This window comes from Streptomyces sp. NPDC059142 (assembly GCF_042755665.1).
GTDB lineage: Bacteria > Actinomycetota > Actinomycetes > Streptomycetales > Streptomycetaceae > Streptomyces.
Map to the genome: position 1 here is coordinate 44,172 of NZ_JBHZDA010000018.1, position 42,612 is coordinate 86,783.

At 69.7% G+C, this 42,612-nt stretch carries 31 protein-coding genes and 8 pseudogenes; 14 read left to right on the top strand and 25 right to left on the bottom strand.

Annotated elements, in window-relative coordinates; all coding sequences use genetic code 11:
• Positions 1 to 120 precede the first annotated feature (120 nt).
• Positions 121 to 735, bottom strand: coding sequence for a hypothetical protein (locus ACFXPK_RS09830; protein ID WP_385073562.1), 615 nt, complete (start codon positions 733 to 735; stop codon positions 121 to 123).
• A 437-nt stretch (positions 736 to 1,172) separates the two neighbouring features.
• Here ACFXPK_RS09830 and ACFXPK_RS09835 point away from each other — a divergent pair.
• Positions 1,173 to 1,610, top strand: a pseudogene (locus ACFXPK_RS09835) (IS630 family transposase); the annotation flags it as partial.
• 83 nt (positions 1,611 to 1,693) lie between these two features.
• Here the strand turns inward: ACFXPK_RS09835 and ACFXPK_RS09840 are convergent.
• Positions 1,694 to 2,728 (bottom strand): MerR family transcriptional regulator, encoded by a 1,035-nt coding sequence (locus ACFXPK_RS09840; protein WP_385073565.1) that lies wholly within the window; start codon positions 2,726 to 2,728, stop codon positions 1,694 to 1,696.
• 456 nt (positions 2,729 to 3,184) lie between these two features.
• Here ACFXPK_RS09840 and ACFXPK_RS09845 point away from each other — a divergent pair, with 456 nt between their 5' ends.
• On the top strand, positions 3,185 to 3,847 hold the full coding sequence (locus tag ACFXPK_RS09845) for an O-methyltransferase (protein WP_385073568.1): 663 nt from the start codon (positions 3,185 to 3,187) through the stop codon (positions 3,845 to 3,847).
• A gap of 72 nt (positions 3,848 to 3,919) precedes the next feature.
• Here the strand turns inward: ACFXPK_RS09845 and ACFXPK_RS09850 are convergent, their stop codons facing one another.
• From ACFXPK_RS09850 to ACFXPK_RS09900, 11 genes are all read right to left on the bottom strand, one after another.
• Positions 3,920 to 5,038 carry an HAD-IIIC family phosphatase gene (locus ACFXPK_RS09850; RefSeq protein WP_385073571.1) on the bottom strand — a complete coding sequence of 373 codons (1,119 nt, stop codon included), beginning with the start codon at positions 5,036 to 5,038 and terminating at the stop codon, positions 3,920 to 3,922.
• Between the two features lie 69 nt (positions 5,039 to 5,107).
• Positions 5,108 to 6,214, bottom strand: a complete 1,107-nt coding sequence (locus tag ACFXPK_RS09855) for an acyl-CoA dehydrogenase family protein (RefSeq protein ID WP_385073574.1) — start codon at positions 6,212 to 6,214, stop codon at positions 5,108 to 5,110.
• A complete protein-coding gene (locus tag ACFXPK_RS09860) occupies positions 6,207 to 6,509 on the bottom strand; it encodes an acyl carrier protein (protein ID WP_384997242.1) in 303 nt (100 codons plus the stop codon). The genes ACFXPK_RS09855 and ACFXPK_RS09860 overlap by 8 nt, the downstream gene beginning before the upstream one ends.
• Positions 6,506 to 7,399, bottom strand: a complete 894-nt coding sequence (locus ACFXPK_RS09865; RefSeq protein ID WP_385073578.1) for a 3-hydroxyacyl-CoA dehydrogenase family protein — start codon at positions 7,397 to 7,399, stop codon at positions 6,506 to 6,508. Before ACFXPK_RS09865 ends, ACFXPK_RS09860 begins: the two co-directional genes overlap by 4 nt.
• 136 nt (positions 7,400 to 7,535) lie before the next feature.
• Positions 7,536 to 8,645, bottom strand: coding sequence for a Rieske 2Fe-2S domain-containing protein (locus tag ACFXPK_RS09870; RefSeq protein ID WP_385073580.1), 1,110 nt, complete (start codon positions 8,643 to 8,645; stop codon positions 7,536 to 7,538).
• Positions 8,646 to 8,649: 4 nt separating this feature from the next.
• Positions 8,650 to 10,110 (bottom strand): cytochrome P450, encoded by a 1,461-nt coding sequence (locus ACFXPK_RS09875; RefSeq protein ID WP_385073584.1) that lies wholly within the window; start codon positions 10,108 to 10,110, stop codon positions 8,650 to 8,652.
• 8 nt (positions 10,111 to 10,118) lie between these two features.
• Positions 10,119 to 11,135, bottom strand: a complete 1,017-nt coding sequence (locus ACFXPK_RS09880; protein WP_385073587.1) for a 3-oxoacyl-[acyl-carrier-protein] synthase III C-terminal domain-containing protein — start codon at positions 11,133 to 11,135, stop codon at positions 10,119 to 10,121.
• A gap of 17 nt (positions 11,136 to 11,152) precedes the next feature.
• Positions 11,153 to 17,353: an SDR family oxidoreductase gene (locus ACFXPK_RS09885; RefSeq protein ID WP_385073590.1), complete on the bottom strand. Its 6,201-nt coding sequence runs from the start codon at positions 17,351 to 17,353 to the stop codon at positions 11,153 to 11,155.
• Complete coding sequence (locus ACFXPK_RS09890) at positions 17,350 to 18,900, bottom strand: acyltransferase domain-containing protein (protein ID WP_385073593.1); 1,551 nt, start codon at positions 18,898 to 18,900, stop codon at positions 17,350 to 17,352. The genes ACFXPK_RS09885 and ACFXPK_RS09890 overlap by 4 nt, the downstream gene beginning before the upstream one ends.
• A 1,113-nt stretch (positions 18,901 to 20,013) precedes the next feature.
• A complete protein-coding gene (locus ACFXPK_RS09895) occupies positions 20,014 to 20,181 on the bottom strand; it encodes a hypothetical protein (RefSeq protein WP_385073596.1) in 168 nt (55 codons plus the stop codon).
• 449 nt (positions 20,182 to 20,630) lie between these two features.
• Positions 20,631 to 21,644, bottom strand: a complete 1,014-nt coding sequence (locus ACFXPK_RS09900) for an NAD(P)H-dependent glycerol-3-phosphate dehydrogenase (protein ID WP_385073599.1) — start codon at positions 21,642 to 21,644, stop codon at positions 20,631 to 20,633.
• A 314-nt stretch (positions 21,645 to 21,958) separates the two neighbouring features.
• Here ACFXPK_RS09900 and ACFXPK_RS09905 point away from each other — a divergent pair, with 314 nt between their 5' ends.
• Positions 21,959 to 22,330 (top strand): hypothetical protein, encoded by a 372-nt coding sequence (locus tag ACFXPK_RS09905; protein ID WP_385073602.1) that lies wholly within the window; start codon positions 21,959 to 21,961, stop codon positions 22,328 to 22,330.
• A 2-nt stretch (positions 22,331 to 22,332) separates the two neighbouring features.
• Here ACFXPK_RS09905 and ACFXPK_RS09910 read toward each other — a convergent pair.
• A pseudogene (locus tag ACFXPK_RS09910) lies at positions 22,333 to 22,515 on the bottom strand (IS5/IS1182 family transposase); the annotation flags it as partial.
• Between ACFXPK_RS09910 and ACFXPK_RS09915 the strand changes: the two are divergent.
• A pseudogene (locus ACFXPK_RS09915) lies at positions 22,500 to 22,607 on the top strand (AAA family ATPase); the annotation flags it as partial. The pseudogenes ACFXPK_RS09910 and ACFXPK_RS09915 sit on opposite strands and share 16 nt — an antisense overlap.
• 94 nt (positions 22,608 to 22,701) lie before the next feature.
• On the opposite strand, the gene ACFXPK_RS09920 reads toward ACFXPK_RS09915, so the two are convergent.
• Entirely contained in the window at positions 22,702 to 23,223 is a 522-nt protein-coding gene (locus ACFXPK_RS09920; protein WP_385073670.1) for an HAD domain-containing protein, read from the bottom strand.
• Positions 23,224 to 23,462: 239 nt separating this feature from the next.
• Between ACFXPK_RS09920 and ACFXPK_RS09925 the strand changes: the two genes are divergently transcribed.
• From ACFXPK_RS09925 to ACFXPK_RS09940, 4 genes and pseudogenes are all read left to right on the top strand, one after another.
• Complete coding sequence (locus ACFXPK_RS09925) at positions 23,463 to 23,750, top strand: hypothetical protein (RefSeq protein WP_385073605.1); 288 nt, start codon at positions 23,463 to 23,465, stop codon at positions 23,748 to 23,750.
• Between the two features lie 148 nt (positions 23,751 to 23,898).
• Positions 23,899 to 25,344: pseudogene (locus tag ACFXPK_RS09930) on the top strand (replication initiator).
• Positions 25,344 to 25,560, top strand: a pseudogene (locus ACFXPK_RS09935) (helix-turn-helix domain-containing protein). Before ACFXPK_RS09930 ends, ACFXPK_RS09935 begins: the two co-directional pseudogenes overlap by 1 nt.
• Positions 25,560 to 26,828 (top strand): tyrosine-type recombinase/integrase, encoded by a 1,269-nt coding sequence (locus ACFXPK_RS09940; protein ID WP_385073608.1) that lies wholly within the window; start codon positions 25,560 to 25,562, stop codon positions 26,826 to 26,828. The pseudogene ACFXPK_RS09935 and the gene ACFXPK_RS09940 overlap by 1 nt, the downstream one beginning before the upstream one ends.
• A gap of 99 nt (positions 26,829 to 26,927) precedes the next feature.
• Here the strand turns inward: ACFXPK_RS09940 and ACFXPK_RS09945 are convergent, their stop codons facing one another.
• The 4 genes from ACFXPK_RS09945 to ACFXPK_RS09960 form a co-directional block, all read right to left on the bottom strand.
• The gene (locus ACFXPK_RS09945; protein ID WP_385073611.1) at positions 26,928 to 27,275 is read right to left on the bottom strand and encodes a hypothetical protein; all 348 of its coding nucleotides are present in this window, start codon (positions 27,273 to 27,275) and stop codon (positions 26,928 to 26,930) included.
• Between the two features lie 131 nt (positions 27,276 to 27,406).
• Positions 27,407 to 27,640, bottom strand: a complete 234-nt coding sequence (locus ACFXPK_RS09950) for a hypothetical protein (RefSeq protein WP_385073614.1) — start codon at positions 27,638 to 27,640, stop codon at positions 27,407 to 27,409.
• Between the two features lie 251 nt (positions 27,641 to 27,891).
• Positions 27,892 to 28,362 (bottom strand): NUDIX hydrolase, encoded by a 471-nt coding sequence (locus ACFXPK_RS09955; RefSeq protein ID WP_385073617.1) that lies wholly within the window; start codon positions 28,360 to 28,362, stop codon positions 27,892 to 27,894.
• A gap of 2 nt (positions 28,363 to 28,364) precedes the next feature.
• Positions 28,365 to 29,111 carry a helix-turn-helix domain-containing protein gene (locus ACFXPK_RS09960; RefSeq protein WP_385073620.1) on the bottom strand — a complete coding sequence of 249 codons (747 nt, stop codon included), beginning with the start codon at positions 29,109 to 29,111 and terminating at the stop codon, positions 28,365 to 28,367.
• A 255-nt stretch (positions 29,112 to 29,366) separates the two neighbouring features.
• Between ACFXPK_RS09960 and ACFXPK_RS09965 the strand changes: the two genes are divergently transcribed.
• Positions 29,367 to 29,609, top strand: a complete 243-nt coding sequence (locus ACFXPK_RS09965; protein WP_385073623.1) for a hypothetical protein — start codon at positions 29,367 to 29,369, stop codon at positions 29,607 to 29,609.
• On the top strand, positions 29,597 to 29,842 hold the full coding sequence (locus ACFXPK_RS09970) for a hypothetical protein (RefSeq protein WP_385073626.1): 246 nt from the start codon (positions 29,597 to 29,599) through the stop codon (positions 29,840 to 29,842). The genes ACFXPK_RS09965 and ACFXPK_RS09970 overlap by 13 nt, the downstream gene beginning before the upstream one ends.
• An 869-nt stretch (positions 29,843 to 30,711) precedes the next feature.
• Here the strand turns inward: ACFXPK_RS09970 and ACFXPK_RS09975 are convergent.
• Positions 30,712 to 33,111: a Hint domain-containing protein gene (locus ACFXPK_RS09975; RefSeq protein WP_385073630.1), complete on the bottom strand. Its 2,400-nt coding sequence runs from the start codon at positions 33,109 to 33,111 to the stop codon at positions 30,712 to 30,714.
• 273 nt (positions 33,112 to 33,384) lie between these two features.
• On the opposite strand from ACFXPK_RS09975, the gene ACFXPK_RS09980 reads away from it, so the two are divergent.
• Positions 33,385 to 36,381, top strand: a complete 2,997-nt coding sequence (locus ACFXPK_RS09980; protein ID WP_385073633.1) for a BTAD domain-containing putative transcriptional regulator — start codon at positions 33,385 to 33,387, stop codon at positions 36,379 to 36,381.
• Between the two features lie 56 nt (positions 36,382 to 36,437).
• Here ACFXPK_RS09980 and ACFXPK_RS09985 read toward each other — a convergent pair whose 3' ends face one another.
• The gene (locus ACFXPK_RS09985) at positions 36,438 to 37,298 is read right to left on the bottom strand and encodes an alpha/beta fold hydrolase (protein WP_385073672.1); all 861 of its coding nucleotides are present in this window, start codon (positions 37,296 to 37,298) and stop codon (positions 36,438 to 36,440) included.
• Between the two features lie 242 nt (positions 37,299 to 37,540).
• Here ACFXPK_RS09985 and ACFXPK_RS09990 point away from each other — a divergent pair, with 242 nt between their 5' ends.
• From ACFXPK_RS09990 to ACFXPK_RS10000, 3 genes are all read left to right on the top strand, one after another.
• Positions 37,541 to 37,849 (top strand): hypothetical protein, encoded by a 309-nt coding sequence (locus tag ACFXPK_RS09990; RefSeq protein ID WP_385073636.1) that lies wholly within the window; start codon positions 37,541 to 37,543, stop codon positions 37,847 to 37,849.
• A 205-nt stretch (positions 37,850 to 38,054) separates the two neighbouring features.
• Positions 38,055 to 38,486, top strand: a complete 432-nt coding sequence (locus ACFXPK_RS09995; RefSeq protein WP_385073639.1) for a hypothetical protein — start codon at positions 38,055 to 38,057, stop codon at positions 38,484 to 38,486.
• A protein-coding gene (locus ACFXPK_RS10000; protein ID WP_385073641.1) for an IS3 family transposase occupies positions 38,470 to 39,661 on the top strand; the annotation gives its coding sequence in 2 pieces (ribosomal slippage) (positions 38,470 to 38,732 and positions 38,731 to 39,661; 1,194 coding nt in all). Before ACFXPK_RS09995 ends, ACFXPK_RS10000 begins: the two co-directional genes overlap by 17 nt.
• A 60-nt stretch (positions 39,662 to 39,721) precedes the next feature.
• Here the strand turns inward: ACFXPK_RS10000 and ACFXPK_RS10005 are convergent.
• The 4 genes and pseudogenes from ACFXPK_RS10005 to ACFXPK_RS10020 all read right to left on the bottom strand — a co-directional run.
• Positions 39,722 to 40,558 (bottom strand): ISAs1 family transposase, encoded by an 837-nt coding sequence (locus ACFXPK_RS10005; RefSeq protein ID WP_385073644.1) that lies wholly within the window; start codon positions 40,556 to 40,558, stop codon positions 39,722 to 39,724.
• Between the two features lie 142 nt (positions 40,559 to 40,700).
• Positions 40,701 to 40,901: pseudogene (locus ACFXPK_RS10010) on the bottom strand (hypothetical protein); the annotation flags it as partial.
• Positions 40,902 to 41,050: 149 nt separating this feature from the next.
• Positions 41,051 to 41,664: pseudogene (locus tag ACFXPK_RS10015) on the bottom strand (transposase family protein); the annotation flags it as partial.
• A 149-nt stretch (positions 41,665 to 41,813) separates the two neighbouring features.
• A pseudogene (locus ACFXPK_RS10020) lies at positions 41,814 to 42,612 on the bottom strand (hypothetical protein); the annotation flags it as partial.

Consider the following 42,612-nt stretch of genomic DNA (forward strand, 5'->3'; position numbering starts at 1 on the left):
GTCCGGGCCCGGACCGCCGCCGCCGCGAAACGGTCGCATGTGAGGAGGGAAGCAGAGGACCAGGGATGACTCAGCGAGGTTGCCGCCATCGAGACGTTCGACCGGGCGGGCTATCCGGCGTCAGCGGGCGGCGCCGGCGTCTGCGGCCTCGGCGCGCAGGGCCTGCTCGACACGTTCCTCGACGACGCGGGCGACGGCCCAGCAGGTTGCCGCCTCCAGCCGCTTGTACGTGGCCGCCGGACGTGCCTCCACGACAGCCGCCGTCTCCTTCGGCCCGGTCGTGACGCGGACCTGTACGGAGACCGCCGTGTCCGACTGCCCGCGCAGGGTCAGATCCAGAGTCCCGTGCCCGAACGCGGTGATCTCGTCCAGCCGCAGGACGGGGTCCCTCTCAACCGCGTGCCGCACACTGTCCGTCAGCTGGAACGCGGTCCTGCCGTCGATGGCGGGCATCCGCACCTCACGGACGGAGGGCAGGACCACGGCTTCGGGGCCGAGCGTGAGCCCGTACCGGCGAGCCGTGCGAGCCGCGCTCACCACTGTGGAGGTGGACAGCACGACGGCGACAGCGACGGCGCCCGCCGCGCCTGCGGCCAAGGCCTGGAGGGCGGCCCCACTCCAGGGCGTGCCGTCGCCCAGCACCAACGCGGCGGTCATCGCTGCCGCGCACACCGCGCCGGTCGCCAGCGCGGGCAGGGCCAGCCGGCCGACCACCGCCAGCCAATAACCCAGCATCGCATCGTTCCTCTCACATGGCGGGGGAAGTCGAACCATACGGCGCCCGGTGCCCGGGGGCTCTGCCACCCCCGGACGTCGGCCCGCCGTGGCAGGCGTAGCGATCGGGCGATCCGGAACCAGGCCGTGCTGCCGTACAGCCTGGAGGCAGTCCGACCTGGGCGCACCGGACGACGTCGAGCAACTCAAGTACCGCATCACCGTACTTGAGCAACAAGCCGTGGACCTCACACGCCATCTCGACGAACGCCGGCAAGAGCTCGACGCCGTTCGAGTCGCCGACCGTGAACCGATGACCCGCCTGAACACAGCACCCTGTTCGCGGGAGGCCTCCTGGAGCGTGTCCGACAAGAAGTCATTGAGCGGGATGTGGTGCTCGGTCCCAACAAAGCGGAGGTGCGGGCGCATCTGCGCCGTCTTCGGGAGGAGGGGGTCGACAGCTGCGGCCCGGTGTTCCCCGGAAGATCACCGATGCGGACGTCGAGCGGGTGATCGTCAAGACGCCGGAGGAGAGGCCGAAAACGCCACCCACTGGTCGACCAGGTCGATGGCGGCGGCCACGGGCGTGTCGCAGTCGACGGTCTTGAGGATCTGGCAGGCGTTCACGCCGGCCCCGTACCGGTCACAGACGTTCAAGCTGTCCACCGACCCGCTGTTCATCGACAAGGTCCGCGACATCGTCGGCCTCTGTCTCGATCCGCCGGTCGATCCGCCGGAGAAGACCCAAAGGCGTTGTGGACGAGAAGTCGCAGATCCAGGCCCTGGACCGGTCCCAGCCCGTCCTGCCCATGATGCCCGGCGTTCCCGAACGCCGCAGCCACGACTACGTCCGTGCCGGCATCACCACACTCTTCGCGGCCCTAGAGGTGGCCTCCGTTCCGGAGCCGGGTCGTGGAGAAGCCGAGCGTCATCTGCCCGGCGGATCTGCAGATGCCGCCGTCCGCCCGGCCCCCTGCCCTCAAGGGCTCGCCGCGACCGCAGCGGTGAACCACTCCCAGGCTGCGTCCTCAGCCTCCGGATCCACCTGCGGTGTCCCGTTGATCGTGGACACCAGCGACACGTACCGGCCGAACAGCCCCTGGAACATGTCCTGGAAGCCGGACACGGCGTCCTCGACGGCTTCGCCGCCCGGGTCGGTGCGAACCGTGGCGAGGACCCGCTCCCGTATTCCGGCATCGTCCCGCTCCCTGGCCCGCTCCCCGATCGGCACCACGCTCATCTCGGCGTCGAACTCGGCGATCGAGGCCAGCAGGCGGGCGGCGATGTCCTGGGCCTGCGGAGACTCGGGGGCCAGCCCGAACCTCTGTGCCTCGTCGGCCTCCTGGAGGACCTTCGCGTGTGTCTCGATCCTCCGCTGCACGGCCGGCGTCGTCACGTGGCGTGCCCTGGCGCTGAGGGAGAAGGTCTCGTGGAAGAAGCGGCGCACCGAGTGGCGGAACTCCCTGTCCCGTACCAGATCGGCCAGTTCGATCCAGGCTTCGAGCTGTTCGGCTGAGGGCTCCTCCGGCAGCTTCGGCCGCCACGCACGCAACTGCTCGACATACGAGGGGTGCACGTCGAGGCCGTCGCTGATCTCGTTCCAGAACCCGTCGATGAGCTGGTCGCGGTCGTCGTCGGACATGGAGACCAACTTGTGCATGAGACCCACCTGTTCTGTCGCGGTGTGCTGCTCGGCAATGGTGCGCAGGACGGCCCTGCGGGCCCGCAGACGGCGCATCTGCCCATCGACCAGCGCGAGATGCTCCGTGGCCAGATCGCCCAACGTCATCTCCCCGGCCAGCAGTCGCCGGATGTCGTCCAGACCCGCGCCGAGTTCCCGCAGGGTGCGGACGAGCTCCAGCCGGGCGATGGCACCGACGTCGTAGAGCCGGTAACCAGCGATCGTGCGACCGCTGGGGGCGATGACCCCAGCATCGGCGTAGTACCTGATGGTGCTCACGCTCAACCCGGTACGGCGCGCCACGTCCCCGATCGCATACAACTCGTCGTCCATGCCGGCCACTATGGAGTCTCAAGCGGCTGGAGAGTCAACCACCTCCTCGCCCCCTCCAGGGCACCGACGGCTGAACTGCCGCGTCGGTCCGCTGTGCCGCGGGGCTCGTCGCGGTCCCGGAGCATCCCGGCGGTCGAGCGGACTCGCCCGCTCAGCCGCAGCGGACCACGGAGGAAGGGGACCGACCGTGGTCGTGCCGACCGGTACGAGCGTGCGGAAGGACCGCCGCTTCGAGCCAAGCGGCGGTCACCCTCGTGCCATCCCGCCCCGGGTGGGATCAGTCCGAAGGCGGCGTCCGGCCGCGCGCCCTGAGGACGTCACCGGCGAGCGGGACGGCCGAGGCCGGGTTCTGGCCGGTACGGAGGTCGCGGTCGGCCTCTCCGGGTCGGCGTCCGCTCTCGGCGGTGCCGCAATGCGCTATTCAATTTCGGTGGCGAATCATCTACAGTTCTCGATATGGCGAATCAGCTTGCAGCTGGACCGAAGCTTCTGGAATACGTCAGGGAGTTCTCCCTCAGGGAGGACGATATTCTGCGGGATCTGCGAGAGCTGACCGCAGAGTTGCCCCGTGGGGAAGCGATGCAGGTCATGCCCGAGGAAGGGCAGTTCCTCGCGTTCCTGATCGCGTCGTCGGGCGTCACCGACGTGCTGGAGCTCGGCACCTTCACCGGCTACAGCACGTTGTGCATGGCCCGCGCGCTCCCGCCGCACGGGCGATTGATCACCTGTGACATCACGGAGCGATGGCCGGAGATCGGTGTCGACCACTGGCGGCGGGCGGGCGTTTCCGAACGGATCGAGCTTCGTATCGGCGCGGCGACCGATATTCTTGAGAAGATGATCGAGGACGGTTTTTCCGACAGCTTCGGTCTCGTTTTCATCGATGCCGACAAAGCGAATTATCCCCGGTACTACGAACTGGCATTGCGGCTTGTGCGGCCGGGCGGGCTGGTCGTGGTGGACAATACGCTTTTCTTCGGCCGAGTTATCGATCCTCTCGCCGACGACGCGGACACCGTCGGTGTCCGCGAGGTCAATGCCACGATCCGGGACGACCGGCGGGTCGATGTGTGCATGCTCCCGATGGCCGACGGCATCACGCTGGTCCGCCGCCGGTGACCACTGGCTGACGGGCCGACGGACCGGATTCGGGTACCGGGCCGCCGGGCCCGATCCGGCCACCTCCCGTGCTCAGTCCGGGCGGACCTCGCCGGCCGGTGCCCGGTCGGTGAGGTCCGGAGCGATCAGCCGGACCGTCGTCGGGGCGTCCCGCCGCTCGGCGGTGAGGTGCAGCAACAGGACGTCCTCGCCGAAACTCTCCGCGACTTCGTTCCGGCAGTCGCAGGGCTGCTCGTCGAAGCCCGCGAACCGGTAGGCGATCTCCATCACCCGATTACGGTCGGTGGCGCGGAAGTCCGCCAGCAGATGGACACCGGCCAGAGCGGCCTGGTCGACCAGCCAGTTGAGAATGACCGTGCCGGCGCCGAACGCCACCACACGGCATGAGGTGGCGAGCAGCTTGAGGTGCCACGCCCTGGGGTGCTTCTCCAGCAGCACCACACCCACGGCGCCGTGCGGCCCGAAGCGGTCGGTGAGTGTCGTGACCAGGACCTCGTGGCCGGGGCGGGCGAGGAGTGCGCGCAGCGCCTCGTCCGGGTAGTGCACCCCGGTCGCGTTCATCTGGCTGGTGCGCAGGGTCAGCTCCTCGACCCGCGACAGCTCGTCCTCCGTGGCCCGCCCGATGCGCATCACCATGTCCAGCGAGCGGAGGAAGTCCTCGGACGAACCGGCGAACCGCTCACGCTCGTCCGTGCGCCGGAAGCCCGCCTGGTACATCGTCCGGCGCTGCCGCGCGTCCACGGTCACCGACCTCGGGCTGAACTCGGGCAGGCCGAGCAGTGCCACCGCGTCCTGCGCCGTGTAGCAGCGCACTTCGGGGAGGTGGAAGGCCACCTCGGCCCGCTCGGCCGGCTGATCATCGATGAACGCGATGGTGCCCGGAGCGAAGTTCAGCTGCTCGGTGATCCGCCGTACCGCGTCCGACTTGGGCCCCCAGCCGATCTCCGGGACGACGAAGTAGCCGGCGACTCCGAGGGCCTCCAGCCGTGCCCACGCGACCTCGTGGTCGTTGCGGCTGCACACCGACTGCAGAATGCCCCGCGCGTCCAGGCCGGCGATCACCTCACGGATCTCCTCGGACAGGACGACGTCCTCGTCCTCCAGCAGCGTGCCCTGCCAGAGCGTGTTGTCGAGGTCCCAGACCAGGCACTTCACGGTCACGGGCAGGACCGCCTGGGCGATGTCGCTCATGTTCGGCTCCTTGTGATGACGTCCTTGTGATGACGTCCTGGTGATGACGTTCGGCGGCCACGAGCGAGGTCACCGCCTGCTGAGGGCGTGGTCGGCCAGCATCAGCTGGCACATCTCGTTGCTGCCCTCGATGATCTCCATGAGCTTGGCGTCGCGGTACGCCCGCGCGACGAGGTGACCGTCCTGCGCCCCGGCCGACGCGAGCACCTGGACCGCGGCGGCGGCGCCCTTGGCCGCGTGCCCGGCACTGACGTACTTCGCCAGTACGACGGCGGTGGCCAGGTCGGGGGCGTTCTCGTCCCAGCAGCGGCTGGCGTACTCGCAGGCCCGGGTGGCCACCTGTTCCGCGGTCCACAGGTCGGCCAGGTGCCGGGCGACGAGCTGGTGCCGTCCCAGCGGCTGGCCGAACTGCTCGCGGGAACGGGCGTGGCCGACGGTCGCCGTCACGCAGGCCCGGAGGATTCCGACACACCCCCACGCGACGGAGATCCGGCCGTAGGCCAGGGCCGTCGTCACGAGCAGGGACAGCGGTTGCCGCCCGCCGCCCAGCAGGCTGGTGAGCGGCAACCGCACGTGGTCGAGCAGCACCTCCGCGTGGCCCGCCGCCCGGCAGCCCAACGGATCGGCCACCGGCCGCACCTGGACCCCGGGGGCGTTCCGGGGCACCACCACGACGGCCCCGTCCTCGCCCATCCGGGCGACGACGAGGAAGAGATCGGCGTACTCGGCGGCGGTCACCCACTTCTTGCGGCCGGTGAGCGACAGGGTGTCGCCCTCGACGGTGACGGTGGTCCCGACGGCCGACAGGTCGCTGCCCGCCTGCGGTTCGCTGAAGGCCACGGCCGCCGTGTCGCCCGAGGTCAGCCGTGGCAGCAGCTCCGCCGCCTGCTCCGGGTCACCGAGCCGTTCGACGGTCCACGCGGCCATGCCCTGCGAGGTCATCACGCTCCGCAGCGAGCTGCACAGACTGCCGACGTGGGCGGTGAACTCGCCGCTGTCCGCGCTGCTCCACCCGGGTCCGCCGTATTCCGCCGGAATCTGGGCGGTGAGCTGCCCGGCCGCGCCGAGCTTCCGCACCACGTCCTCGGGCAGCCGGCCCGCCCGGTCCCAGCCCGACGCCTGGTCACCGACGAGCTCGGTGACCGCGGCGGCCGCCGCGGCGACGGCGTCACGCACCGGAGCCTCCGGGGGCCGGCTGCCGGAGCCGTTCGACCAGCGTGCCCATCCGCCGCACCGTACGGAAGTTGTCCATCCGCAGGTCGGCGCCGCGAATGGCGATGCCGTACGTCCTCTCCAGGTGCACCACCAGCTCCATGGCGAAGATCGAGGACAGCCCACCGTTGCCGAAGACGTCCGCGTCGGTCTCCCAGGCCCTCCCCGTGTGCTTGGTCAGGAACTGCAACAGGTCCGTCTGGACCGTGTCGGCGTCGCCGACGAGTTCCGGCACCGGACGGTCGGATGGCGTGGTCATGTCTGTTCTCCCTCGTACTCGTAGAAGCCGCGACCGCTCTTGCGGCCGAGGTGGCCGGCCCGCACCATCTCCAGCAGCACGTCGCAGGGGCGGCACCCTTCGTCACCGGTCCGGCTGTGCAGCACCCACAGCGAGTCGACCAGGTTGTCCAGCCCGATGAGGTCGGCGGTGCGCAGCGGGCCCGTCGGATGTCCCAGGCATCCCTGCATGAGCCGGTCGACCGACTCGGCGTCGGCGGTACCGGCCGCCACCACCCGGACCGCGTCGTTGATCATGGGGTGCAGGATGCGGCTGGTGACGAAACCCGGCGCGTCGGCGACCACGATCGGCTCCCGGCGTAGCGCGGCGAGCAGCGCCCGCAGCGCGTCCAGGGTCGCCTCGCCGGTACGCGTACCCCGGATGACCTCGACCGTCCGGATCAGGTAGGGCGGATTCATGAAGTGGGTGCCGATGAGGTCCTCCGGCCGTGCCGCCGCCCGGGCCAGCTCGTCGATGGGGATCGCCGACGTGTTCGAGATGATCGGGATGCCGGGCGTGACCAGGGCGGACACGTCCGCGAGGACCTTCGCCTTGGCGTCGGGGTCCTCGGTGACCGCCTCGATCACCGCGGTGGGTGCCGCGTCGTCGGCCGTCACCAGTTCGGCGAGCGACGGGCCGGTGACGAGAGCGCCGGGGGCCACCCCGTCCGGCAGCGCGCCCATCAGCTGCGCCGTCCGCACCTGGTGGGCGATCCTCGCCGGTGCCTCGTCCAGCCGGCGCCGGTCCAGGTCGATCAGCGACACGGTGATCCCGTGCCCGACGGCCAGTGCGGCGATGCCCGACCCCATCACCCCCGCTCCGAGCACAGCCAGTCGCTGCCCGGCGCCGGGCGTACCGCTCTGCGTTGCCATGTCGTCCCTCTTTCGGTCCCGGCCCGGCCGGGAGGTTCCGGGTTCTGTCGAAACACGGTGATCACGGACGGCGGCGACCACGGGAGGAGCTGAGCGCCACCCCTCGCGGCCACGCCCGTGGTGCCGCCGGCGGTGGTCACTCCTCCGAACGGCCCGCTTCGGTCCGGGAGGACAGCGGAGGTACGGGAGCGCCCGTGGGTTCCGTGTAGAACTGCTGCGCCCACTGCCGGTATCGGCCGATCGGACCGTCGCCCTTGGCGAGCTTCGGGTGCTCGACGTGCTCCTGGTGGTGCCACATCAGCAGGTCCGCGCCGGTGTCGACACTCGCCACCCGCTGGAGAACGGCGCTGAGGAGCCGGGCGGCGGGCAGCGCCGCCACGCGCCCGATCCTCTCGGGCACGCCGGGGATGCCGGTCAGCTCCAGCTTCGTACCGAACCGGAGCTGGATGCGTCCCGGGCTGGTCGCCGTCGCGTGGAGCATCACGTACAGGTTGCCCGCGCCCCCGGGCAGGACCGTCCTCGCCGCGATGGTGCCCAGCCCGATCACGGTGAGCGTGTAGGACTGGCGGGTGCCGCGCATCATGGTGCCGCGGGCGGTCGCGGTGACGGTGCTGACCGGTTCCCCGGTCACCGGGGACCCCCCGATCTCCAGGTCCTTGAGACCGTGCAGCGCGGGCAGATGCCCCCAGTCGAAGGCGTTCTCGATGACGTCCTGCGGGTGACCGGCGATGTCGAAGGCGTCGTGGCTGTACGGCTGCCGCTCGTCCATGGGCAGGGCGGGGACGTCCCACTCCGGGGGCACCCCGAGGGCGTGCCACCACACGTAGATCGAGCCGTTGACCTCGCACACCGGGTACTGCGACAGTGACGCCTTCGGCGGCGGCCTGTCGTAGCCGGTACGTACACAGACACCGGCCGGGTCGAACGCGAAGCGGTGGAAGGGGCAGACGATGTCCTCGCCCTCGACCGATCCGCCGACCCCGAGATGCGCCCCGAGATGCGGGCACCGCGGCCGGACGGCCCGCAGCAGACCACGGGTCGTCCGGTAGAGGACGACCTCCGTGCCCGCGAGTGGACGGGTGGTGACGGACCCGCGTCGCAGCTCGTCGCTGAAGGCCAGGCAGAACCATCCGTTCGGGTACGGACGGGAGGGGGCGTGCAGGGTGTCGGCCGGGGCCGCACCGGGCAGGCCGACGGCCCGGGAGCTGAGCAGTTGCTTCACTAGGGGCTTCAGGTGAGGCTTCATGGCATCACTCCTGGTGCTGCATCGGGCAGGCGGAGGCGCCCGCCCCCGTGGACGGCTGGGCAGGTGCGGACTGCGGCGAGGCCGTGTGGAGCCCGCCGGCGCCGGCGCCGTCCGTCGGCCGCTCGCTGAGCCGCAGGGTGAGTCCGCGCGAACTCAGACTAGTCTCCACCTTGGGCTCGAACGGCTGCTCGCCGGCCGGGGTCAGCTCCCAGCGGGAGACGATGGCGGTCAGGGCCAGGACGGCCTCGGCGAGGGCGAACTGGTCCCCGATGCACTTGCGGGGGCCGGCGCCGAACGGGATGTAGGAGGCCCGGTCGGGCTGGACGTCGAGCCAGCGGTCGGGGTCGAACCGGTCGGGCTCGGGGAAGAGGTCGGACCGGCGGTGCAGGAGGTACGCGCTGAGCACGAGGGTGCTGCCGCTCTTGAGCTGTACGCCGCCGAGTTCGGCGTCCTGCCTGAGGGTGCGGGTCATCATCCAGGCGGGCGGGTACAGCCGCAGCGTCTCGGTCACCACCCGGGAGGCCAGGCCGAGCGACGGCAGGTGCGCGGCATCGAGCTGCCCGCCGGCCAGGACGCTGTCGGTCTCGGCCTGGAGCCGCCGCTGGATGTCCGGGTTCGTGGCGAGCAGGTGCAGCGCCCAGGCCAGGGTGATGGCCGTGGTCTCCATCCCGCCGAGGAAGAACGTGAGCGCCTCGTCCGCCAGTTCGGCGTCGCTCAGTTGCTTCTGGCCGTCCTCGCTCTCCTCGTCGACCGCCCCGACCAGCGTGGAGAGCAGATCGGCGCGGTCGGTCGGATCGGCGCGCCGCTCGGCGATGATCTCCGCGATGGTGTCCGCGAGCCGGCGCCGTGCCTGGTCGTACCGTCGTTTCTGCCGGGTCGGCAGCTGGCGCAGCAGGGCCGGCGTCATCATCCGGCGGAAGAAGGCGCTCACGATGGTGGCGGTGTCGGCCAGGGCGCGCCGCATGGTCTCCTCCGGCAGCGCGCCGCTGAACATCGTCTCCATGGTGGCGCGCGTCGTCAGCGTCATCATCTCCTGGGTGACGTCGAGGACATCGCCGTCCCGCCAGGACTTCGCCTTCAGCTCGGAGGCGCGGGCGAACACCGCCCCGTACCCCGCGATCCGGGTGGGGTGGAACGACGGCTGGCACAGCCGCCGCTGCCGCCGGTGCAGGGTGTACGAGCAGGTGGACAGGCCGTCGCCGATGACTTCGCGGATCCGGTCGTAGATCGGGCCGCCCTTGTCGTAGACCCGGTCGTTCAGGAACACCTGCCGGGTCAGGGCCGGGTCACAGATCATCACGGCGGTACTCGGGCCCAGCCGGACGCGGACCATCTCGCGGTACCCGGACAGGGAGGTGATGAACGCCAGCGGATCGCGGAGCAGGGGCAGCGCGTGGCCCAGCAGCGGCAGGGCCTTCGGAGCGAGCGGAACGGAAGCCGCGGTCGCCGTACTCGTGTCTGTCATGGGCAGCCTCAATTCGTTGGTGTTCGGCCGGCGGGTACCGCGGCGACGGAGTCGCGGGTGACCTCGATCAGCGCGGTGGTCCAGCGGAAGCCGACCCCGAAACTCACGACGAGGACGCGGTCCCCGGCCCGCAGGGTGCCGGAGCGGAACGTCCTGTCGAGGGCGAGCAGGACGTCGGAGGGGCCGGCGTGGCCGAGATGCCGGCCGTAGGTCCAGCTGGTGTCGTCGGAACGCAGGCCGAGCGGCGAGCCGGTGAGCAGGAGGTCGAGGACGACCGACCCGATCGCGATGGGTACCACGTGCGAGACGTCCGCCGGTTTCACGGCGGCCTCTTCGAGGACGGTTTCGATGCAGCGGTGGGTCGCCCGTTGCAGCACCCCGATGTGGGGCATGAACCCGGTCTCCTCGACGGGGAACCGCCGGGCGGCACCGGTGTACCCCTGCCTGGCCCGGGTCTGCGCCTCCAGTTGCGGCTCGGTGACATGGGCGGTCGCCACCAGGCGGGCGTGGCCCGTCCCTCGGGTGAGGACGGCGGCGGCACCCGCGTCACCGGCCACATAGCCCAACTCCCGCGCATAGCCCCATCGTTCGTTCGGGAACCGGACGCCGGTCGTGACCAGCGTGGCTTTCGCGGCCGGCCGGGCGGTGAGGTGTTCGGCCGCGGTGACGAGCGCGGCGGCCCCGCCGTCACTGGCGGCGCCGACCTCGATCGCGGTGGTGTCCTTTCCGCCCAGTACGCGCGTCAGATAGGCCGCGGGCGTGTAGTGGTCCCCGTCCTGGAAGCCGGCGTGTACGAGCAGACTCAGGTCGGCGGGGGCGACGTCCGCGTGGCGCAGCGCCTTGAGTCCGGCCCGGGCCGCCATCTGTGTCGCCGTGCTGTCCTTCGAGACGGCGGCCGAGGTGAATCCGTTGAGCGCCAGGGCGGAGGGCTGCCGGGCGCCCGGCCCGCCCCGCGGCTCGTGCTCGGGTTTGATGGGGGGTACCCATGCTCCGGTCCCGGCGATCGTGATGTCCTGCCACAACACTGCTGTCTCCTCGGCTGTCACGAAAGGGGCGACTGGGGAACGCGGGGGCGGGGCCTGATCACCTCTCCGCTGTGGTCCAGAGGGTGTGCGGTGACCCCGGCGATCCGGGCCAGCACCCGGCCGTCACCGGTCGCGGCGGTGAGATCGCCGGTGGCGTAGTCGCAGTGCAGCCGGATGGCCGGGTTCTCCGCGCTGAGCCGGCAGTCGTTGCCCGGTCCGCCGAGATCGACCTCGTCGAGGCCGGCCATCGGGCCGACCAGGGGCGGGCTGTCACCGCGCGGCGGCAGCAGCAACAGGTGCACCATCGCGTCCAGCAGGATCGTCGGCACGCTCATCCCGGCCAGGGCCGGAGCCCAGGCGGCGTGGTCCAGGGCGAATCGGGCGCTGTTCCCGTCCGGCCCGCGGGCGTAGTCGCTGGTGCCGGCGAACGGGCCGGTGAGCGAGATCGGCGGGTCGGGAGAGTAGACCGGCATCGCGAAATCGGGTTCGGGTTCGTAGGAGGAGCAGTCGGGGGGGCCGGCGAGCGCGGGGTAGCCGTCCGCCAGCAGGACCTTCGTTTCGCACAGCAGGTCGTTGAAGCGCAGCACCTTGCCGTTCTTGCCGAGCCGGTGCGCCGTCATCCTGACGGACACCTCGGCGCGGTCGCGCTCGCGACGGGTGACCCGGGCCTCCACCGCGACGGTGCGCAGCGGCCCGCCGAGCCTGACCGTGATCGATGTCCGGCAGGAGAGGCCACGGAACCCGGTGACCACGAGGCCGGGGCAGAGGGCCGCGGCGGCGCCTGCCGCCGCTTCGAGGGTGAAGGTGCCGGGCAGGGTGTACTCGCCGTTGACCCGGTGGTGGCGCATCCACCGGCCGTCCTGCTCGGCCAGGGTGAGGGGGTCCCAGGTCTTGGTGAGAACGGCCCAGTCCTTGCCCCGGTACTGGAAGCCGTCGAGCAGTGGCGTCGTCAGTGCCGGATCCGGTGTGGCGGGCGGTGGCGCGTCCGGGGCCGGGACACGCGGATCGGCGGCACGACCGTAGGTGCTGATACCGCGCAGGGCGAGCAGGTGTCGTTCTTCCTCCCGGATGAAGAACGACACCCCGCCGGCGGGTGGCCTGGTCACGGCGGAGAGGAACTGCGCCTGTCCCTGGGCGGTGCTGATGTAGGCGTCCATCTGGTTGCGTTTGAGGGTCTCGCGCATGCTGACGCTGCTGGCGACGCCGACCTCCCGCCAGCCGCTCCACAGGACCGCGACCTCCCGGTGGCCGTCCGGTGCGTGCCGCTGGGCCTGGGCGCTGGCGTACGCGAGGTACTCGTTGACGGCGCAGTAGTCGATGTCGCCGGGCGCGGGGGCGAGTGTGGCCAGGGTGCTGAAGTTGCACCAGATCCGGGGCGGATGTCCGGCCAGGGCCCGTTTGAGGTTGCGGTAGCCGGTCGCCTTGGTGGTCCGGACCGCCCGGAAATCGGTCAGTGTCTTGGCGTGCAGCGCACGCGAACGCAGGTCGAGGACGGTGTTGATGAGCAGGTCGATCTGTCCGTGCCGGGCGAGGACCTCGGAGACGACGGCGGTGGTGCGCTCGGCGTCGAGGATGTCGCACACCCGGTGGTGGACGCGGTCCTCGCCGCACAGCTCCGCCAGCCGTTCCACCGTGCGGCGCACTTCCAGGCGCGCCTCGGCCTTCTCGTACGCGGCGCGCAGCTCACGCACCGACGCTTCGGGGCGCCTGCGACGTTCGGCGGCGATGAACTCGGCCTGCGGGGGCAGCGCTTCGCCGGTGTCCGGCAGCGGGGTGCGGCCGACGACGTACACATACGGCCGTTCGCTGGTGCGGGCGAGGGCGTGGAGGAGCTCGGGGGTGATCCCCCGGGCGCCGCCGAAGGCGATCACCACCGCACCGGGCCGCAGCGAGGGCTCTTCCGCCGGGGGCGGTGGCGCGTGGTCGTCCGTGACGGCCAGGGTGGACCAGCCGTCCGCGCGGTGGACGAGCGTGTGCGTCGGCACCTGGGCCGTGCCCGCCCGCGCCAGTTGGTCCAGGGCGGTGGCGGCGTCCGGCGCGTCACTGAGCAGGACCACCCCGCCGCACTGCGGGACCTCGGCCCGGACGGAGCGGATGAGGCCGGTGAACAGGCCGCTCAGCGGGGGCGGCAGGTCGTCCGGCACCGCACCGAGCAGGACCGCGCTGAGCGAGCCGCCGGTGCGCAGCGCGGGCAGCGCGGCCTGGAGTGTGGTGAACGTGAGGTCCTGGAGGTCTTCCAGCCGGTTGGCCTCGGCCTCGTCGCCCACGTCGTCGTGGACGGGCAGCCGGGACAGGACTCGGATGTGACGGGGGATGAACGGCAGGCCGGCCAGGGCGCCGGGTGCCTCCTCGGCCGGTACGTGGTCGGCTGCCGCGACGCCCGGTCGGGGTGACCAGACGGCGATGTCCGGGCCGGTGACCGCCGCCGCGAGATCCGGGGCATCGGTGAGGACGACGGTGCCCGGCGGGATCGGCGGCGTGGCCGGGTCTCCCGCCGGCGGGGGTGTCGGGACGAGCCGGAAGGTCTGGCGCCGGCCGGTGAACTCCTCGGTCCGTCCGGGCGCGGCGGGTACCGGTTCGGTTATCGGTCCGGTCACCGGTCCGGTTACTGGTCCGGTCCGTGCGGGGGGACTCGTTTCCGTACGTACGGCCTTCTCCGGCCCGGTCCGTACGGCGGCCTCCGGGGAGCGGTGGGGGGGCTCGTCGGCGGGCGGCGTGAACCGGATCAGTGGTGACCCGGTGGCGGCGGGCGTCACCACGGCGTCCGTGCCGGTGACGACGCCCTTGAGGACCGCCAGCAGCGCGTCCAGCGACAGATAGGTGTGCCCGGCGCCGGCCAGCGCGGAAAGGGTGTGCGCGGGTGTGGCGCCCGGCTCGGGATCGGCGCCCTCGACCGCGGTGGAGAGCGTGCCCAGGACGGGCAGGCCGTGCTCCAGCGCGGTGGAGCGCCGGGTGACCGCCAGCACGGCGGCGCCCTCGGCGATGGACCGGCCCTCCGGCACCAGCCCGTCGAGGTAACGGTCCCAGCCGCTGATCGGCCGCAGGCATACGGCTCCGACGAGGGCAAGGTCGCAGGCCCGGTGCCGGAGCTGGCGCAGGGCCAGGTCGACAGCGGTGTGCGTGGAGTCCCGCTGGGAGTAGAGGCTGGCTCCCATGGCCTGGAAGTCGTAGTAGTTGGCGGCCCGGCCCGACAGGATGCAGGAGACCGCGCCGGTGAAGTCGTCCTCGTTCAGGTCGCCGGGGATCACACCCTTGGCCTCGGCCATCCCCTTCTCTAGGTACTCCCTCAGAGTCCGCGCCTGCACCGGGTCGGGCAGGATGTCGAACGTGGTGGCGGCCTCGCGGGCGTGCACCCGCAGCGCGGCCTGGGTGTTGTGCGTGGTCGGCAGCGAAGACCCCACCATCACCGCGGTGCTGGGCCGCAGGCCGGTGCCCGGTTCGCCGAGCTGGTCCAGCAGCGGGCCGAGGGCCTCCAGCATCATGAGGTGGGCGGCGTCCATGTGGCGCATCGTCAGTGGCGGGATGCGCACGTCACGCGGGGACGGCAGGGGATACGGCGTACCGAAACCGGGCTCCGGGAGCGGTCCGTCGCCGCCCAGCCAGGCGGGTACCCGGGCGGCGTCCAGACCGGGCAGGTGGGTGTTCCAGCCCACGACGACCAGGTCCTCCGTGTCGGTGGCGGCGTCACCGCCGCGCCTCCGCGCGGGGGCGGCCGGGGGCACACGGTCGGAGAGGACGACGTGCGCGTCCGCTCCTCCGAGGCCGAACGACGACACCCCGACCACACGCGGTCGCGCGTCGTCCACCGGCCAGGGCGCGTCCTCGACCGGAACGGTCAGATGCGTGCCGTCGCCCAGCAGCGGATGCGGATCGGTGACCACGGGCTGACCGGGAACCGCTCCGCGTTCCAGGGCGACCAGCGCGTGCGCGACCGAGACCAGGCCAGCGAGCACACCGGTGTGCCCGAAGACCTGCTTGTTCGACGTCAGCAGGCATGCCCGCTCGCGCGGCCCCAGCCGGGAGAGCAGCGAGCGCAGTTCGATCTCGTCGCCCACCGGGGTGCCGGTGCCGTGTGCCACGACCCAGTCCACGTCGTCGGCCTCGACGCCCGCGTCGGCCCAGGCCCGGGCGATCGCCAGCTCCTGCCCACGTGTGGCCGGAGCGTGAATGCCCTTGCCCCGGCCGTCGGCGGCGAGGCCGGTGCCCCGGATGACACCGAGTACCCGGTCGCCGTCGGCCACGGCCCGCTCGTACGTCTTGAGGGTGAGCATGATGGCGCCCTCGCCGATCAGGGTCCCGTCGGCCGCCTGGTCGAAGGGGCGTACCCTGCCGCTCATCGAGATGCCCTGGGCGCGGCAGAAGAGCGTGAACCCGATCGGCTCGATCACCGAGGTCCCACCGGCCAGCGCCACGTCGCAGGAGCCCTCGCGCAGCGCCTTGACCGCCGCGTCGAGCGCGAACAGTCCACTGGCGCAGGCCGCGTCGAGGGTCAGGTGCTGGGATCCGGCGGGGATCAGCCCGCGCAGCGCGTCACGGGAGACGGACGCGGGCAGATACGCCTTCGGATCCCCGCCGTCGCCGCCGTAGTGCGCGCTGATCGCGTGGTCGGCCAGCTCGGCCAGCCAGTCACCGTCCTCACCTGCGGGGACGGCCTCGCGCACCATGCGCCGGTACTCGTCGCCCAGGACGACGCCCTGGGGGCCGAGCCCGGTCTGGTCGTGGATGCCGGTGGTCGCCGCGAGCCACCGGTCCGTCTGACGCCGGCCCACCCCCGCCAGGGCCTGGACGGCGCAGTGCCGCAGCCAGCGGGTGGTCCGTGGCCAGCCGGGGTGGTCGGCGTTCCCGTGCGGTTCGGCGATCGAGGCGGGGTCGGGGACGAAGTCGTGGAGATACCCGGCCTCGCGGACGTAGAAGGCGTCGGTCTCCTCACGGGTGGGCGCCCAGAAGTGTTTCAGGTCGAAGGCGGACGGTTCGCTGGAGAGCAGAACGCCCTCCCGCAGCCGGTCCCAGAACTCGGACGTGTTGTTCGCGCCGGGCAGGGCCAGGCCGATACCGACCACCGCGACGGCGCCGGGGTCCGTCTGCGGCGCCTCGTCCGACGTGGGGAGCGCCGCTGACGCCGGTGACGGCGTCGGCGCGGGTGCCGCCGGTGCGGATGGTGCCGGGTGTGGGGGCGGTGGGGATACCGCCGGGGGTGGTGGGGTCGGTGAGGTCGGTGCGGATGCCGCCGGCGGTGAGGTCGGTGGGGGCGTTGGGGTCGGTGGGGCGGCCTCCGGCACGGGGGACGGTTCCGGTGTACGTACGGGAACGGCGGACGCCGGCCGTTCGGGAGCGGGCCGGTGCGCCTCGGGCGACGGCGTGGTCGCCACCGCGTCCGACGGGACCGGTCGGCCCCGAGCGGGCACACTCACCTGGTCCGCGAGCCTGCTGTGCAGTCGCATGCCCTGCATCCCGCCGATGCTGATGCCGCCGTCGGCGACGATGGTCTGCCCGGTGATGAAGCCGGTGTCCTCGTGCAGGAGATGGCAGATCAACTTGGCCGCGTCCGGCGTCGAGAGGGTACGGCGCATCAGCTCGCTGGTCCCGGACGGGTCGACGTGCACCGCCGCCGGGTCGTCGAGGTTGACGACGATCTCGCTGTCGACGGAGCCCAGCAGCACCGTGTTGACCCGGACGCCCTGGCCGACCAGTTCGAGCGCCAGATAGCGGACCAGCGACTCCAGCGCCGCCTTGGTGACCCCGCCGGGGCCGTACCCCGGAACCGGCTGGTGCGCCCCGACGCTGGAGAGACAGAGGATGCTCGCGCCCTCTCTGCCCTTCATCAGCTCGGCCGCCCGGCGCGAACAGTGGTACGCGCCCATCACATTGGTGGACCAGGCCCGCTGCCAGTACGTGTCGTCGATGTCGAACAAGGGCAGGAACGCCCCACCCGCGGCGTTGTTGATCAGGATGTCCAGGCCACCGTGGCGCTCCTGGACCAGGTCGAACATCCGGTCGATCTCGCTGGTCTTGGCCACCGAGGCGCGGATGAACTCGCAGCTATGACCAGCCTGCTCCAGCTCGGCCCGCAGCAGCTCCGCCTGCTCGACCGAGTGGAAGTAGTTGACGATCACATGGGCGCCGCCCTGTGCCAGGCGGCGGACGATGTCCGCGCCGAGGCTCTTCGCGGCTCCGGTCACCAGCGCGACCCGGCCCCGCAGGCTGTCTGTGGAGGTCATCGCCCGGCAGCCTCCGCCCGCGCCTCTACGACGGTCTCCGCGATCCGGCGCAGTGTGCCGACGGCCAGCAGGGAGGAGTTCGACCGCAGACCGGGCAGGTCGAACCGGTCGGACACCCGCCCGAGCAGGACGACCTGCTTGAGCGACTCCACACCCAGCTCGGACTCCAGACCGTCGTCCTCACCGAGGAGGTCCGGCGGATAGCCGAGGAAGTCGCCGTACAGCGTCTGCAATTCGGCCAGCACCGTTTCGTAGTCCAGCCCGGCGGACGTGGGCGTGGCGACGGGGGCGGCGGCCACCGGAGCATCTGCGACGGCTACGGGGGCGGCGGCCACCGGAACGTCCGCGACGGCAACGGGGGCGGCGACCGGGGCAACGGCGACGGGGGCGACCGCGACCGGTGCCGCGGCGGCCACGGGGACCGGAGCGGCGACGGGAGCCACATAGGACACGGGGGCGGCCGTGACGAGCACATCCGCCTGAGGCAGCGGAACCGCGCCGGAGAGCACCGGCGTCGGCTCGGCCGGCACGGACTCACTCACCTGCGCGGCGGGACCGTGTCCGTTGCCCGACGGCACCGGTACGCGCGAACGGAACGGTCCACCTTCGGCGGACTCGGTGATCAGCGCACGGACGGCTTCGACCGGATCGCTCTCGCTCAGCGGGACGACACACCGCACGCCCGGGACCGACGCCTCGACGAACTTGGTGACGACGGGCCACTCCCCGCACTCCACGAAGGTGTCGGCGCCCGCCGCGTGCAGGTCGCGGATCGTGTGCAGCATCCGGACGCGGGCGGTGAGCGCGCCGGCGACCAGGTCGACCGGGTCGTCGTCGCCGATGTCCCGCCCCAGCCAGGGGGAGCACACTCGCCAGCGCCCGGCACCGTACGGCACGCGGGGCGCGGTCGCCCGCAGGTCACGCGCGGCCTGCGCCATCGCCGGGGAGTGGGTCGGATGCGGGACGCCCAGGGGGAAACTCGGCCAGCCGAGTGCGTCGGCCACCCGTTCCACGTGCTCGATCAGCGCTTCGGGGCCACTGATGACGCTCTGCCGAGGGGCGTTCTCACAGGCCAGTACCAGGTGGGGATGGTTGATCAGCCCGGCGAGCGACTCCGCCCTGCGGCCGTCCACACCGACCGCGAGCATCTTTCCGTCCCAGCTCTGCCGGGTCAGTACCTGGGACCGGGCCACGGCCAGGCGCGCGGCGTCCTCCACGGACAGGTGACCCGCGGCGGCCAGGGCCCACAGCTCTCCGATGCTCTGCCCGACGATCGCGACAGGCCGGGCGCCTTCGGCGATGAGCATGTGGTGCGTCGCGATGCTGACCGCGAAGATCTCCAGATACTGCACCTCCGGGCCGCGCTGGTCACTCGTCTCGTTCGGCTCGATCAGCCGTGCGCTGATGTTGGGCAGCCCCATTTCCCGGGCCGCTTTGTCGATGCGGGACAGTGTTTCACGCACGGTCTCGTAGCGGTTGTAGAAATCGCACAGGATTCCTCCGCGTGGCGCGGCCACCGTACCGGGCATGACAAAGACGAGATTCACCACTTGCATCTCCCTTATCTCTGTCCCGACTGCTGGCGGATTCGCAGAGCCAGCCGGGGTCTGGAACACGTACGACGGCGCGACGAAATACGTCCCCTTGCATTTTCATGCCCAGGCGGCGGGCGCGGCGAAATGCGCCTCCGGCCGCCTCTCGTTGATTGCCATTCCTGTGAATGTGCGATTCGGGACAGGGTTTTTCCTGCTGAACGGGGGTCGCTATCGAAGGTAACGGCGCGTCTCCCGGGGGGTCAACGATCCAGTTTCAGCCTAAAGCGATTGCGTCCTGCATTTGTCGATCATGTAACGGTGGGCGGCAATTATGCTCTTGCGCCAGGCAGGGTGATCATGTTAGAGAGGGTTGACCTTTTGAGATGCCAATGCCCGCAGTATCCCGTTTTGATCCGATGGGACACGACCCCTCAAACGTCATGTCTCTGAAATTCCGATTTAATTTTCGCGAGCCGACTTGGCCGAGATCAGACGCTTAGTCCCGGGCAACAAGAATCCCCGCCGGTTCGCCGACGGGGACCCGAGTTTGTTTGGTATTTGTTTGTCGCTGCTTCGACGCCCCTTTGCAGTCCGATTCGAGAACGAGCCCCTTGGGGACCGGTCGCGGCGGGGCCGCGGTCAGGGTGTGCGTGCGATTCCCGTGCGGCAGGCCGCTTCGGTGTCGGTAATGTTCGGCCCCGCCGTCGGGACCGGGCCGCCACCGCCGGGTGGGGACGACGCACGGGTTGAGAAGGTCCCGGTCCGCGAAGAAACCTGCCGGACGACGATCCCGGGCCACTCGGCGTCGTACTCCGCGGCGGAGCCCCGTGAGCATCCCGTCCGCGGCCGGAGGCCCCGGCGGTCTCGTCGCCGACGCCCTGCCCCTCGCCGCTGGACTCCGTCCACGACAGCCGGGAGGCCGCGCGGTGGACCCTCGCTCCACGGGCGCGGTGGGCGCGCTGCTGCTGGGCGGCGGCCCGCTGCTCGCCGTAGCGCGGATAGCCGACTGGACGCACGCGGCCTGGGTTCAGCGGATTGTTCCTCGCCCCGCTCGGCATCGCCTGGGCGATGTGGCAGACCAGCGAGGTACTCGTACCCGCACTGACGACACCCGAGGTCCTCGCTTCACCGTCCCCGGGCGAACTGCGCGAGCAGCTCGACGCCGGCCACCGATGTCGAGGACCTGCTGGGGCACCAACTGATCGCCACGGAGATCTCCTGCCGGATGGCGACCGCAGGAACGACGGAACAGGCGCTCCTGGAACGGGGGCTGACCACGGCCCACCGCGACATCGCACGGACCGATCCATGTCTGCGATGGCTGCCGGCGACGGCCCACGCCTGGATCGTGCTGTCGCGAGTTGGTCACCCGTCAGGAGCGATTCAACGAACCTTCCCGCCGTCCGGGAACGTGAACGGCAAGGCCGGGCCGGAGAAGTCCCCGGCGGCCACATCACCCCTCACGAAGCCTGCCCGGATCCGGTCGGCGACGGCCCGGCGTGTGGCTTCGGGAAGTAGCTCGTAAGGACCGAACTCGCCATCTCGAAGGTGACGGCCGCGCCGGGGCCCGTGAGAGGCAGTCTCACCACGTTCCTCCAACTGCACAGGTGACCCAACGGTCCGGACACGCGGGCGTATCGAGCCCGCCCGACCTCGCCTGCTGCGCCGTTGACCAGTCGAGGCGGGCATGACAGGGGCCTCCGGTACGGAAGGTGAGGAGCGCCCGCAGCTGGGCGCGGGGGTCAGCGCTCGGGTTTCGCGGGCCGCTGCATCAGCGCGGCTGCGGATTCGTCGAGGGTGACCTCGTCGTGCAGCAGTGCGGAGACGATGGTGGTGATCGGCATCTCGATTCCGTGGGCGTGGGCGAGGCCGAGGATCGCCTCCGCGCTCTTGACGCCCTCGGTGGTCTGCCGGGTAGCGGCGGTGGCCTGTTCGACGGTCAGGCCGCGGCCGAGGTGCGCTCCGAAGGTGCGGTTACGCGAGAGCGGCGACAGGCAGGTCGCCGTCATGTCGCCCATGCCCGCCAGTCCGGCGAGGGTGGCCGGATGGGCGCCCATGGCCACCGCCAGCCGGGTGGCCTCCGACAGTCCCCGGGTGATGAGCACGGCCGCCGCGTTGTGGCCCAGGTCCATACCCGCGGCGATACCGACCGCGAGGGCGATCACGTTCTTCACCGCGCCACCCAGCTCGCAGCCGATCACATCGGTGCTGGTGTAGGGCCGGAAGTACGAGGTGTGGCACGCCGCCTGGAAGCGGTGGGCTGCGCCCTCGTCCGCGCAGGCGACGGTGGCGGCGGCGGGCTTGCCGTCCATGATCTCGCGAGCGAGGTTCGGCCCGGACAGCACCGCGATCCGGTCCGCCGACACGCCGGTCACTTCGGCGACGACCTCGCTGGCACGCAGTGCGGTGCCCTGCTCGATGCCCTTCATCAGCGACACGATCACGGTGTCCGGCCCGATGAGCGGCGCCCACCGTGCGAGGCCGGCCCGCAGGGACTGCGCGGGAATCGAAAGCACCAGATAGTCCGCGCCGTCCAGCGCGGTCATCGGGTCGGTCGCGGCCACCAGGGACGCGGGCAGCTCGATGTCCGGGAAATACCCCGGGTTGTGGTGGCCGGTGTTGATCGCGTCGGCGATCTCGTTCCGGCGGGCGTGCACGACGACGTCGGTGCCGGCATCGGCCAGGACCTTGGCGACGGCCGTACCCCAGGCACCGGCCGAGAACACCGCCGCGCGGGCGGGACGGTGCTGGCTCACTGCGGGCCCTCCCACGGAACGCGGCGCCGTCGCCGGGGTGGCGATCGGGCCCGGTCATCCTATCGGCCACACCGTGCGCGGCCGGTGCCTGCACCGGGCGGCGCAGGGCCAGCAAGACCGCGCGCCGCTGGCGGCGCACCGATCGCGACTGGAACGCCGTCCGCAAGCGAGCTTCGGACGTCAGTTGACCGACTGCCACACCCAACGGCCGTCCCGCGTCGGAGTGATGTTCGGCGAGTGGGACACTGAGCCCATTCCAACTTCGGGCAACCCCTGATCGGCACTGTGTCATGGAGATCTGATAGACCCTGGCCATGACGTTCTTGGCGGTGGTCGAGGCTGATGCGGGAGGATGGCACGTCGATCGGGATGCGCTGACCGACGCGATCCGCACTCGGTGGGCCGAGGTCAGGATCGACTCGACGCATCGCAGTGAAGTACACAGTCTCGTCTGGGATTTCGATACAGAGAACGGCCCGGGTGAGGCTTATCTGCACGAGGACGGTACCTGCCTGTACATGGACGTCTGGAAGGAAGACGCGATCTGGTTGGCCATCGCCTTCCGCAGGCTGACACCCATGCACCTTGACCTGGTGTTCTGCGATGAGGGCTATACCTTCGACGTGCGTCTGCCAACGGGGAGCACCGATGCCGAACTGATGGCCCTGGTGAATGCTGCGGGCTGAGCTCAGCCCGCAGTTGCAAGGTGGAGGACCAGGACAGCCTTAACGGTGTCGGTGATACGGGTGTGGCTGCACCGGAGCTTCCACAGTAGGCGCCGCTGCTTCAGGGCAGCCATGGCCTGCTCGCCCAACGCGTGGAAACGCGCGTGGAACAGGTTGACGGCTCGCCGACCTGCTGCCGGCCATCGTCGACCGCCTGCTCTTCAACGGCACCATCGCCAAAACCGGCACCGACTCCTATCACCTCGCCAGCACGCGGGCCCGAGCCGAAGAACCAGCCACCGCCAGCTGCCCCCTGCGGGTTCTGTCCCAACGGCTCGTCGTCCTCACGGGCGGCGGGCCGTCCCGCGGTCCTTCCACGTTCTCCAGCCGTGTCAGGCCAGTTGTCTCAGCCACGAGTCGAGAGCCGCGAAGTCGCTGGCAGTCAGGCCATGGCCGGGATCGACACGATAGAGCAAGGCTTGCCCCTGATGATGGGCAGCGACCCAAGACCGATCGGTGTCGGTGACCTCGTCGTCGACCCAGGCGAACGGGCGTCCCCCAGCCCATTCAACAAGGGCACGGGTCTTCCAGTGCAATCCGTTCCGCTCGTCCTGGTCATCGATGCCGGACGGCTCCGGCCAGACCACCACGGGCAGCTGCGGCAGACCGATGCGGGGCGCAATGCACTCGTTCGCGTCCGTCATCCATGTCGTTGCCCAGACCACCTCGCACGGGAGTGCCGCCAACAGGGGGCCGTGCTCGGGATTGATCCTGGTCAGGAGCGGATTCGCGTCGGCACCATGCAGTTCAGGGCCAGCCGCATAGGTGGGATACGACTGGGACACCGCGCCGAACGGAATGAGTGGCCCGTCGACATCGAGAAACAGCAGTGCACGCCGCGCAGAACCGGTCACGGAAGCACAATAGCGGCGGACCCCACCGGCGACCGCCTCGATGACCCGGGCCCGACCCGCCTGCTGCTGAACACCGCCGATCTGCTGCTGGCCGGACGCTACGGCCGGGCCTGCCTGGACACCGTCGCACCGCTCCTGCTCCTCGGCTGGGGCCACGTCGGCCCCGCCTTCCTCACCCAGTTCCACACCCTCCCACACCCCACCCCCGCCTGGAGGTCACCACCCCCAGCTCTGCACCGGTGCCCGACGAAGCACCCGCACCCGAACCCCTGAAACCCGCCCCGATCGCTGCCTCCCCGTCCGAGGAACTGGCGTCCGCTCCGACTCCGGCCGCTGTTCCGCCCGTCGTCGCCCAGACGGCCCGGCCTGCCTCCGGACCACTCCTGCCCGCCGCTGTGCTGGACGCGGCCCGGCGCATCGCGGACACCCACCACGCCGTGCACGGAACACCGATCACCGCTGCCCACCTGGGCACGCGCATGGGCATCGCTCTGCCGGTGGCCACCGCCGCACTCGCTCAACTCTGAGCCCCGGCCCCACCGGCCACACCCACTCGCTGAACCCACGCCCGCCGTTGGGCCTGGTTCGCCATGCCCCGAGCAGCACCGGCACGCCTACAGATCCGGCTGGTTGCTGCTCGGGGCCACCCACCCGAACAGAAGGGACACGCCCCGAATGGTCACCCTGGACCTGCGCCACGTGGCAAGCCCCGCCGTGCGGGACCTGCTCCACCTCGTCAACCACCCCAACTTCGACCGCGCGCAACGGCAGATCAAACGCCTCGGCGGCTGCAGCGAGCCCGTGCGCCTGACCGGCCACACCACCACCGTCGATTCCGCGACGGGTGAGGTGCTGCGCTCCTACACATCCTCCGCCGAACCGACGGGCAGCCTGCTCACCACCTGCGGCAACCGCCGCGCCTCCCGCTGCCCAGCCTGCTCCCGCATCTATGCCGCCGACACCTACCACCTCATCCGCGCCGGCCTCTCCGGCGGCAAGACCGTGCCCGACACCGTCCGCACCCACCCCCGGGTCTTCGCCACTCTCACCCCGCCGTCCTTCGGCACCGTCCACAACCGCCTCACCACCCCCGGCGGCGACATCCGGCCCTGCCGCTGCCGCAAGCTCCACGAACCCACGGACGCCCTGATCGGAACGCCGCTGAACCCGGCGACGTACGACTACGCGGGCGCAGTCCTCTTCAACGCCCACGCCGGAGCCTTGTGGGCCCGCTTCACCACCTACTTGCGCCGCGAGCTCGCCGCCCAGCTCGGCATGACCCAGGAAGCCGCCCACGCGGTCCTGCGGATCTCCTTCGCCAAGGTCGCCGAGTACCAGCAGCGCGGCCTGGTCCACTTCCATGCCGTCATCCGCCTCGATGGCCCGGACGGCAATAGCCAGCCCCCGCCGCCTTACGCCACCGTCGCCGTACTCACCGACGCCGTACGCGCCGCCGCCGCGCGGATCCGCGTCACGGTTGAGTCGGATGCGGTCGGGGAACGCGAACTCGGCTGAGGCGAACAGCTCGATGTACGCGAGATCACGGCCTTCGGCGCTGACGCCGAATTCACCGACCAGGCCGTGGCCGCCTACGTGGCCAAGTACGCCACCAAGTCCGCCGACGCCTCCGGCATCCTCGACCACACCCTCCTCTGCCGCCCCTGCCAGGGACGCGGCGCCACCCTCCTGCCCCACGGAACGCCGCTCCCGTGCACCGCCTGCGATGGGACCGGACAGGCCCGGCCGCTGCCCCGCCTCGCCGTCGCCCGGCACGTGTGGCAGATGATCCGCACCTGCTGGGAGCTGGGCAAGCTGCCGGAGTTCGCCGATCTCAAGCTCTGGAAGTGGGCGCACATGCTCGGCTTCCGGGGCCACTTCTCCACCAAGTCCCGCTCCTACTCCACCACTCTTGGCGCGCTGCGCGACGCCCACCGCACCTGGCGCACCGAACAGGCCCGCATCCACGCCGGCCTGCCCGAGTCCGACCCGACGACCATGCTCGTCGTCGGTCGCTGGGACTACCTCGGCTCGGGCTACAGCCCCGGCGCCACACTCCTCGCCGCCCACGTCTGGCATCGCAAGGAACTGGAACGGCAGTTCATCGCGGAAGGGGGCTGCTGATGGCCTCGCCCCTGCTCGCCGTCCTCGACGCGGAGGTGGCCCCGGTGCTGGATCTGCTCACGGTTCCCCAGGTGATGGCCCGCCTCCAGCTCCGCCGTCTACGACCTGCTCCGCTCCGGCCAGCTCGCCTCGATCACCCTCGGCCGCGCCCGCCGCATCCCCGCCCACGCGCTCACCGCCTTCATCCGCACCCGTCTGGAACAGGAAGCCGCCTGATGACCACAGCTCGCCCCGTTTCGTCCCGCCGCTCCCGAACCCGTACGAACGGTGACGGGACCGTCTACCAGCGCAAAGACGGACGCTGGGAAGCCGCCGGATACGTCCTCGCCCCCGGAAACACCCGCAAGCGCGTCCGCGTCTACGGCACCACCCGCAAAGACGCGACGACCAAGCTCACCGAGAAGATCGCCGCCAGCAACCGCGGCCTCCCCATCGCCGCAGCCGACAGCGCCGTGAGCGCCTACCTCGCTTACTGGCTGGACGGCGTCGCCGTCCACTACTTGCGGAAGAACACCCACACCCGCTACGCGGCCTCCATCCGCCTCCACCTCAACCCCGGCCTCGGCACCAAGAAGCTCGCCCGGCTCACCACCCGCGACGTCCGCACCTTCCTCGACGGACTCCGCACCACCTGCCAGTGCTGTACCCAGGAACGGGATACGAACCGGCGGTCCTGCTGCGCCATCGGCCACTGCTGCGGAAAGCGGCTCTCACCGCTGACCGTCACGTACGTCCACGCGGTCCTCAAGTCGGCCCTGGAACACGCCGTCCGCGAGGACGAACTTCCCCGGAACGTCGCCCGGAACGTCAAGACGACCACGCCCCGGCCCAGGCGCTTCCAGCCCCTCACCGCCGCCGAAGCCCGGCAACTCCTCCAGGCGGCCAACGGCGACCGGCTTCACGCCCTGCACGAACTCGCGCTGCGCACCGGGCTCCGCAAGGGCGAACTCCTTGGCCTCCACTGGGAAGACCTCGACCTCAGCGTAGGCACCGCCGCCATTCGCCGCTCGCTCCAGCGCACCCGCACCGGCGGCCTCACCCACCTGCCCACCAAGACCCGCGCCTCCGAACGCCGCATCGCCCTCCCGACCGAATGCCTCCACTCCCTCAAGGAGCACAGGGAACGGCAGGACAAGGAGCGAGAGACAGCCGGATCGGACTGGAACGACAGCGGACTCGTTTTCACCACGCCGACTGGCTGGCCACTCGACCCTGCCAACCTCACCCGCCGCTTCCGCAGCTTCCTCAACCGGGCCGGACTCCGACGCATCCGCTTCGACGACCTACGGCATTCGACCGCGACACTGCTCCTGGAACAGGGCGTCGACCTCGTCGTGATCAAGGAACTCCTCGGCCACGCCCACATCGGCGTCACAGCCGGCGTCTACGCCCACGTACGCCTCCGACTCCAACGCCAAGGCACCGCCCTCAGCCGAGCCGACGACGGCAACGACGATCCATCTGCCGTGGCCGTCGTCCGCTGACGTTGCCGTCACCGTTGCCGTCAAACGACACGGGAGCCCCACCGAGCACAGCTCGGTGGGGCTCCCGTTTTCAGCTCTCCTGAAAGGCGATAAATCCGATCAGTCCGATCGGACGAGGTCAGCAAGTTCGATTAGATACTCGTTAAACCTCAAGTCGCCATGAGTGGAAAAAAGCACCTCAAAGACTGCCTGAAGAGCCGTATTCGGGGCTTCCTTCAAATCGCACAGAGGGACCGTTGAAACCACATCGGAAAAGCTATAGGAGAGCTCCACCGCGCCTCCTTCCGTCACAGCTCTAATTGAATCCTGAGTTTGCGAGGATTCTACAACTGACGCACCGGAAGATACGACTTCGCGGCACAGCTGAACAAGCATCAGAACAAAGTCCACGACGGGGAGGCCAGGCGTCCTCAATTGAACCTCGTTGCACCCATCGCCGATCACCACGTCGGAACTGAAGTAGTGAAAAGTCAGATCATCGGCCGTTAGCGTGCGAGCTGAGAGTCCCGACAGGCCGTCGGCATCCCAGGACGGATCGTCGATGCGAGGTAGGAATGTAAACGAGATCACTTCGTCCCCTAGTACACAAACTTCGGCATCGCGGTGACGAAGTTCCCCGCACCATCAACGGCTATTCTCATGCCGTTCTGGCCCATCGCACCGACTTCCACATCGCCGAAATCGTAGTCGATGTAATATCCGCCGCGAGGGTCGGACTTAGACCTGGGAATCTGCGTCCCGTTCTTGATCGCCTCATCCACCATCCCGCGGAATCGGGTCTTGTCGATGCCATCGGCAAATACATTCTCCACCTTTCCGGCCTTATGATAGGCCCCTCCAGGTGAATGCTGGTCCCAAGCGTGGTCAAACTGCCGGGTTCCCACAACGCAATTTGCATTGCGGACCAGAACCGGAGTCTACCCAGCCAGCACATAGTACGTGTGCTACGCGGCTGCCTCTACCTGCTTTTTCGCAGGTCAAGCGCAGTTTGCTGGTCCGGTGAGGTGCGTGGGTGTCCGTGGTTGTGCGGGGTTGTTGCCGTCAGCTACTGCCGTCAGTCGGTTCAGCCCAGGTACGGCATCTCGCGCTGTTCCAGGAAGTGCTGGAGCCTCAGCCGTTGGGTGTGGTGCATCGGCAACTGCTCGATCTCCTCCGGCGGTACAAACCGGAGTTCGGTGGACTCGTCGGAGATAGCCAGCTGACCGCCGGTGATGCGGGCGGTGAAGCAGACGTTGAACTGGCGGCGGACCTCGCCATCGGTGTAGGCGATGATGTGTTTCGGATCGGTGTAGGTGCCGACCAGGCCGGTGATCTCGACGTCCAGGCCGGTTTCTTCCTTGACTTCGCGGACGGCCGTGCCGGGCAGGGAGTCGGTGGGGTCCATGCCGCCGCCGGGCAGCGCCCACAGGTCGTTGTCGCGGCGGCGCTGGAGGAGGATGCGCCCGTGGTCGTCGGTGACGACGGCGGAGGCGGCGACGACCATGCTGTTCGGCTTGGGCGCGTTGGGGTCGTCGTAGTACTCGGTGCGGGCCACGGTCAGTCTTCCTCTCGTACGGGGGTTGCGGTCGCCCACACGGCGTCGAAGCTGTCGGCGTAGGTGTCGAACATGCCGCCTGTTTCGTGTCGGCGAAGGTGCCATACGGGGGCGGCGTAGGCGTTGACGCCCCAGACGTGTGCGTTGACGAGTTGCTGGTCGTCGGCGCGGTAGAGGGAGTTGTAGAGCGTGGTTTCGTGGGTGCGGACTTCGATGCCAGGGGTGTCGGCGAGCGGCTTGTAGTGCATGAGTGCGAGGCGGCAGCGGGATTCGATGCCGTGGCCGAACCGCTCCTCCTGGCCGCGGGCTTGGACTGTGTCGCTGTCGGGGTCCCCGATCGCGATGTGGACGGTGCAGCCTTCGGCAGCGCGTTCGGTGAGGAGCTCGTTCAGCCGCGGGTACGCCTCGTGGAGGAAGACTGCCGCGTAGACGAGGATGTCGATCCGTTCCCGGGCCTGGGCCATCAGGTCGGTGAACGCCGAGACGGGGAGGTCGGCCCGCTGTTCGTAGAGCGCGACCAGTTCGGGGCTGATGGCGCGGGCGGGGCGGGCCTGGCGGAGCGCCGGCCAGAGTGCGTGCACGTCTTCTCCCAGGGCCTTGGCCGCCTGGAGGGCGGTGGCACGACGTGGGATGCGCCCGAGGTTCACCCAGCGCTCGACTGACTTGGGGTCGACCTCGACCTGCTGAGCGAGTGCGGCGTACGTCCAGCCTCCGGCTGCCATGAAGGCTCGTAGTCTCTCGTTCGGCACGAGTCTCCCCCTTCGTCTCAGGACGGCACCAGGGACGTTCTACACGGTGCAGGACGTCCCGAAGTGGGTTTTGGTGGAGGTTCCTTCGTCCCGGTGACCGGCGTGAGGATCGGTGCCGACCCTGCGGCACCAACGGGCCCAGGGGCACGCATCAACGCCGCCGAGGAGCGTCACCGTGCGAATGAGTACCACCCGATGTGTTCCCGCCCTGCGACTGGACGCCCGGTCGCGCGCCGCCTCGCCGGGGCGGTCACGATGACGTCCCCCACCCCTGATGCCGACGGGCACACCGTCTCGCCCGGTACCGGCGCCCTGGTGGTCGACCGGCGGAGCGGCAAGGTGGGCGTGGTGATGGGCCATGTGGGGCCGTACGTGCAGCTTCGACCGCCACACGGTGGCCGGGAGTGGGACGTGCCGCCCGAGGACGTTCGCCCACCGACTCCGACAGAGGAGTTGAGCACGAAGGTGGCCGTGGCCAACCGGAGGTGGGGACGGTGACCCCTCGCTCGGTCCTGCGCTACGAGACCTGGACGCTCCAGCCCGACCGCGAGCCGGACGCGGAGCCAGTCCTCTACGCGATGCAGTGCGCCGTGGACGGAGAGGCCTCGCCGACAAGCGAGGACTTCGCCGAACCGCAGGACTGGGTGCTGCGGCACTGCGGCCAGAACCCGTCCCACCACACCTATCGGGAGATCATCACGCGGCCCTGGCGAGCCTGGCGGCGGACGTGACCCGCCTCGCTCGCCCAGGCGTCGCACCGCGCTGACCCACCCGACTCCCGTCCCTGCCGGGCACGGCCGATCGAGGCTCCCCCGTCCTCGTCAGCCCTGGCAGGGGCGGGCCCTTACGTGCGTGCCGTGCCCATGGCCATGAGGTTCTGGCCTCAGCCAGAGAAAGTCAGCCACGACGGCGGGCGCGCCGACCGATGATCCGTCACGTGTGTCTCGCTCAACCCCGCTCCGGCATCAGCCCAGTTATCTCCATCGTCATGGCCCCCAGCCACGCACAACGGCCGCGTTCCGGACGACAGCTCCGCCGGGGTGTTGACGCCGCACGGTACGAGCTCGCCGGACGGCCTCTCGGGAACCCGGCCGGTCTGCTGCTGAGCGGTCGGACAGCGGGGCTTCCGATTGACAGTCCGGCCTATGCCTCTGGGCTCTGCGCGCCGAGTGGTCGGCGGCCGTCGCCAGCGGGGCGGCAGACAGGAGCGGGCGGCGGCCACCGGCCGCCGACGCGCGCGGCCCGCGACAGCGGGTCGCCTTGAACCAGTAAAGAAACTCTGAACAGCTCGGATTGCCTCGCGTACTGCACTGCCGCTGCGGGCTGGGGCCAGCGTCGGTGCTTGTCTCCGACCATTCGGTCGAGGAGCTGTTGGAGCCTTGGCGACACGCCCTCTCGGCCGTGTGGAGTTGCCGCTGAGGCGCCTGGCCAACGGCGACGAATCTTCCTCCTGCATCACCATCGGCCGTGGGCGTTGCCGTCAGCTACTGCCGTCACGCCAGGCAAAGGCCCCGTCAGGACACGCCTGACGGGGCCTCGGATTTGCTGGTGGAACTCAAGGGCCGGAACTCAGTCAGCCTTCTGAAGAGCCGCCCATACCTCAGGACGTCGCTTCATCTCCAATGGCACGAAGCACCTCAGCAAGCCAAACGAAGCCGTACCCCACGACACGGTCAGGGTCCGACAACATGTCTTCCAGATGGCCCCAGGACTCGGAAAGCATACCGATCGTGAGATCTCTCGGCTCACTGTAGATGTCGTAAGCCTGATCTGGAGGCACGGACCAGAACGCCTCTTTGTTGATTTCCAGCACCTGCTCCCCAGCAGAAATCCGCCCCACAAGCAGGTCGAACAGACTTTTGAGCTTGTCCACTGGAATCTCGACCATCAGCAAACGCTCCCTCTGCTTTTTTGCGATGTTCTCGTGGAAGGTGTGAATTTCCTTCTTCAAGTGTCTAGTACGCCCGTCGATAATCCGCTGACGAACCTCTTCACTCGGCGCGTTCTTGAGGAAACCCTTGTTGTCGTAGGCGTCCGGGTTCGCTTGGTAATCCCGGAGTTTCACCTCATGCTCCTCGATCAGCTTCTGATATGAATCGATGGACTTCAGCTGCTCAGGAGTCAGTTCGCCGTTGCTGTTGTGAACGAGGACCGGTGTGTTCCCCGCCAGCACATAGTACGTGTGGAGGTAGTTGACGGTGAGGTCGTGTGTGCGTTGCGGGCCGCGCTGTTCGCGGACCTCCGCCACGGCCACGCTGGCGCCGTTCGGGGTGCGTAGTTCGTCGCCTACCCGGAGGCCAGCGGCGTTCTTCCACCTCTGTTCGTCCACAAGCCAGAACGGGTGGTTGTCTGTTGCCGTGACGGTGGCGGGGCCACGGTCCGTGGTGACGGTGAGCCGGGTGAAGTCCTTGTCGCCCTCGGTGGTGAAGGTGTTGGTCACCGGCCGCGTGGCGGTCAGTCCTGCAGTCGGGTCGCTGGCGGCGACCCGGTCTCCGACACGTACTTCTTCGATGGCTCGGGTGGTGCCGTCCGCCAGCAGTACACGGGTGCTGGAGGGGAAGCTGTGGGACTTGGCGCAGCCCGCGCGGTCCCGTTCCGACTTCGCCTGGGCGGCGAGCTTCTTGGCCTCTACCTTGGCGAGCGCGCGGGCGTCGATGAGGGTGTTGGCGCGGAGCGGGTAGGTGAGCCGGACCTTGCAGCCACAGCGATCGGCGTCGGCTTGGGCTTGGGCGTGAACACGGGCGGCGACCGAGGCGTAGAGGGGGCCGGCTGCCGGGTTGGAGCACTTCAGGGTGCCGGAGACGTTGTTGCCACGGACGGGGAAGGTGCGCTGCGGGCTGGTGCACTCGCCGGCGGGTTTGCCGTCGATGGTGAACGTGGCGTTCATCGTCGCGGTGACTTCGCCCTTGGTGACGCGTTCCTTCCGGGCGATGGAGCTGACTTCCCCGGTGAAGGTCTGGGTGGCGGTGCAGCCCTCCGGGCTGCAGTCCATCTCGCCCGCGCCGTCGAGGGTGAAGGTGATACCCCGGTCGGTCGCGTCCTCCAGTTGGTCGGCGTATGCGACCAGGGTGTCGAACATCTTCTCGGCGGCGTCGGCGAGGACCGGGGTCAGGTCCATGCCCTCACCACCGCCGGCCGCCAGCGGCCCGGCGGTCACTGTGCGGGGAGCTGTCGGTGTTTCCCCCTTCTCCAGCTTGTCCTTCATGTCGGCGAGGCCGTCGCGGAGGTCGTAGGCCTCCAGCCGCAGCACCCGGTGCGGCTTCTCCTTCGTCACCAGCAGGCGGCCGGCCGAGGTGTCGATGCCGAGCGCGGGGGTTCCGTTCACGGTCAACGGCTTCTGCCCGGGTCCGCCCGATGCCTGGGAGCCGTTCGCCACTGGCGGCGGTGACTTCTCCAGGCCGTCCAATGCCGTCTCCAGCACAGCAGCCAGTTTCGGCGGGGCGATGGTGCGGGCCAGGGCCTCGTCCATCAGTTCCGAGCCGTCGTCCAGCCCGACGATCCACTCGCTGGGCCCTGCCTTCTCGCCGGCCGCCACGTCCTTCCTGGGGGCGGGGTCGACCTGCCAGCGTGTGAACTTCTTGCCGCCGATGCGCAGTACGTCCCGGCCGTTGGCACTCCGGCCGGAGGACGTGGTGCCGAACTGGCTGCCGCCGGCGGTGACGGTGATGTCGTTCTCGGTGATACCGAGGGTCGAGGTGTCCTGGTAGCGCAGGCCCGGAGCCTCCGCGAGGTCTTCGACCGCCTGGCGGAACGGTTGTAGCTCTCGCGTCACCGCGCTGGAGCTGCTGGAACTCTCCTCTGTACCGCCGGAGGTCAGTACGGCGGCTGCGGTGACGGCGGTCACGAGCGCTACGACTCCGGCGGGCAGCGCGATCCGCTGCCACGCGTTCAGTCTCTGCCACCAGCCTCGCGCCGGGCCGACCGTACCGGCGGGAGGGGCGGCGGGCGCGGGGCGGGGTTCGTCGCCGCGGTCACCCGAGGCGTGGTTCTGCTGGGACACACTGTCCCCTTTCATGCTTCACGCGCCGAGAGGTCGGGCCGAGGCGTGGACCGGCCGGAGCGGTGGACTGAGCTGAGGATGGCGCGGTATGCGCCTGGCTTGGCGCGCGTCAAGGCGGAACGGGTCCGCCCGGCCTGACGGCATGCGTCGGGACACGGCCGGATGGCCGGGAACCGCCGTGAACGCGCCCGGGTTACGGCTTGCGGCAGCATCTCGGGGTGCGCTGCAATTCCGTTGAAGCAACGATGAAGCGAGCGGTGGCAAGGGGTGCGCGTGGCGGACGGTGACGGCGAGCCGCTACGGATCGACCTGCTCGGGGCGCTGTCGGCGTATCGGGGCGGACGGCAGCTGGACCTGGGGCCCGTACGCCGTCAGGCGGTGCTCGCGGCGCTGGCGCTGCGCGCCGGCAGCCGGGTGAGCCACGAGGAACTACTCGACGACGTCTGGGGCGAGAGTCCCCCGGTGACCGGGGTGAGAGTGCTGCCCAGCCATGTCTACTCCCTGCGCCAGGTCCTGGACACACCGGGAACGGCAGCGCGCTCGTCCGTCATCCGCAGCGGCAAGGGTTGGTACCGCTTCAACACGGAGAATGTCCGGCTCGACACCGATGAGCTGACCGCGTGCTCCGGCCGCGCCAAGAGCGCACGGGCGTCCGCCGGACCGGCCGACGCTCTTCCCCTCTTCGACGAGGCGCTCGGACTGTATGGGAGGCAGCCACTGGCCGGACTTCCGGGCCGCTGTGCCGGGTCGGTACGCCGGAACCTGGAGGAACAGCGACGCTCACTGCGCAAGGGACGGCTGGAGTGTCTTTTTCTGATCGGCCGTTCGACCGATGCCTTGGAGGAACTGGCCGAGCTGACCCAGTCCAGCCCCTGGGACGAGGGACTGCTGGCCCTCCGTATAAGGGCGTTGTACGCCGACGGACGTCAGGCGGAGGCTCTCGACGCCTTCCACGAGCTGCGCGGGCGGTTGCGGGAGGAGCACGGCACCGAGCCCGGCGACGAACTGCGCCACCTGTACGAAGCAGTGCTGCGACAGGCCGACACCGTTCTGCTGCCGCCCGTCGTCACCGTCACCCCGGACGCGGATCTGGATCCGCCGACCGAGCTGGATCCGAGTCGTGCCGCGATTCCCGCTCCCGCCCCCGCCCCGGCCCCGGCTTCGGCTCCGGCTCCGGCTCCGGTGAACGAACTCCCCGGCGACGTCGGGCCGTTGGTGGGCCGGCAGGAAGAGCTGGGCCTGCTCACCGGGCAGAACTTTTCCGAGGGCGTCACCGTAATGGCGGTGGACGGTACACCCGGCATGGGCAAGTCGCGGCTCATCGTCCAGGCCGCCCGGCGACTTGTCCCCGGGCACCCGGCCGGCTGCCTCTTCCTGGATCTGCGCGCTCACGCGACGGGCGGGCCCCTCTCCTCACGACGGGCCCTGGCCCGCCTGCTGCGCACGCTGGGCAGCGACGGCACCCGGATCGGCGACGACGAGGACGAGTTGATCACCGCCTGGCGCGCGGCGACCAGCGGCCTGCGTCTGCTGCTGGTGCTCGATGACGCGGTAGACGCCCGGCAGGTGCTACCGCTGCTGCCGTCCGGACCCGGAAGCACCGTCATCGTAAGCAGCAGACGGCGACTGGCCGGCCTGGACGCGACCCGCCGAATCTCCCTGGAGCCCCTGCCCGACGACGACGGCCTGCGCCTATTCGGCAGCCTGGTCGGCAGGGATCGCGTGGAGCACGAACCGGACGCAGCCTGCGCACTCGTGCGCCTGTGCGACGGGCTGCCGCTCGCCCTGCGGATCCTGGGGGCTCGGCTCCAGACACGGCCCGAGTGGTCTCTGGCGCACATGGTGGGCCGGATGACCGGTGACGAGAACCGGCTGAAGGAACTGAACGCCGACGACCGGAGTGTCGCGGCCGCCTTCCAACTCTCCTACGAACACCTCCCCCCGCGGCAGCAGGACGTGTTCCGTGCACTCGGCCTCGCACCCACCGTCGAGTTCGACCCGCTGACACCGGCGGCGATGCTGGAGCTGCCGGCCATCGAGGCCGGCCGGGCCTTGGAGCGGCTGGTCGACGCAGGGCTCCTCCGGCAGCCGCGGCCCGGCCGCTACCGGCTGCACGACCTGGTGCGGGCCCATGCACGCCGTCTGGCCACAGCTGTCCCCGGCACGTCACGAGCGGACGGGGCGGCGGCGCTGCGCCTCTACCTGGACGCGGCCCGCATGGCCAGCGAGTGGGGCCCTCAGGCATTCGCGGACGCCTGCCCCGCGGAGGAGGCGGTGTTCACGGACTGGCGGTCCGCGGCGGACTGGCTGGACGAAGCTGGCGGAGAGGTCGTCGATGTGGTCGGCCACGCTCTCGCGCTCGGCCGGAGCGACCTCGCTTGCCGGATCGCCGAGGCCCTGACCGACTACCTCACCAGCCGCGGCCGCTATCACGACGCCCGCACCATCCTCGGCATCGCCCTTGAGAGCGCGAGCGATTGCGGCGACCGACGGATGACTGCCGCGCTGCGCAACTGCATGGGCCTCGCGGAACTCTTCTCCTTCCGTACCGAAGAGGCACGAATCTGGTTCGAGAAGGCCGCCGACGTCAGTCGTCGGCTCGGTGACGACCGCGAACTGGCCCGGTCGACGACCGGACTCGGCACCGCCGCGCTGCAGTCGGGGGACATCCGCGCGGCCGACGCCCACACCACGGCGGCGCTCAAGGCCATCTCTCCGGACGACGACTGGGGCGCGTTCGCCGTACATGCCTCCCTCGGCTTCGTACGGATCGCACAGGAGCGGCACGAGGACGCGCTGGCCTGCTTCCGCGCTGCTCACGCACGGGCGTGCAGGGTCGGCCGCCCTCGTATGCTCAGCCGGACCCTGACATGCATGGCCGACGCCCACCTGCTTCTGGCCCGGCCGCACGAGGCGACGCCTCTGCTCAGGGAAGCTGCTGCCCTGGCCGCCGACGCGAAAGACCTCTTGCTGGAAGCGCTGACACTGGCCCGTCTGGGCACCGCCGTCCACGAGGAAGGCGACCCGGCCACCGCTACGGACCATCTCGGTGAGGCACTCGCCGCACAACGGAGTCTGCTGCCGGAGAACGAGCCCCACCGCGACCGACTGGAGATGGACATCCGCTGCCGGCTCGGCCGCGCCCATCTCACGGCCGGCTGTCCGGACCAGGCCCGCCGACAGTTCCAGGCCGCGCTGAACGTACCCCGCGCCTTCGCCTACGACCTCGAACGCGGTCAGGCGGCACAGGGTCTCCAGGCGTGCTCCTGACCGTCGGGCGAGATGTGCTGGGACGACGTGGCGATGCGCGGCACCATCGCCGTGCCCTATGAGCCCACCGCGCCTCGCACGAATCGCCGAAGGTGCGCACGCACAGTGTCGGGCTGCTCCAACCAGGGTTCGTGCCCAGCGCCTTCGACCCGCGTCAGCGGAAGATCGATCCTGAGCGCGAGTAATTCAAGAGCCGACACCGGACGGGGATCATCGGCTGCGCCGAGAAGCTCCGCCCGCGCGGGGAGGCATGCGCGCAGCTCGGCGAGGTGCTCATCGAGCGGGTCCGCGCGCCCTGCCCTGCCGAGCTCGCTGTTCATAGCCCAGTTGACGGGGCGACGCCGCCGGGCCCCCTGCGCGGCCCAGTGCCACCCCCGTTCCGGATCAGCGTGGTCGGTGCACCAGGCCAGTGTGAGCAGCTCGACTTCCTGCTCCTCCGTGCGGTGCGTCAACTCCTCCAATACGCGGAGCCGCTCCCACTGCGCTGCGGACATGCGGCGGCCTCGCTCCGCTCGGTCTCCGGTACGCCAATCGCCGACGAACGGCCCGCACATCAGCAGCACTGTGGCAACCCGGTCAGGATGCGCCAGGCAGAACCGGCTCGCCAGGTCAGTACCGTAGGAGTGCCCGATCAGCACCGCCTCGGGTATCTCCCATGCGTCGAGCAACTCCACGAGATCGTCGATATGCCGGGCGAAGGAATGGCGCCCCCGCCACGGGGATCGGCCCGTGCCACGCTGGTCGTACCGGTACACAGGCGCGAGGTCGGCGACCATGCGGGCGACATCGCCCAGATAATCCGGCAGCCCCGGACCGCCATGAAGCATGACCACGGCCGGCCGCTGAGTCGTGTCCCCCAGCGCCATCCAACGTAACTGCGCCTCATCGGTCATCGACGTGAGGCCCTGCGTCTCCATCAAGGTCACCGCGGAGAACCTACAGGTGTCTCCGAGGCTCCGCCAAAGGTTGAAAAGCAAGCCAAGGCTCTGGAACAGCAGAAGGGTGACAGGTGGGCGCCCAGCACAACCGCTTGACAAAGCGCAGCAAGATCCGGAGCATGCCCTGGCCGACGTCCACGCACGGGAACCAGTCTCAACAGTGCCTGCGTCTCGTCCCGAAAAGAAGTGCCCGAACCAGGCTTCAACCCAACGGGGGAACCATGAAACGCACCTTCGCCACCAGCCTCACCGCACTCGCCATCATCGGCGCGGGCATCGCCACCGCCGCCCCCGCCACCGCCACCGCGGGCGACAACTACGGGACCGCCGTTCCCGCCTACGCACCCACAGCCGGGCCTGCCAAGTCCTGGGGGCCGCTGCGCACCGCTGCGGAACTCAAGAAGGGCAACGCCGCCTGCGAAAGCACGGGGACCGCCGGTGTCAAGGCGAAGAAGTGGCGGAGCTTCACCTGCGAGATCACGAAGGGCGGCAAGGCAGGCGACTATGTCGGCCTGTGGGTGAAGATCTGACGAAGCCCTCAGCGTAAATGGCCCCACCCGATCCGGGTGGGGCCATTTACGCTCACGCCTGCTGCGCCCCTCAAGCGCACTCGTGTACCCGGCAGTCTCCACCTCACGGCCCCCATGGGTGAACTCCCGCAGTTCTCCTGCCGCAAGGCCGCCTGATGCCCCATCATGGGCCTTAAGTCGGCGCAAGCAGACTCCAGGGGGCCGAATGGAACCCGTCATCGCCAGCGTTATCGGGCTCTTGAGCGGCGGCACGGCCGCGGCACTCGTTGCCGGATTACGTGCAGTCTCCTTCCGCAGGTCCATGAGGAGCAACGTCACCCTCCTCAGCGACCATTCCGTAGTGATCGCCGGCATCCGCTCAATCGTGGAGCAGGCTTCCGACCAGTACCGCAGCGCCCCCACCCGCTCGGTGGTCGTCTACATCGAGGATCGAGCCGAAGGTGAGACCTCGTCCAGCCTGCTCGAACTCGCGGAGAACCAGGAAGCCGGTACCGCGGTGCGCCACCTCGGCGAAGGGTTCGACACCCTGTTCCGCAGACTCGGGCCACTGAGCTGTACTGAGATTTGTGGAGTCCCTGATGCCAGGGTTACCGTCCTGGCGAAGGAGAACCACCAGCGCCATGGCAGCACCCCGTAAATATCCGGATGAACTGCGCGAGCGTGCGATCCGCGAGGTCCGTACCACCGGCCGCCCGATCGCCCACGTCGCGAAGGACCTGGGCATCCACAAGGAGGCCCTGCGCGGCTGGGTCCGCCAGGCCGAGGCCGACCGCGGTGAGCGGGGCGACCGGCTCACCACCGCCGAGCTCGACGAGCTGAAGCAACTTCGCAGGGAGAATGCTGGGTTGAGGCGGGCGAACGAGATCCTGAAAGCCGCCTCGGTTTTTTTGCCCAGGAGATCGACCGTCCCCGGACGAGGCCGAGCAGGTGATCGACCACCTGCGTGGACACGGCCTCGGGGTCGATCCCGTCTGCCGGGTGCTGGACCTGTCGCCGTCGACGTACTTCGCCCGCAAGAAGCGGCCGAAGTCGGCCCGCCGGCTCCGCGACGAGCAGCTCATGCCGCTGATCGAGGAGGTCTACGCGGAGTCGGGCGGGACCTATGGCGCCCGCCGGATCACGCGGGCCCTGGGGCGCAAGGGTCACGGGGTGGCCCGCTGCACCGTCGAGCGGCTGATGGCCGAGCTGGGCCTGGAGGGTGTCATCCGTGGCCGACGGCGCCGGACCACGATTCCGGAACCATCGGCGCCGCGTCCACCTGACCTGGTCGACCGCGACTTCACCGCCTCCCGGCCCGATCAGCTGTGGGTCGCGGACATGACGTATGTCCGCACCTGGTCGGGGTGGGCGTATGTGGCGTTCGTCCTGGACGTGTACTCGCGGATGATCGTCGGCTGGCAGGTCGCGAACCACATGCGGACGGAACTCCCGCTGGACGCAGTGGAGATGGCGCTCTGGCGGCGCCGGATCAAGAAGGACTCCGGCCTCATTCATCACAGCGACCGCGGGTCCCAATACGCATCAATTCGGTATACCGACCGGCTCGTTGACATCGGCGCCTCCGCCTCCGTCGGCTCCGTCGCGGACAGCTATGACAACGCAATGACCGAGGCCCTGAACGGCACCTTCAAGGCCGAGCTGATCGAGATGCAGGGCCCCTGGAAGGACGTCGACCAGGTCGAGCGGGCGATCTTCCAGTGGATCACCTGGTACAACGAAGAACGCCTCCACTCCGCGCTCGACTACGTGCCGCCGGCCGAGTACGAGGAAGCCTTCTGGCGCAGCCAGGAGCAAACCCCGCAGTCCGCCTGAACCAATCAAGATCGGACTTTACGAAACTCGGGGCAGCTCAGTTCCAGGGGCGATGCGTTCTCAGGCTGTGAGCCGGAGCATGGCTGTCGCGTGCTGGGGACGTGACCGATAGTGATCGGCCGCGGCGGCGATGTTGGTCCAGCCTGCTTGGCGCATGAGTCCGATGGCAAGGTTGCGCGGGGTGGCCATGGCGCGGGGTGCGGTGCCGGTGCGTACTCGCGGGGCGTCCTCGCCGAACGTCACGTCTCGGACGTGGTGCAGGGCCTCAACTGACCAGTGGTTCTGGACGAGTTCGGCGAGTTGCGCCGGACTGGCCCGTTCGGGCGGGAGGCTGGTGACTGCGTAGACGGTCTTCGTCTCGACCTTGCCGGTCTGGCGGTTGGTGCGGCGGCGCTTGATCTCCATGGCCTGGACGGCGTGCGGGAAGAGCAGGCCGGGACGGACGGTGCAGGCCTTCAGCCGGCGGACCTCGCGGCGGCCGTGCCCGGCCCCCGCAGTGCGGGCCTGCAGCGGGATCTGGCGCCGGGGCAGGTGTCGCAGCTGCTTGCGCAGCTTCTTCTGGTTCCCCTTGACCACCAGGAGGTAGTGGCCGCCGGCGGCGATGACGTGCTCGGCGTGGGCGCGCTGGGTGTGCATCGCATCGGCGGTGACAACGACGCCGCGCAGGTCGATCCGGTCCAGCAGTGGGGCGAAGGCGGGGATTTCGTTGCTCTTCGCGGCGACCTGGCGCTGGGCAATCACGGTCTGGCAGGCGTGGAGCGCGGCGGCGAGCAGGTGAACGGCTGCGCCGTCGCTGCGGGATCCGCGCACCGTCTTGCCGTCCACGGCCAGGCCGACCAGCGTGCCATCGGCCTCGTCGACCGGGTCGGCGGGGTATCGGGCGAGCCAGGTGCCCACGGCATCGTCGAGCGCGTCGCCGTTCAGGCGGGCGAGGAGCCGTCACAGTGTGGAGGCGTTCGGCGTGCTGGAGGCCAGACCGAATTTGTTCGCGCAGGTCGGAGTCGGTATCGGCGGCGAAGCGGGCGATGGCGGCCAGGGACGTGGCTCCGCCGAGGACGGCGACCAGGCACAGCGCGAGCAGGGAGCCCAGGAGGTGACGGCGGCCCCGGACCCGGAGGGAATCGGGTATCCGCCCCAGCACTTCGGCCAGGGCGGTGAACTGCTGCGGTTCCGGATCCGGGCAGGCGGAGTCGATGTCCTCGCAGTGGCGCTGCAGGACACCGATCAGGGAAGATGGCACGCGAACGGGACCCCTGTTCGTGATCAAAGGCTTCGACAACCTTGACCATCAGGGGTCGCGTCTCTCGTTGCCGAACCGGGCGAACCACACGCAGCGGCGCGTACGCAGGCGATCAGCTCATCTCGCCAGCTGAGAACGCATCAGCCCTGGGCCCGGTTCACGGTCCGCTCGGTGAGGGTGAGTTCACCGCCTGGTGGACGGCGCTTGACTGTGGTGACCCAGTCGCCCGCACCGATGTAGGCCATGTCGGCGAGGATCGGAACGCCCTGGAGCGCTCAGATCCGGAGGATGTTGCGGGTGCGGGCGGCCGTCAGATCGTGGGTCCGGCCCGGCAGTGCCGGCGACAGCCACAGAATCTCGCCGGCCGGGTCCGTAACGACCTGCACGTTCACCCCGTGTCGCTTGCATTTCGAGGAGTAGTCGGCCCTGCCGTCGCCGACGCGGTCGCACTCTGCGAGTGTGCCGTCCAGGAGGACGAAGTCCGGGTCGTGCGCGCGCAGCGTCCTTCAGCAGGCCCGGCGCCTGCTCGGCGAGCAGAGTGGTGACTGCGGTGGACGTAGGCGTGGGCGGTGCCGACGGATATCCTGAAGGCCACGGCGATACGGGCGAGGGTGTCGTGGCGACGCAGGTACACGAGTGCGACCAGCGCACGACGGTGCGGCGGGAGTTTGCACCGTCGGTCACCCTCGCGGGTGACGATGAGCATCGTGACCCACTCGACCAGGGCGTGAGGTAAGTCGAGTGCGGCAGGATAGTTGGCCAACGAGGCCCCCGAGCAGCGTGACTGGGACGTCGAACACCTCCCTCAACGGCACGGGAGCCCTGTCCGTTGCGCATCCCCACCTCATGCCGCCCCGCCACCCGATCAGTGGCCTCGCTGAAGACGCTCACTGCTGCGCGTTACCCCTGCTCTCAGGGAGACGGTCTTCGAAGAATCTTGTTCCAGGAGGACATTCGGGGTGCCGTCCCGTCAGCTGCAAGATCCCGGGTGAGCTCCCTCAAGGTGTCCTGCGGAGTAAAAGGTGCTGTTTGGAGTTCTTTTTTCAATGCACTGGCTGCGGATCGCCAGCGGTTGGTCCAGCTGGGAACGTCACCCTTCCAGGCCGAAACAAGGGCAATGGTGTACTGCAGTGAGGGGAATCCTCCGGCCAGCAGGCGCGAAAGCTGTGGCGGAACGCCGGTGGGCGACAGGGCAGCGGCCTTCTCGTAGGTCACTGCGTGCTCTGCGAGAGCGGTACGGAGGTCTTTCAGGAAGTCGCAGGTCTCGCGGTTGGTGTATCCGGGACTACTGATCCTTTCAGCCACCCCGGATGCATCCCGTGGTGCCACGTCCACCCCGAGACCACTGTTGTCCTTAAGGGCTTGATCAACATTGTCCGCGGGTTCGTCGCGGAAATCTTCGCTTCCGAGTTCCCAGGTGAGCTCTCTCAAGGTGTCCTGCGGAGTAAAAGGTGTTGTTTGGAGTTCTTTTTTCAGTGCACTGGCTGCGGATCGCCAGCGGTTGGTCCAGCTGGGAACGTCACCGTTCCAGGCCGAAACAAGGGCAATGGTGTACTGCAGTGAGGGGAATCCTCCGGCCAGCAGGCGCGAAAGCTGTGGCGGAACGCCGGTGGGTGACAGGGCAGCGGCCTTCTCGTAGGTCACTGCGTGCTCTGCGAGAGCGGTACGGAGGTCTTTCAGGAAGTCGCAGGTCTCGCGGTTGGTGTATCCG

Excerpts from the sequence above, each read along its gene's own strand:
- ACFXPK_RS09875 (WP_385073584.1), bottom strand. The coding sequence starts at position 10,110 with ATGACAGACACGAGTACGGCGACCGCGGCTTCCGTTCCGCTCGCTCCG.
- ACFXPK_RS09985 (WP_385073672.1), bottom strand. The coding sequence starts at position 37,298 with ATGGAGACGCAGGGCCTCACGTCGATGACCGATGAGGCGCAGTTACGT.
- ACFXPK_RS09860 (WP_384997242.1), bottom strand. The coding sequence starts at position 6,509 with ATGACCACGCCATCCGACCGTCCGGTGCCGGAACTCGTCGGCGACGCC.
- ACFXPK_RS09895 (WP_385073596.1), bottom strand. The coding sequence starts at position 20,181 with ATGTCGCGGTGGGCCGTGGTCAGCCCCCGTTCCAGGAGCGCCTGTTCC.
- ACFXPK_RS09865 (WP_385073578.1), bottom strand. The coding sequence starts at position 7,399 with ATGGCAACGCAGAGCGGTACGCCCGGCGCCGGGCAGCGACTGGCTGTG.
- ACFXPK_RS09940 (WP_385073608.1), top strand. The coding sequence starts at position 25,560 with ATGACCACAGCTCGCCCCGTTTCGTCCCGCCGCTCCCGAACCCGTACG.
- ACFXPK_RS09995 (WP_385073639.1), top strand. The coding sequence starts at position 38,055 with ATGGAACCCGTCATCGCCAGCGTTATCGGGCTCTTGAGCGGCGGCACG.
- ACFXPK_RS09965 (WP_385073623.1), top strand. The coding sequence starts at position 29,367 with ATGACGTCCCCCACCCCTGATGCCGACGGGCACACCGTCTCGCCCGGT.
- ACFXPK_RS09845 (WP_385073568.1), top strand. The coding sequence starts at position 3,185 with ATGGCGAATCAGCTTGCAGCTGGACCGAAGCTTCTGGAATACGTCAGG.
- ACFXPK_RS09840 (WP_385073565.1), bottom strand. The coding sequence starts at position 2,728 with ATGGACGACGAGTTGTATGCGATCGGGGACGTGGCGCGCCGTACCGGG.
- ACFXPK_RS09905 (WP_385073602.1), top strand. The coding sequence starts at position 21,959 with ATGACGTTCTTGGCGGTGGTCGAGGCTGATGCGGGAGGATGGCACGTC.
- ACFXPK_RS09990 (WP_385073636.1), top strand. The coding sequence starts at position 37,541 with ATGAAACGCACCTTCGCCACCAGCCTCACCGCACTCGCCATCATCGGC.
- ACFXPK_RS09870 (WP_385073580.1), bottom strand. The coding sequence starts at position 8,645 with ATGAAGCCTCACCTGAAGCCCCTAGTGAAGCAACTGCTCAGCTCCCGG.
- ACFXPK_RS09885 (WP_385073590.1), bottom strand. The coding sequence starts at position 17,353 with ATGACCTCCACAGACAGCCTGCGGGGCCGGGTCGCGCTGGTGACCGGA.
- ACFXPK_RS09850 (WP_385073571.1), bottom strand. The coding sequence starts at position 5,038 with ATGAGCGACATCGCCCAGGCGGTCCTGCCCGTGACCGTGAAGTGCCTG.
- ACFXPK_RS09830 (WP_385073562.1), bottom strand. The coding sequence starts at position 735 with ATGCTGGGTTATTGGCTGGCGGTGGTCGGCCGGCTGGCCCTGCCCGCG.